The sequence below is a fragment of the Nissabacter archeti genome (genome assembly GCF_018257325.1).
In the GTDB taxonomy this organism is placed as follows: Bacteria; Pseudomonadota; Gammaproteobacteria; order Enterobacterales; family Enterobacteriaceae; genus Chimaeribacter; species Chimaeribacter arupi.
In genome coordinates, this window is sequence record NZ_JAERKB010000016.1 from 57,672 (window position 1) to 115,033 (window position 57,362).

Below are 57,362 nucleotides of genomic sequence, written 5' to 3' on the forward strand. Positions count from 1 at the left end.
GGCGAGGAAGTGAGCCGCATTATCCGGCAGGCGGTGGCGAATGTGCCTTACGCCGTCGGCATGAATAACCATATGGGCAGCGCCATGACCTCCAGCCTGCCGGCCATGCAGCATGTGATGCAGGCGTTGAGCAGCTATCACCTGTTCTTTCTCGACAGCATGACCATCGGCAGCAGCCAGGCAACCCGTGCGGCCGCCGGTACGCCGGTAAAAGTGATTAAGCGCCGGGTGTTTCTGGATGATGTGCAGAACGAGGCGGAGATCCGCCGCCAGTTTGAACGCGCGGTGCAACTGGCGCGCCGCAACGGCTCGGCCATCGCCATCGGCCACCCGCATCCGGCGACGATCCGGGTGCTCCAGCAGATGCTGCCTGCCCTGCCGGGTGACATTGTGCTGGTGCGGCCCAGTGATTTGCTGAATGAACCGGCGTCTGCCGGCCATACCCCTGCCGCGCCGCCGCCGAAAGCGCCGAAACCAAAACCGGCCCCTGCGCCGCGTAACCCGTTCCAGGGTGTGAAAGAGTGCAAGGCGAAACAGCCACCGCAACCGGTTTATGCCGATGCGATGCTGAACGCGATTGGCGAAAGCCTGATTACCTCGCCGGGCGTACAGTTTATCCAGCGCGAGTGGCAGCAGTGGCAGGCGCTGAAACTGGTGCCGGATTCCGCGGCGAGTCCGGCGAGTCCGGCGAGTCCGGCGAGTCCGGCGAGTCCGGCGAGTCCGGCGAGTCCGGCGAGTCCGGCGAGTCCGGCAGGGCAGCCTGCCCCGGCGGCACAGCCGTAGGCAAGCGTTCCGGTGGCCGCATTTCCTGGGTCGCCGCTTACTGTTTTTGTTGCCTCCCGGTTACCTGATCCCCGGCCCGGTTCCCCTGGCCGGGGAACCGGCTATGCCGGTGCGACGCCGCTGGTTGGTGCGCATACCACGCCTTCAGGTATTTCAGGAAAGAGTAAATCACCGCATAACTGCCGGTCACCACCCCGATTTTCCCCTCCCGCCACGCCCCGCTGAACAGATACCACTTAAAAAAAGCCCCGATGGCGCTGGCGATACCACGCCACAGCGAAGGCCGGAGGGTTTTGTATTTCACCAGCCGTGTGGTGTAGCCATTCGCTTTATGAAAGACTTCATGCAGGGAATAAAAGGTGTCGTGCCGCACCGCGCCGGGGATGATTTTGCTGCGGGCAAAGCCTGTGGCCTCATCGTCTACCGGGCGATCATTGAAATGCACCACCTCGCGGTGGAACAGGCGCACCGGAAAGTCAGGTGACGACACCGGGTAAAGGGTTCTGACCGGTTTTCCCATCACAAACCAATATCGTGACAGGCGGAAGGCGGTGTGCGGGTCAGGTGGCGGGGCGGCCTTAAAGTGGGTAAGCCAGGTCAGGGTCATCGGGTCGAGGATTTCATCGCTGTCCACACACAGCACCCAGGGGTGGCGGGTGTGCCGGAGGGCGGTATTCATCTGTCTGCCGTGGGTTTCATACTCAGCGTAACGCGGCGTGATGCCCAGCTCCCGGCAGACAGCCAGGGTGTCATCCGTGCTGCCGGAATCCACCACCACCAGATCATCCGTAATGGTTAACAATGGGGTTAAGACAGACTTAATTAATCGACCGGAATTATAGGTGAGGACACAAACACTCAGCTCCGTCATGCTCAGAACTCCCTGTAAAATAAAAGCAAAACGCCTTTATATAAGGAGCAACGGAGCGGAGATCAAACGCCCCAGGCCGGTTTATTGACCCAGGGCAGAAGAGGGTGAATTAGTCCCAATTCAGGATGACTTTCCCGGATTGCCCGGAACGCATAATGTCAAAACCCTGCTGGAATTCATCAATCGGGAAGTGGTGGGTGATGATCGGCGTCAGGTCGAGGCCGGACTGGATCAGCGCTGCCATTTTGTACCAGGTCTCGAACATCTCACGGCCGTAGATCCCTTTGATAAACAGCCCTTTGAAGATCACCTGGTTCCAGTCGATCGACATCTCAGACGGCGGGATACCCAGCAACGCGATGCGTCCGCCGTGGTTCATCGCCTGCAACAGCGAACGGAATGCCGGCGGCGCGCCGGACATCTCCAGCCCGACATCAAAGCCTTCGGTCATGCCCAGCTCCGCCATCACGTCGGTGAGGTTTCCGCGGCTGACGTTCACCGCGCGCGTGACGCCCATGTTGCGCGCCAGATCGAGCCGGTACTCATTCACATCGGTGATCACCACATGGCGCGCGCCGACGTGCTTACAGACCGCCGCCGCCATGATGCCGATCGGCCCGGCACCGGCCACCAGCACATCTTCACCCACCAGATCAAACGAGAGCGCCGTGTGCACCGCATTGCCGAACGGGTCGAAAATCGCGGCCAGCTCATCCGGGATGTTGTCCGGGATTTTGAAGGCGTTGAACGCCGGGATCACCAGATACTCGGCAAAACAGCCGGGGCGGTTGACGCCCACGCCTACCGCGTTGCGACAGAGATGGGTGCGCCCGCCGCGGCAGTTACGGCAGTGACCGCAGGTGATATGCCCTTCCCCGGAGACGCGATCCCCGAGGCTGAACCCGCGCACTTCCTGCCCGATCCCCACCACTTCACCCACATACTCATGGCCGACCACCATCGGCACCGGGATGGTTTTCTGCGACCATTCATCCCAGTTATAGATGTGCACATCCGTACCGCAGATGGCAGTTTTACGGATTTTGATCAGCAGATCGTTATGGCCCATTTCGGGCTGCGGCGCATCGGTCATCCAGATGCCGGATTCTGCTTTCAGCTTGGCTAATGCTTTCATGGCCCTTCCTTATGCGATAACGCCCAATTGCCGGCCGATGCGGGTAAACGCCGCCACGGCATGTTCAATCTGTTCCGGGGTATGCGCCGCGGACATCTGGGTACGGATGCGCGCCTGCCCTTTCGGTACCACCGGGTAGAAGAAGCCGGTGACGTAAATGCCTTCCTGTTGCAGCGCCTGGGCGAATTCCTGCGCCAGCCGCGCCTCGCCTAGCATCACCGGGATAATGGCGTGGTCGGCCCCGGCCAGGGTAAACCCGGCGGCGGTCATTTTTTCGCGGAACAGCGCTGCGTTGGCCCAGAGTTTTTCACGCAGGGCACCGCCCTGCTCCAGCATCTCCAGTACCTTGATCGACGCTGCCGCAATCGACGGCGCCAGGGAGTTGGAGAAAAGATAGGGGCGCGAGCGCTGGCGCAGCCACTCCACCACCTCTTTGCGCGCCGCGGTATAGCCGCCGGATGCCCCGCCCAGCGCCTTGCCCAGCGTGCCGGTGATGATGTCCACGCGATCCATCACCCCGCAGTACTCCGGCGTGCCGCGCCCGTGTTCACCGACAAACCCGACCGCGTGCGAGTCATCCACCATCACCAGCGCGTTGAACTCCTCCGCCAGATCGCACACGCCGTTCAGGTTGGCGATCACGCCGTCCATCGAGAACACGCCGTCGGTGGCGATCAGGATGTGGCGCGCGCCTTCCGCCGTGGCCTGCGTCAGCCGTTCGCGCAGTTCTGCCATGTCATTGTTGGCGTAGCGGTAACGCTTCGCCTTGCACAGCCGCACGCCGTCGATGATGGAGGCATGGTTCAGCGCGTCGGAAATCACTGCATCTTCCGGCCCCAGCAGGGTTTCAAACAGCCCGCCGTTGGCATCGAAACAGGAGGAGTAGAGAATGGCATCTTCCATGCCGAGGAACGCCGCCAGCCGCTGCTCCAGCGCCTTGTGCAGATCCTGTGTGCCGCAGATAAAACGTACCGAGGCCATGCCGAAACCGTGTTTCTCCATGCCGGCCGTGGCCGCCGCAATCAGGTCCGGGTGGTTCGCCAGCCCCAGATAGTTATTGGCACAGAAGTTAATCACCTGCTTGCCGTCCGCCAGGGCAATTTCAGCCTGCTGGGCGGAGGTAATAATCCGTTCGGTCTTATACAGCCCCTCGGCGCGCGCGGCCTCAAGCTGGTCTTCCAACTGCTGGTAGAAGGACATCGACATGCTGTTATCTCCGGGATAGGTCATTTCGCGAAAGATATTACTGGCAGCCAGGCGGGTTGACGATGCAGAGCGGGGATGAAATGTCACTTTTGCAGCATATATCACGCCACTCAATGATCTTCACGTGGGCAATCAGGGATATTCAGCCGCTTCCCGCTGCCAGCCAGGAAGTGAAGTGCTATGATATTGCCCATTATAGCGTGGGGCATGGTGCTCCACCGGCAAGTTGAATAAAGGTAAACCCCATGATTATTGTCACTGGCGGCGCTGGTTTTATCGGCAGCAACATCGTTAAATCCCTGAATGATATGGGGTACCGGGACATTCTGGTGGTGGACAACCTGAAAGACGGCACCAAGTTCGCGAACCTGGTGGATCTGGACATCGCCGACTATGCGGATAAAGAAGATTTTATCGCCAGCATCGTCGCCGGGGATGATCTGGGTGACATCGAAGCGGTGTTCCACGAAGGTGCCTGCTCCTCCACCACCGAGTGGGACGGCAAGTACATGATGGACAATAACTATCAGTATTCAAAAGACCTCCTGCACTTCTGCCTTGACCGCGAAATCCCGTTCCTTTACGCCTCGTCTGCCGCAACCTACGGCGGCCGTGACGGCAACTTTATTGAAGAGCGCCAGTACGAGCAGCCGCTGAACGTTTACGGCTACTCCAAGTTCCTGTTTGACCAGTATGTGCGTGAAATCCTGCCGCACGCGGAGTCGCAGATCTGTGGTTTCCGTTACTTCAACGTCTACGGCCCGCGTGAAGGCCATAAAGGCAGCATGGCGAGCGTGGCGTTCCACCTGAATAACCAGATCAACGCCGGTGAAGCGCCGAAGCTGTTCGAAGGCAGCGAAGGCTTCCAGCGTGACTTCATCTACGTCGGCGACGTGGCCGCAGTGAACCTGTGGTTCTGGCAGAACGGCGTGTCCGGCATCTTCAACTGCGGCACCGGCCGTGCCGAATCCTTCCAGGCGGTGGCTGACGCGGTGGTGAAACACCACAACAGCGCGGGCGTTGAGTACATCCCGTTCCCGGAAAAACTGAAAGGCCGCTACCAGGCATTCACCCAGGCTGACCTGACCAACCTGCGCGCCGCCGGGTATGACAAACCGTTCAAAACCGTGGCAGAAGGTGTGGCTGAATACATGGCCTGGCTGAACCGCGCGGTCTGAGCCCCCGCCATAAGGAACTGAAGCGGTATGAAAATCCTGGTTATCGGCCCCTCCTGGGTAGGCGACATGATGATGTCGCAAAGCCTTTACCGTACCCTGAAGGCCGTGACGCCCTCTGCCGAGATTGATGTGATGGCACCCGCATGGTGCCGTCCGCTGCTCGACCGGATGCCGGAAGTGAATGAGGCGCTGGCGATGCCGCTGGGGCATGGCGCACTGGCACTGGGCGAGCGCCGCCGCCTGGGCGTGGCGCTGCGTGAAAAGCGCTATGACCGCGCCTATGTGCTGCCGAACTCGTTCAAATCCGCCCTGGTGCCGTTTTTTGCCAACATTCCGCAACGTACCGGCTGGCGCGGTGAGATGCGCTACGGCCTGCTGAATGACATCCGCACGCTGGATAAAGCCGCCTTCCCGCTGATGGTGCAGCGTTATGTGGCGCTGGCCTATGAGCGCAAGCACGTCCATAGCTGGAAAGATCTGGCGCAGCCGCTGCTCTGGCCGCAACTGGCGGTAGCCGATCGGGAGATTGCCGACACCACCGCGGCGTTTGGCATCCAGGCTGACCGCCCGGTAATTGGCTTCTGCCCCGGCGCTGAATTCGGCCCGGCCAAACGCTGGCCGCACTACCATTACGCCGCGCTGGCAGAGATTCTGGTGGCGCAGGGGTATCAGGTGGTGTTGTTCGGTTCCGCCAAAGATCACGCCGCCGGGGAGGAGATCCGCGCTGCGCTGACGGAGCAGGGCCGCGCGCACTGCCTGAACCTGGCGGGCAAAACCCAGCTGGATCAGGCCGTGGTACTGATCGCCGCCTGCCGCGCGGTAGTGAGCAATGACTCCGGCCTGATGCATGTGGCCGCGGCCCTCAACCGCCCGCTGGTGGCGCTTTACGGCCCCAGCAGCCCGGATTTCACCCCGCCGCTCTCCCATCAGGCCAGGGTTATCCGCCTGATCACCGGCTACCACAAGGTACGCAAAGGGGATGCCGATCAGGGCTATCACCAGAGTTTGATCGATATTACGCCTGAACAGGTCTTTACTGAGTTAAACACCCTGCTCGCTTCGGGCAAGGAGAGTTAATGCACGTTTTGATTGTGAAAACCTCATCCATGGGGGACGTGCTGCATACGCTTCCGGCCCTGACTGATGCCATGCAGGCCCTTCCCGGCATTCAGTTTGACTGGGTGGTTGAAGAGTCCTTCAGCCAGATCCCTGCCTGGCACCCGGCGGTTGACCGGGTGATCCCGGTGGCTATCCGCCGCTGGCGCAAAAACTGGTTTGGCGCGGAGACGCGCCAGCAACGTTGTGATTTCAAGCGTGAACTTCAGAGCCGCCGGTATGATGTGGTGATTGATGCCCAGGGGCTGATGAAAAGCGCGGCGCTGATTACCCGGCTCGCCAGGGGCGAGAAACACGGGCAGGATGTGGCCAGCGCCCGCGAGCCGTTTGCCAGCTGGTTCTTCAACCATCGCCATGACATCGACAAGCGCCAGCACGCCGTGGAGCGGACGCGTGAGCTGTTTGCCAAAAGCCTGGGCTACCCGAAACCGGACACCCAGGGCGACTACGCGATTGCCGCCCGCTTCCTGCGTGACCAGCCGGCCGATGCCGGGCGCTATCTGGTGTTTCTGCACGCCACCACCCGTGATGACAAACACTGGCCGGAAGAAAACTGGCGCGCACTGATTGCGCAGGTGGCACCGACCGGGCTGCGCATCAAATTGCCGTGGGGCGCGGAGCATGAGCATCAGCGCGCGCAGCGGCTGGCCGCCGGGTTTGGGCATGTGGAAGTGCTGCCGAAGCTGACGCTGGAAAACGTGGCGAAAGTGCTGGCCGGGGCGAAAGCCGTGGTATCGGTGGATACCGGCCTCAGCCACCTGACCGCCGCGCTGGACAGGCCCAACATCACGCTTTACGGCCCGACCGACCCAGGGCTGATTGGCGGCTATGGGCAGAACCAGATCGCCTGCCGCCCCGCGAGCGGCAACAGCATGGCGGACATCAGCGCCGCGCAGGTGTATCAATGTCTTGAAACGGAGCAGTTGATCAGTGGGCAGCCTCTTTAAACAGATCTACCGTTACACGCATACCCGCCCCTTCCGCCACAATGAAAATCTCTGGCCCTATATGAAGATTGGCCGGGCGCCCACCGGGGAGATCGCGTCACTGCGTTATAAAGGCCAACGGATCCCGCTGGCCGACCTGTCGGCATTGCGCGGCAGTTGCCACGGCCCGCTGCTGCTGACGGCCACCGGCCCCTCGGTGAAAACCATCCGCTTTAAAACCCCCTCCCCACTGCCGGCGATGGGGGTGAACGGCGCCTGGTTCCTGCAACAGCAGGTCGGGTTCCGGTTCTATGTGGTGGTGGACATGGGCTTTTATGACCAGAAACGTGAGGTGATTGCGGAGATTATCCGTGATCCGTCACTGACGCTGTTTACCACCGCCCACGGTATTGCGCGCATCCTCGACCGGCACGGGCTGGCGGCGGTGAGGTGCAAACTGGCGCTGATTGAAGACGCCGCCTTTAAAATCTACCAGCCCAAAATTGAGGCACCGGCGTTGCAATCCGCCTATGCGGGGTACCCCTGCGCCCATTTCGCGCCGGACCGGCCGGACATCGGTTTCACCACCGACATCCGCCACGGCATTTTTGATGCCGGTACGGTGGTGTACTGGGCGTTGCAGATTGCCGCGTATTTGGGATTCGATGAGATATTCATTCTTGGCCTGGATATGAATAATTTCCACCAGCCGCGCTTTTATGAAACGGAAGAGAATAAACAGCCTTCCTACCTGGCTGACAGCCTGACGGGGCTGGTGATGCCGTCCCTGCGCCATGCCGGTGACATCCTGCGCAGGCAGCCGGTGCGGGTGGTCAACCTTTCCCCACACAGCGCGATTGATGAGTCTATTTTTGAAAAGGCCGATTACCATGCCATTTTTAACTGAGCGCCTCTCCCTTGAGCGGCTCTGGTTTACGTTTTTCTCCCTGTTTTTATTTTTCAGCGCCATTTTTTGTGGCTACACCCGCGTCACCAACCTGTTCCATCTGTCGGCCGTCTGCTTCTTAGTGTTGCTGTGGCGCCGCCCGCTGTTCCGCCGGCATCTCCTGGCCAACAGCCACCTGATGACCGGGCTGAAGCTGGCCGCGCTCTATCTGGTTTATTACGCGCTCAGCAACCTCTGGACAGCACACCCGCTGAACATTGAATCGACCCTGACGCACAGCATTTACCTGCTGACGTTTCTGGCGATGCTGGTCACGGTGCTGAACAGCCGTTACCGCCCGGCGATTTACCTGGCGATCTGCTGCGGCTTCGCCGTACTGGCGCTGTTTTTGATGGGGGTCGATCACCAGAATATCCTGACCAACCGGTTGATGACGCTGAAAAGCCCAGGGCCGGACAATGTGATTGATGTCGGCGGGTATTTCGCCATCGGCATTATCCTCTCGCTGATGGTCTTCCGCGACACCCAGCGCCGCATCGTGCTGCTGTTGCCGCTGCTGCTGTTTATCGCCCTGTTGCTGACCCAGAGCCGCGGCCCGGCCATTGCGCTGATGCTGGCCCTGGTGATGACCTCACACCTCGGCCTGTTTACCCGCCGTAACCTGCTGTGGTGCGGTGCCGCGCTGCTGGTGCTGGGGGCATTTTTTGCGTACAGCGGGCTGGGCGAGGTGATGATTGCGCGCTTTGAGGCGCTGGCAGTGCAGGTCTACCTGCGGCTGAGCATCTGGCACCATTCACTTGAGCTGATTGGCGCGGCGCCGTTCTTTGGTTATGGCTTTGACCACCAACTGAGCTTTACCAACTACAGCGGCGAGTACATCACGACGACCCACAGCCTTTACCTCGGCGCCTTGCTGAAGGGTGGGCTGGTTGGGTTTATCACGATGCTGCTGCTGATAGGGTATGGGGCGAAGCAGGCGTTACGGTGCGTGCGTGAAGGGCGGCGGCTGGAGGCATCGCTGTTTATCTTTATGCTGATTTTCTATGTCTCACAAGGGATGTTTAACATCGGCAACCCGGCGGAGTTCTGGTACCTGTTCTGGTTCCCGTTTGCGGTGGTGATGACGCAAAACTGGCCGGTACGCGCGCTTTTCCCTAAAAGCTGATCCCTCTGCCCGGCGTCACCGGGGCGCGCCAGCGCCCCGGTAATCCTTATCTCTTCGGCAACAACTCAACGACCCGTTCAAACACCTCGTCCGCGCTGATGATGCAGAGCGGCTGGCGTAACTGTTCCGGCGTCAGGTTTTTGGTGGTCAGCGGCACCTGGATCACCCGGTGCAGCGCCGGGTCCTGGTAGGGGCCGGTGTGGGCCGGGTTTGCGGTGACAAACAGGCTGACCGTCGGCGTTTTCAGCGCAATCGCCAGATGCAGCGGCCCGGTGTCGCCGGTCACCATCACATCCATATTATTCATGATGCCGAGCAGCGCCTTCAGCCCGGTTTTGTCGATGTGGCTGACCACCTGCTGCAACTCCTGCGCCGTCATGCCCGCCAGAAACTCACGCTCCAGCGCCGCCTCTTTGCGGGTCCCGATCAACACAATCTGATACGCCGGCCCCAGCGCCAGCAGCCGTTTTGCCAGGGCGATAAAGTGCGGCACCGGCCAGCAACGCAACTGCCCGGATGCGCCCATCTGGAAACCGATCTGGATTTTGCCCGGCGCTTTCTCCAGCAGCGGGAACGGCACCGGGATCGCCATGTCAGTATTACCGGCATCGCACCCCAGCCGCGCCACCAGGTCAAGCTTACGCTGGATCAGGTGGCCGTTGTAGCGCACAAATGGGTTCGCCAGCCACCGCTCCAGCCCGCACGGCTTGCCGCCGTAAATATCCTTCAGGATATAACGGCACCCGGCCAGCACCGCGCTCAGCACATCGTAGGGGGGTTTGGCGTGCAGGATAATCGCCAGTTCCGGCTGGCGGCGGCGCAACTGCCCCACCACACTGAACAGATCCCTGACTTTTTCATCCCAGTAGACCACGTCGTCGAAATAGTCGCTCTCCGCCACCAGCCCGCGGTTTTTCTCACTGGAAACCAGCGTAATAAACGCCTTCGGGTAGCGCTGCTTCACCGCCCGGATCGCGGGGGTGTTGAACATCAGATCGCCCAGCGCTGTGGTGGAATAGATGACAATGCTGCGGAACTCCTGCTGTGCATCCAGCGTGCGCGGGTCCTGCAACCGGCGCGTCAGCGCCACATAACCGCGTAAGAACGCGTTAGTCAGCGCGGTTTTCCATTTCTTGGCCATGATCAGTTCGCCGCCGCCTTGCTGCCGGACGCCCGTTTCGCCAGGGTCACGTCGTAATACTCGGCCAGCGTCATGCCGCGCGTGCGCTCACTCAGCCAGCTGAACAGCGCGTCCAGATCGCGGTACAACCCTTCAATCTCTTCCTGGTTTTTGAAGGTCGGGCTGCCGCCCGGCATGAATTCGGAGGAGTGCAGCATAAATTCCACGTAGTCACTGCCCGCCGCCAGCGTGCGCTCCACCACCGATTTCATGGTGGCCAGATTGCCGCCGGAAGGGCGCAACCAATGCACGGACGGCGAACGCTGTTTGCCGCGCAGGACGTCATAGCCCTGCTTGATGCTGTTCATCAGGCCGGAGTGTTTGTACTGGATGCTCATCGGCACTTCCAGCAGCGTCGAATTACCGGCGCGGGCGATATTGTGCGGATCGATAAAATAGGCAGCGTCCGGGAAATGGCGGTAATCGCTGCCGCCCTGCCCGGCCGGGTCACCGGGGGAGAAGCGCCAGTTCACACGCGGCGTGACCGAACAGTCCACCTGGTAGCCATACTCCAGCAGCAGCGAGGCATAATACTCATTGAACGCCCAGCGCCCGGCGCGGTGGCTGCGCATTTTGGTCTGGAAGGCGTCTTCCAGCAGTTTGGTCATGTGGTCGACTTTGGCGCGGATCTGGTCAGCCGGGTACTCAATCAGGTAGGGCTTATGGCGCCAGTCATCGTCTGTCAGGGCGATCACCGGCGGGCTGTTCCAGGCGTGGAGGTGCATCCCCACTTCACCCTGGCCGCGGGCAATCACGTCACGCGCAAAGGCCACATACTCTGCATCCATCGCCATCTCATAGTTGGTGAGGTAGACCGGCTTGAAGCCGTACTTCTCACACAGGGCCTGAAAACGCGGCAAATAGTGGGTGTTCTCGGTGGTGATCCGATCGTGGTTCTGCCACAGATTATCGCCTTCGGTATCGATGGTGATGAGGAATGCAGGTGTTGACATAAAAGTTAAGCCCGGTTAATGCGGAGTGAAACATGTTACGCAGGCGGGCGGCGCAGAGCAAATGGCATTATGTGCCGTCACGGCCGCCGAAAAGGTGACCGCGCCCGTTTTGTGACGCGGCATAACGCCTTGAAGTGTAGCCACATGGCGGGGGGTCATTTAGAATCACCCGTTGGCCCCCTGAATAGCGATCACTATGAACAACGCGGCAGTCCACTTCTCCAACGCCCCCGCCCGGCGCATTCTGATCATCAAACTGCGCCACCACGGCGATATGTTACTGACCACACCGGTCATCAATACGCTGCATCAGCATTACCCGGCGGCAGAGATTGATGTGCTGCTGTATCAGGAGACGCGCGACATGCTGGCCGCGCACCCGGCGGTGACCACGATTTTCGCCATCGACCGGCAATGGAAGAAGCTGGGCACCCGCAAGCATCTGCAAAAAGAGGCGGGGCTTATCCGCGCGATCCGCGCCCGCCGGTATGATCTGGTGGTCAACCTGGCGGATCAGTGGCGCAGCGCCGTGATCACCCGCCTGAGCGGCGCACCGGTCCGCATCGGCTTTGATTTCCCGAAACGCCGCCACCCGCTGTGGCGCGCCTGCCATACGCAGCTTGCGCCGACCGACGGCCATAACCGCATGCACACGGTGGAGCAGAATCTCTCGATCCTCGCGCCGCTGGGGCTGACGCCTTTGGATCAGCACGTCACCATGAGTTACACCGCGGATGACCGGGCAGCCGTGACAACGCTGCTGGCCGCGCAACAGGTTGCCGTCCCCTATATTGTGGTGCAGCCGACGTCGCGCTGGTTCTTCAAATGCTGGAGCGAAGAGAAAATGGCTGAGACGCTGCGCGCCCTGCTGGCTGACGGCCACCGCATTGTGCTCACCTCGGGGCCGGATGCCAAAGAACTGAAGATGGTTGCGCAGATCCAGGCGCTCTGCCCGCAGCCTGGGCTGGTGTCGCTGGCCGGGCAATTGACGCTGCGCCAGCTGGCGGCGCTGATTGATGGGGCGCAGCTGTTTATCGGCGTGGACTCGGTGCCGATGCATATGGCTGCCGCGCTCGGGACACCGTGCCTGGCGCTGTTCGGCCCCTCAAAACTGACCTTCTGGCGGCCCTGGCAGGTTAACGGCCGGGTTATCTGGGCCGGGGATTACGGCACCCTGCCGGACCCGGATGCGATCGATACCCGCACTGACCAGCGCTACCTGAACCTTATTCCGACAGACGCGGTGATTAATGCCGCGCGGGAACTCCTGTTATGACACCTTTCCGTTTGGCGATTGTGCGCCAGAAATACCGCCCGGATGGCGGTGCAGAACGTTTTGTCGCCCGCGCACTGGATGCGCTGGATAACCAGAACCTGGATTTGAACGTGATCACCCGTGAATGGCAGGGCGAAACCCGGCCCAACTGGCACCTTCACCTGTGCAACCCGGTGAAATGGGGCCGCATCAGCCGTGAGCGCGGCTTTGCGGAAGCGGCCCGCGCCCTGTGGCAGCGGGAGAAATTTGATCTGGTGCAGAGCCATGAACGCATTGCCGGCTGTGATATCTACCGCGCCGGGGACGGCGTGCACCGCCGCTGGCTGTTGCAGCGTGCACGGCTGCTGCCGGTGTGGCGGCGTAAGCTGCTGTTTTCTGACCGCTACCACCGCTATGTGATGTGCGCCGAGCGGGCGATGTATGCCGCGCCGGAACTCAAAGCCGTTATCTGTAATGCCGAGATGATCAAGCGCGAGATTGTGGCGGATTTCGGCGTGGCACCGGAGAAAATTTCGGTGATTTACAACGCCATCGACAGCGAGAAATTTGTCCCGGCGGAGGAGGCGGCGCGCCAGGCGTTGCGTCAGCAACTCTCCCTGCCGCCCACTGCACATTGTTTGATCTTTGTCGGCTCCGGTTTTGAGCGCAAAGGGCTGGCCGCCGCCATTCAGGCGCTGGCCGCCACCGACAGCTACCTGATTGTGGTCGGTAAAGACAAAGACGAAAAACGCTACCGCGCGCTGGCGCAGTCGCTGGGGTGCCTGAACCGCCTGCGCTTTATGGGCGTACAGAAACAGACGTTGCCGTTCTATCAGGCGGCGGACGCCCTGCTGCTGCCAACGCTTTATGACCCGTTCCCCAACGTCATCCTTGAGGCGATGGCCTGCGGCCTGCCGGTGATCACCAGCAACACCTGCGGCGGCGCGGAGTTTATCCGCCAGGGTGAAAATGGGTTTGTCTGTGATGCGCTGGATGTGGCAGCGCTGGTGGAGGCGATCCGCGCCCTGCCGGCCTGTGCGCCCGGCTCGGCGATGGGCGACGCTGCCCGGCAACGCATTCTGCCTGCCACGCCTGCAGCCCTGTCGGCGCAGCTGATTTCACTCTATTCGAGGCTTCTGGACTGATATGCGCATAGTAATGATGATCGATGGCCTGGGCGGCGGCGGTGCCGAAAAAGTAGTGCTGACGCTGTGCGAAGGGATGCAGAAGATGGGCCACCAGATAACGCTGCTCTCCTTGCAGGATGTCTGCGCATACCCGATCCCGGCCGGGATTCACTATCAGGTGATTGCGGACACCAGCCGCGCACCGTGGCGCAAAATGACCGAATTGCCGCGCCGCGCCGCCGCGCTGGACAAGGTTCTCCGCCAGCTGGAAAACGCGCACGGCCGCTTTGACCTGGCGATCTCCAACCTGCACAAAACCGACCGCATTGTGCGCCGCAGCCGGGTGCTGGGCAGCGACCGCCTCTGGTTCTGCGTGCATGGCGTGCTCTCCCGCACCTATCTCGGCCACCGTACCGGGCTGGATCGCTGGCTGAAAAAACGGAAAATGGCGCAGGTCTATCAGCATCAAAACATGATTTCGGTGTCGCAGGCGGTAGCCGAGGATTTGGTTACCGGGCTGGGCGTGAAACCGAACGCCAGCGAAGTGATCAACAACCCATTTGATATTGACGCTATCCGGCAGCTCGCTGCACAACCCTGTGAATGGGCCGGTAAGCCGTACCTGATTCATGTCGGGCGTTTCCATGAGCAGAAGCGCCATGACCGGTTGCTGAACGCTTATGCCCTTTCCGGCATCACCGCCCCGCTGTTGCTGGCAGGCACCGGCAGCGACGCCCGCACGGCCGCCATCAAAAACCTGGCGAACCAGCTCGGCATCGCTGACCGGGTGATTTTTATGGGCTTCCAGGCGAACCCGTTCCCGCTGATTAAACACGCCTCGCTGCTGGTGCTCAGCTCGGACAATGAAGGATTCGGTAACGTCCTGGTAGAAGCGCTGATCTGCGGCACGCCGGTCGTGAGCACCGATTGCCCCGGCGGCCCGCATGAGATTCTGGAAAGTACCGGCATGGGCCGCGGCCTGTCAGCGCTGACCGCGGAATCGCTGGCGGAAAAAATCCGTGAAGGGTTTACGCAGCCCCTGCCGATTCGGGAAGCGGCGCTGCAAAAATACAGCATCCAGGCGATTTGCCGCCGTTATCTGGCGCTTTACCGCAACTGACGCGCCAGCCCTGCGCCATCATCACCGGCAGGCCGCCCCTGCCGGTGTGTTTACCGGGCGCTGTTTTCCAGCGCCTGCCATGCTTCATCCACGCTGACATCCTGACATTCACCGGACGCCGTCTGGAGAATATGGTACTCCCCTGACCACGGGTGCCACGCGGCTTTATCCGTGTCCCCGAAAAACACCACGGTGTTTTTCCCGAGTGCGGAGGCCAGATGCATCTGCCCGCCGTCACTGCACAGAATCGGGTTACACAGGCTGAAACCGGCAATCACTTCCCGCACTGAGGCGGTCGGGTAGAGCGCGACCCGGTCGGAGCCGCATTGCGCCATCAGCGCCTCTGCGCGCGCCTGATCGCCGATGTCATCGGGCGACAGCGTGCCCTGGGGCGACCAGAAGATCAGCACACCGGCATCAGGCTGCTGCACGATGCGCGCAATCACCTCCGCATAACGCTCAACCGGCCAGCGGCGTTTCGGGCTGCGGCTGCTGATGTGCACCCCATAAATTTTCTGCACCGGCGGCAACAGCGCAGCGCGGCGGCGGGCCGCCTCAGTGAGCTCCTCCGCCGTGGGGTAGACGCGCACCGGCGGCACCGGCAGCGGGGTATCGGTGATCGCCTTTAAATAACTGAAGGTACGCTCAACCTGGTGATGGCCGGAAAAGTCTGATTTGCCGAAAGGCCGCGCTATTTCTTTACGCCCCAGATCGGCCCCGATAATATTTTTCGCCCCCACCATGCGCGCCAGTTGCAGGCTATATTTGCAGGGTGAAGGGTTGGCCAGAATTACCGCGTCAAACTTCACCCGGCGTAATTTCAGGATAATCGCGGCGCGTTCCAGATATACGCTCAGCGCAGACTGGTTTTTATCGCGGTGCTTGGCTTTTTTATAGATAAAAAGATGATCAACATGGGGATTGTTCTTTACGACATCTTTGCTGACGGAATTAATCAGCAAATAGATATTGGCGTGCGGATGGGCGGTTTTTACCCCTTCGATTAACGGTGTAGTACAAACCAGATCACCAATATTATCCCGGCGGATAATCAGTATATTTTTCATTTTATCCTTTACGGCAAAAAGTGTCGCCTGCCCCGGACAGCCGCCCGGGCTGCGCAAGATAGCGCCTTTCGGCGGCAGGTATGATACTATTCACGCTACCCCATATAAATGAATTTGATAGAATGTTGCTGCGTTTATATCAGGTATTACTCTACCTCATCCAACCTCTGATCTGGATTCGCTTACTGGTCCGTAGTCGCAAATCCCCGGCTTACCGCAAACGCTGGGCAGAGCGCTATGGCTTCTGCGAAGGAAAAGTAATACCCGGCGGCATCATGCTGCATTCGGTGTCCGTCGGTGAAACGCTGGCGGCGATCCCGTTGGTTCGCGCCCTGCGCCACCGTTACCCCTCGTTGCCGATTACTGTGACCACAATGACCCCGACAGGTTCCGAGCGGGTGCAGTCCGCGTTCGGCAAGGATGTGCACCATGTTTACCTGCCCTATGATCTGCCGGGATCGGTAAACCGCTTCTTAAACAGCGTCAGCCCCAAGCTGGTGATTGTGATGGAAACCGAGCTGTGGCCTAACCTGATCAGCGCGCTGCATCAGCGGGAGATCCCGCTGGTGATTGCCAACGCCCGCCTTTCCGCCCGTTCCGCCGCCGGCTACCACAAAATCGGCGGGTTTATGAAAACCCTGCTGCGCCGCATTACGCTGATTGCCGCGCAGAATCAGGAAGATGGCGAGCGCTTCATCGAGCTGGGGCTGAAACGCAGCCAGCTGGCGGTGACCGGCAGCCTGAAGTTTGATATTTCCGTCACGCCGGAGCTGGCGGTACGCGCGGTATCCCTGCGCCGCCAGTGGGCGCCGCACCGCCCGGTATGGATTGCCACCAGCACCCATGACGGCGAAGAGAGCGTGCTGTTGCAGGCACATCGCCAGTTGCTCGCTCAATTCCCCACGCTGTTGCTGATCCTGGTGCCGCGCCACCCTGAACGCTTCTCCACGGCCAAAGATCTCACCGCCAAAGCCGGGATGAGCTATACCCTGCGCAGCAGCGGTGAATTGCCGAACAGCGGCACCCAGGTGGTGATCGGCGATACCATGGGCGAACTGATGTTGCTGTACGGCATTGCCGATCTGGCATTTGTCGGCGGCAGCCTCGTCCCGCGCGGCGGCCATAACCCGCTGGAAGCGGCAGCCCATGCCATTCCGGTGCTGATGGGGCCGCACACCTTCAATTTCAAAGACATCTGCACCAAGCTGAGCGAGGCCGATGGCCTGATCACGGTTAACGATGCCGGAACGCTGGTGAAAGAGATTACCACCCTGCTGACCGATGAAGATTACCGCCTCTATTATGGCCGCCATGCCGTTGAGGTGCTCCACCAGAACCAGGGGGCGCTTCAGCGTCTGCTGCATCTGCTGGAGCCTTACCTGCCGCCCCGGAGCCATTGATGAGCGCCCGTAAACGCCTTTCCGTGGTACTGATTGCCAAAAACGAAGCGGACTTGCTGCCGGACTGCCTGCGCTCTGTGGCGTGGGCGGATGAAATCATCCTGCTTGACTCTGGCAGCCGGGACGCCACCGCAGAGGTCGCCCGGCAGGCCGGTGCCGCCGTTTACCAGAGCCAGGCCTGGCCCGGCTTCGGCAAGCAGCGCCAGCAGGCGCAGCAGTATGCCACCGGCGACTATATTCTGATGATCGATGCGGATGAGCGGGTCAGCGCCCCCCTGCGCCAGGCGATTGAACAGGTGTTGCAGGCACCGGACGAGGGTGCCGTCTATAGCCTTGGGCGGCGCAACCTGTTCCTCGGGCGCTTTATGCGCCACAGCGGCTGGTACCCGGATCGCGTTGTGCGTTTATATGATGCGCGGAAATACCGCTATAACGACAATCTGGTGCATGAGTCGCTGGAGACACAGGGCGCGCGCGTCATCGCTTTGCCGGGGGATCTGCTGCACCTGACCTGCCGCGACCTGCCGGCATTCCAGCAAAAACAGCTGGGTTATGCGCGGGACTGGGCGCAACAGCGCCATCAGCAAGGGAAAGGGTGCAGTTTCTTCTCCATCCTCAGCCATACCGCCGGGGCCTTCTGCAAAACCTGGCTGCTGCGCGCCGGTTTTCTGGATGGAAAACAGGGTTTCCTGCTGGCGGTGGTCAATGCACAATACACGTTCAATAAATACGCAACCCTGTGGGCGCTGCGCCATACCCAGCCAACAAGCGAGCCATCATGAGCAATAAAGCCATCTACCCCGGTACGTTTGATCCGTTGACCAATGGGCACCTTGAGCTGATGACCCGCGCGTCAGTGATGTTTGATCGGGTGGTGCTGGCCGTTGCCGCCAATCCGGCCAAAAAACCGCTGTTCTCCCTGGAGGAGCGGGTCGCGCTGGCCCGGCAGGCGCTGGCACACCTGCCGAATGTCGAGGTCATCGGGTTCAGCAGCCTGATGGCGCACTTTGCCGAACAGCAGCAAGCCAACATCCTGATCCGCGGTTTGCGGGCGGTGACTGACTTCGAATATGAGAAGCAGCTCGCCGCCATGAACCGCCACCTGTTGCCGACGCTGGAAACCGTGTTCCTGATGCCGTCTGAGCAGTGGGGCTTCCTCTCCTCCACACTGGTGAAAGAAGTGGCGCGCCACGGCGGCGAAATCGACCCGTTTTTACCGGCCCCTGTCGCGCAGGCGCTGAAACAAAAACTGGCCTGATTACTGCTGGCAGCGCGGGCAGAAGAAGGTACTGCGCTGCCCATGCCGTGCGGATTCAATCAGTGAACCGCACACCCGGCAAGGCTCACCCGCCCGGCCATAGACCTGCAACTCCTGGGCGAAATAGCCCGGTTTGCCGTCTGATTGCAGAAAATCACGCAGCGTCGTCCCGCCCTGCTCAATCGAGCGTTGCAGCACTGCTTTGATGGTGGTCACCAGTAACGCCGCTTCACTCTGCGACAGGGAGCCGGCCGCCCGGTCCGGCGCAATTCCGGCCATAAACAACGATTCGCTGGCATAGATATTCCCGACACCCACCACCAGTTTGTTGTCCATCAGCCAGGGTTTGACCAGCGTGCGCTTATTGCGTGCCTTTTCAAGCAGGTACTCAGCCGAGAACTCATCATCCAGCGGCTCCGGCCCCAGGTGGGCCAGCACATTGCTGGTGGTCAGGTCTTCACACCACAGCCAGGCACCGAAACGGCGTGGGTCGGTGTAACGCAGCACGTAGCCGTTGTCCATCACCAGATCGACATGGTCATGTTTGCCCGCATCATGCTCCTCACGCAGTATCCGCAGGCTGCCGGACATCCCCAGGTGCACGATAATCCAGCCACGCGGCAGCTCAATCAGCAGGTATTTGGCCCGGCGCTGTACACTGAGCACCGGCTGGTCGCTTAACGCCATAATCTCGGTTGAGACCGGCCAGCGCAGGCGGCTGTTACGGACAATGGCGTGTTGGATGGTATGGCCGACCATAAAAGGCTCGATGCCGCGGCGGCTGGTTTCAACTTCAGGTAATTCAGGCATGGAGGCTCCCGTTTACTGAACTGGTAAACACACCGCCCGGCCAGGCAGGGTGCCTGTGGCGGCTTCATAAAAACAAAAAACCCGGCCGAAGCCGGGTTTTTCATTAATCCACTAAAATTATTTAATTTTAGCTTCTTTGTAGATCACGTGTTGACGGACAACTGGATCGAATTTCTTCAGTTCCAGTTTTTCCGGCTTAGTACGCTTGTTCTTCGTGGTGGTATAGAAGTGACCAGTACCAGCAGAAGAAACCAGCTTGATCTTCTCGCGAACACCTTTAGCCATGATTCAGTTCCTTAATACTTCTCACCGCGGGTACGGAGATCGGCCAAGACCGCTTCAATACCCTTCTTATCAATAACACGCATACCTTTAGCAGATACACGCAGAGTTACAAAGCGCTTCTCGCCCTCAACCCAAAAACGGTGAGAGTGCAGGTTCGGCAGAAAACGGCGTTTGGTCGCGTTCATTGCGTGGGAACGGTTGTTACCGCTCACCGGGCGCTTGCCAGTAACTTGGCAGACTCGGGACATGTCTATTCTCCAAAAATCAAATCAGCTCGAGCTTCGTATAGGATTTGGCCGCCTCGTCAGGCTTTAGAGCCCATCTCAGCAAATTTCACTGAGAAGACTCGTCATCATCAGGTGTAAAAACCGTCATCAGGTCAGAAACCTGCTGAGATAGGCTCTTAACGCCAAACCCAAGATTCTCAAAGGTGGCGTAGTATACGCTCTGAAGCGTATGTGCTCAAGTCCCGAACAGCTAAAGATCCCGAAGGATCGCGAAAAAAGGGCTCAAATCCAGCCGCGCGCGGCGAAAGAGACCGATTCACCATTACCAATCACCAGGTGGTCCAGCACGCGGATATCCAGTAACTGGCAGGCTTTTATCACCTGTTCGGTTATTATTCTGTCGGCCTGGCTGGGTTCAGCCTTACCCGACGGGTGATTATGCGCGAGAATTAATGCGGCTGCATTAGCCTTCATTGCTTCCCGGACAATTTCCCGCGGATGGATCTCGACGCAATCAATAGTACCAGCAAACATCTCTTCATGGCGAATCAGCCGGTGTTGATTGTCCAGAAACAGCACAAGGAAAATCTCCCTCTCCCGCCGCGCTAATATCCCCTGAATATAACGTGTCACCACTTCCGGCGAACGCAGGGCATCGCCGCAGGCCAGATGGCGGATAACGCTGCGCCGTGCCAGTTCAGAGACGGCGCTTATCTGTGCATATTTCGCCTCACCGATGCCGTCGCACGCGGCCAGCGTCGCGTAATCGGCCGTCATCAACGCATGGAGGGAACCGAATTCCGCCATTAACTGCCGGGCCAGTTGTGTAACGTGCATACCGGGGTAACCGGTGCGTAAAAAAATCACCAGCAACTCCTCATCCGTTAAATGGCCCGCGCCGAACTTCATCAGCTTTTCCCGTGGTGCCATGCCCTCATTCCAGGCCATCGCCTTTTCCTCACCCCTGCTCAAGGCCTTATATCATAACGATTGCCCACCGGGACGCGACACCCGGCGGCTGACGTTGCGAGACGCTTTCCAGTCTTGATCTTTCCCGCCCACAAGCCGGACGCAGTAGCGGTTCTGCCGGAGGGTTATGCTAAAATGCGCGCATTAATGGCTGAAAAGTGGACAACCATAATGGCGGGACTTACCGGTAAACATATTGTGCTTGGCGTCAGCGGCGGTATCGCGGCCTATAAATCCCCGGAGCTGGTGCGCCGGTTGCGGGATCGCGGCGCAGAAGTGCGCGTGGTGCTGACCAGCGCCGCCAAGGCCTTTATTACCCCGTTAAGCCTGCAGGCCGTCTCCGGCTACCCGGTGTCAGATGACCTGCTGGACCCGGCCGCTGAGGCCGCGATGGGGCACATTGAGCTGGGGAAATGGGCTGATCTGGTGATCATGGCCCCGGCGACCGCCGATCTGCTGGCGCGTGTTACCGCCGGTATGGCGAACGATCTGCTGACCACCGTCTGCCTGGCGACCGCTGCCCCGGTTGCCGCCGTGCCGGCCATGAACCAGCAGATGTACCGGGCACCCGCGACTCAGGCCAACCTGGCGACACTGGCCCAGCGCGGCGTCCTGCTGTGGGGGCCGGACAGCGGCAGCCAGGCCTGTGGGGATGTCGGCCCCGGCCGGATGCTGGATCCCCTGGAGATCGTCGAGCGTGCAGTACAACACTTTTCGCTCGTAAAGGATCTGCAACACCTGAAGATTATGCTCACCGCCGGCCCGACGCGCGAAGCGCTGGACCCGGTGCGCTTCATCAGCAACCACAGCTCCGGCAAGATGGGGTTCGCCATTGCCCAGGCGGCGGCCGCACGTGGCGCACAGGTCACGCTGGTCGCCGGGCCGGTGTCGCTGCCGACGCCCGCCGGTGTGACGCGTATTGACGTCACCAGCGCGCTGGAGATGGAACACGAAGTGATGAAGCGGGCCGCCGGGCAGCAGATCTTTATCGGCTGTGCCGCCGTGGCGGACTACCGCGCCGCCCAGATCGCCCCGGAGAAAATCAAAAAGCAAGGCGATGAAATCACGTTGAAAATGGTCAAAAATCCGGACATTGTGGCCGGTGTCGCGGCGATGGCGACCCATCGCCCGTTTGTCGTGGGATTTGCCGCCGAAACCCAGAATGTGGAAGAATACGCGCGACAAAAATTGATACGCAAACATCTCGACCTGATTTGCGCTAACGATATTTCACTGGCCGGGCATGGTTTCAACAGCGATACCAATGCTTTGCACCTTTTTTGGCAGCAAGGGGATGTGCGTTTGCCGCACGCTGATAAAACCCTCCTTGGCCAACAGTTACTAGACGAGATTGTCAGCCGTTATGATGAAAAAAATCGACGTAAAGATTCTTGATCCGCGCATTGGTCAGGATTTCCCCTTACCGACTTACGCTACCCCCGGCTCTGCCGGCCTTGACCTGCGCGCCTGCCTGGATGCCGCCGTTGAACTGGCCCCAGGCCAGACAGCCCTGCTGCCGACCGGCCTGGCGATTCATATCGCCGATGCATCGCTGGCAGCGGTGATCCTGCCGCGTTCCGGGCTGGGCCATAAACATGGCGTGGTGCTGGGCAACCTGGTGGGGCTGATTGATTCTGACTATCAGGGGCAACTGATGGTGTCGGTGTGGAACCGCAGCCAGACCGCGTTCACCGTCGAGCCGGGCGAACGTATCGCACAGATGGTGTTCGTGCCGGTGGTTCAGGCAGAATTTAACCTTGTTGACGCGTTTGACAGCAGCGAACGGGGCGAAGGTGGTTTCGGCCACTCCGGCCGTCAATAAACCCTGTCCCGCGTCGCGCCCGACCGCGATCGTGAACAGCGCTTTACCTGAACATACCTGCCACTAATTACATCTCTTTTTATAAGCCGCAGAGTTTTCTGAACTCATGCGGCATGGGTTGTGGGTTTTCGTTGATTAACGCCGTTATTAGCAAGGATCTTCTGGATATGGCAGAAAAAGAAAATAAAAGGAACCGGCGCGAGGAGATTTTACAGGCCCTGGCACAGATGCTGGAATCCAGCGACGGCAGCCAGCGCATCACCACCGCCAAGCTGGCCGCTACGGTGGGCGTGTCCGAAGCGGCGCTGTACCGGCATTTTCCCAGCAAAACCAAGATGTTTGACAGCCTGATTGAGTTTATTGAAGACAGCCTGATCAGCCGCATCAACCTGATTTTGCAGGATGAAAAAGAGACGTTGGCCCGGCTGCGCCTGATCCTGTTATTAATTCTTGGTTTTGCAGAGCGCAATCCAGGGCTGACCCGAATTATGACCGGCCATGCATTGATGTTTGAACAAGACCGGTTGCAGGCCCGCATCAATCAATTGTTTGAACGGATTGAAGCGCAATTGCGACAGGTATTACGCGAACGTAAATTGCGTGAGGGAACGGCGTTCAATAATGACGAGGCGCTGCTGGTCAGCCAGATGCTGGCGCTCTGTGAAGGAATGCTTTCCCGCTATGTCCGTTCCGATTTCCGCTACCGGCCCACGCAGGACTTCGATCACCGCTGGCCGCTGATTGCCGGCCAGTTGCAGTAATCCGCTTACTGCCATAAACAACAAAAGGGCCATGCGGCCCTTTTCTTTTATGGCAACCGGCTGCCGGGTTTACGGGTTATACACCGTATTGCTGGCGATAAGCGCGCACTGCCGCCAGGTGGTCAGCCATTTCCGGTTTTTCTTCGAGGTAAGCGATCAAATCGTTCAGCGTCACGATGGAAATCACTTTGCAGTGATAGTCGCGTTCCACTTCCTGAATCGCGGAGATCTCGCCACGGCCGCGCTCCTGACGATCCAGTGAGATCAATACCCCGGCCAGCGTTGCGCCCTGCGCGTTGATGATTTCCATCGACTCACGGATGGCTGTCCCGGCGGTAATCACATCGTCCACCAGCATGACGCGCCCCTGAAGCGGGCTGCCTACCAGTGTGCCGCCTTCGCCATGATCTTTGGCTTCTTTGCGGTTGAAACAATAAGGCACGTCGCGCTCATGATGTTCAGCCAACGCCACCGCCGTGGTGGTCGCAATCGGAATGCCTTTGTAGGCCGGCCCGAACACCAGGTCAAAATCAATTCCGGAGTCCATCAGCGCTTCTGCATAGAAGCGCCCCAGCAGCGCCAAATCACGCCCGGTATTAAACAGGCCGGCATTAAAGAAGTAGGGGCTGGTACGGCCCGATTTCAACGTAAATTCGCCGAACTTCAATACCTGTTTATTAAGCGCGAACTCAATAAATGTACGCTGATAGGCTTTCATGGTTTCTCTCCTCGTTTATGACTGATCGCACATATCCCGCAAACGGGACATAAAAAAGGCGACTTAGCGTCGCCTTAAAAAATCTTATTGCTCAAGCGCCGCTTTCTGCGCCGCGAAAATGGTGTCGATTCCCTCGCGCGCCAGCGCCAACAGGGAGAGCAGCTCCTCGTGGCTGAACGGCTCGCCTTCAGCGGTGCCCTGCACTTCAATCATGCGGCCATCTTCGGTCATCACCACGTTCATGTCAGTTTCTGCGGCTGAGTCTTCCACATACTCCAGATCGCACAGCGCTTCACCGTTGACGATCCCTACAGACACCGCTGCCACCAGCCCTTTCATCGGGTTGGCTTTCAGCTTGCGGGCTGCCACCAGCGCATTCAGCGCATCGGCCAGCGCCACACAGGCACCGCTGATGGACGCCGTACGCGTGCCGCCGTCCGCCTGCAACACATCACAGTCGAGGGTGATGGTGAATTCGCCCAGTTTTTTCAGGTCAACCGCTGCACGCAATGAACGCGCAATCAGGCGCTGGATCTCCAGGGTACGGCCGCCCTGCTTGCCTTTGGCCGCTTCACGCGGGTTACGGGTATGGGTGGAACGGGGCAGCATGCCATATTCCGCGGTGATCCATCCCTGGCCTTGCCCTTTCAGGAAGCGCGGTACGCCCTCTTCTACCGTGGCAGTGCACAGGACTTTGGTCTCACCAAATTCCACCAGCACTGAACCTTCAGCATGTTTGGTGTAGTTGCGGGTGAACGTGAGGGGGCGCATCTGGTGTGCATTACGGCCTGCTGGACGCATGGATTGATCTCCGGCTTGCAAATCTTAGTTGGCTGCGCATTATACGGGCTTCGTGAGGTAATGCCTATCATGACTGGTAGGCCGCGGCTATAATCCCCCCATCTTTACATTATGGGGACGCATCTATGATCCGCAGCATGACCGCCTACGCCCGGCGTGAAATCAAGGGCAACTGGGGCAGCGCAGCCTGGGAACTCCGTTCCGTTAACCAGCGTTATCTGGAAACCTACATCCGCCTGCCGGAACAGTTCCGCGGCCTGGAGCCGGTTGTCCGTGAGCGCATCCGCGCGCGCCTGACCCGCGGCAAGATCGAATGTAACCTGCGTTTCGAGCTGGACCCAGGTGCTCAGAGCAGCCTGGTCCTGAATGAAAAACTGGCCAAACAGCTGGTGGAAGCCGCCAACTGGGTCAAAATGCAGAGCGACGAGGGGGAAATTAACCCGGTCGATATCCTGCGCTGGTCGGGGGTGATGTCGGCAGAGGAACAGGATCTGGACGCCATCAGCGCAGAACTGCTCAGCGCCCTTGACGGTGCGCTGGATGATTTCATCGCCGCCCGTGAAAGCGAAGGCGCTGCCCTGAAAAGCCTGATTGAACAGCGGCTTGCAGGGGTGAGTGCTGAGGTGACAAAAGTGCGCGCCCAGATGCCGAACATCCTGCAATGGCAGCGTGAACGGCTGGTCAGCAAACTGGAAGAAGCCGAAGTGCAGCTGGAGAATAACCGGCTGGAACAGGAGCTGGTGCTGATGGCCCAACGTGTGGATGTGGCGGAAGAGCTGGACCGCCTCGATGCACATGTGAAAGAGACGCACAAAATCCTGAAGAAAGAAGAGGCCGTGGGCCGCCGCCTGGACTTCATGATGCAGGAGTTCAACCGCGAGTCGAACACCCTGGCGTCAAAATCGATCAATGCCGATGTCACTACCTCCGCCATCGAGCTGAAAGTGCTGATCGAACAGATGCGCGAACAGATTCAGAATATCGAGTAACTGCCGCGCATGCGCCGGCCCTGAACCGGCCTGTCTGAAAGCCCGCCCTGTGCGGGCTTTTTGCTGCCGGGTGGATCAGCGGTGGCGTTTGCGGCCCCGCGTCAGTGCGGCAATGCCCAGCCCGGCCAGCGCCAGAACGGTGACGCCGACCATATGGGAATCCACAGAGATCGCTTTGTTTTTGGCGTTCTCACTGAACCGGCCGTGGGTGCGGTGCAGATTTTCCACCGGTTCATACAGGTAATCCGGGCGCGACGGCGATTCCGGCTCGTCAGTCATCTGCCCGCTGTAAGCTTGTTTTGCCAGCAATTTATCCAGCATACCGGGGAATAACATGTTGCCGAGAATCGATTGCAGCGTTGCTTTGCCCAGCCAGATTTCACGCGGGGCGCGTCTGGCGGCATCAAAAATGGCCCTGGCGGCCACCTCCGGCTGGTAAATCGGCGCGACCGGCTGCACGCGGTGGCTGAGTTTATTGCGCGCCCATTCAAATTGCGGCGTATTGATGCCCGGCAGATGCACCATCGTCAGGCGTACCCGGCTTTTATCATGGATAAGCTCACTGCGCAGCGAGTCCGTAAACCCTCGCAGGGCGGCTTTGGCGGCACAATACGCTGATTGCAGCGGAATCGAGCGGTAGGCCAGCGCGGAACCGGTCTGCACAATGGTGCCGCGATTGCGTGGCTGCATACGTTTCAGGGCAGCGAGCGTGCCGTTTACCGCCCCAAGGTAGGTGACATCGGTGACGCGCTTATATTCGTCAGCCGTCATTTCACTGACCGGGGCAATGACGGTATTCATCGCCACATTGACCCAGACATCAACAGGGCCAAGTCTGTTTTCCACCTGATCCGCCGCCCGCTCAACCTGCGCTGCATCAGAGACATCCACTGCCAGCCCCAGTACCCGGCCGCCACAAGCTTCCAGTTCCTCAACCGTACTGCTTAATCCCTCTTCTCCTCTGGCAAGTATGGCAACATCAAACCCTTCCTGAGCGAAATGGAGAGCGGTAGCCCGGCCAACCCCTGCGGTTCCGCCTGTAATTACTGCCACACGTGCGTGGTTACCCATTGATTACCCTCCGTTGAAATAGTCCTCTGTGGAAAAAAGCATAGCAGCCATGCGCCTGCCCGCCGCCTTCCCAAGAGGAATAGGCAAGACACAAAGAGGTCTGGGTATTTTTCAACCAGGCCGCCAGGCCTATTATTCCCCCTGTGTTGACGCACATCCCGTACCTGTTTTTTCATTCTGAAAGGGGAAACCTATGACCGGTATCAAGAACAAAGTGATTGCCATCACCGGCGCAAGCAGCGGCATTGGCGAAGCCACAGCACGTTTACTGGCGGAAAAAGGCGCACGGGTCATCGTCGGTGCACGCCGGGTGGACAGGCTGGCTACGCTAGTAGACGAGATTCGTTCCGCAGGCGGTGAAGCCTGGAGCCAGGCACTGGACGTGACCCGCCTCGAAGACATGGAAGCGTTTGTTGAGCTGGCGATGCGCAAATTTGGCCGCCTGGATGTCATCATCAATAATGCCGGTGTCATGCCGCTTTCGCCTTTATCGTCCCGTAAGGTAGAAGAGTGGAACCAGATGATCGACGTTAATATCCGTGGCGTGCTGCATGGTATTGCCGCAGCACAACCGGTGATGGAGGCCCAGCAATGTGGCCACGTCATTAATATTTCCTCAATTGGCGGGCTGAGCGTCTCCCCCACCGCGGCCGTGTACTGCGCCACGAAATATGCCGTGCGCGCGATTTCAGACGGGCTGCGTCAGGAGTCAGATACGCTGCGCGTCACCGTGATCTACCCCGGTGTGGTGGAGTCCGAGCTGGCAAACACCATCACGGATGAGACTGCCCGCCAGGCAATGGACACGTTCCGGCGCATTGCCATCAAACCAGATGCCATTGCCCGCGCCGTGGCTTACGCCATCGAGCAGCCGGATGAGGTAGACGTGAGTGAATTGGTGGTTCGCCCGGTCGCCAGCCCTTACTGATGTTATCCCGCATTAGCCGGCGGGGTGTCCGGCAGAAACGCGGCGATGCCCTGCTGTTGCAATGCGGAAATCATGGCCGTGAACGCCGGGTGGTGCAGGAATGCCCACAGGTGCGCGGCCCGCTTTTTGCCGATGCCGGCATGGGCGCGCCAGTCATGTTCTGTGCGACGGCTGATCGCCTGCCAGCCGCTGCCGGACAGAGTGCCCAGGGCATACGGCGGCAGGCCCAGTGCGCTCAGCCACTGCCTGAGTTTTTTTTGCCGCGCCAGCTGGAGGCTGGCATAGAGTTTTTCGGCCTGCTTCAGGCTCAGCCCGGTATCTGCGGCCAGATCGGCACTGTTCAGCCGCAGCCAGCCCACCAGCGAGTCCAGCTTTCCGCTGTCGATCAGTGTGCCCCAGCTCTCCGGCCCCAGCCCGGCCAGCTCCAGCCCATGCGGGCCACTGAGCCAGACAAGCCGCGCCAGAAATTGCTCCCGGCATACCGGCGTCAGGGTAAAACAGGTGAAAGGGGTAAACTGCTGTACATCCGGATACACCACCGGCTGACGCGTTTTCACCCGCCAGGCGACGCCTTCCAGCCGGGGAATACCTTGCCCTGCCAGCCCGATAATGACGTGATCCCCTACCGTCAGATCCCAGCGTTTCAGGCGGGCCGGAGAGCCGATATTGACGCGCTGCACCTGTTTGTCATCCAGCTGAACCGGGTGAAGGTGAAGGATAGCAGCGACTTTTCCGGTTCTGCCGACGGTGAATTCAATGGCGCGTACCTCCGCCGTCTGGCGCGCGGGCGGGTATTTCCAGGCGATGGCCCAGGCCGCAGGCTGGTTATGCCAGTAGCGCCCGGCCGGGCTTTTCCCCTCACGGATCACTACGCCATCCGTCACGAAAGGCAATGGCGCATGGAACCATTGTGTCCGTTGCGCGGCCACTTGTGCGAAGGTAGACAACGGCAGGGTATAGTGCGCAGTCAGGGGAAAGCCCAGCCCGGTTAAGGCCTGCAGGCGGGCGGGCATCTCTTCCGGGCCATCCGGCCACTCCCACACAAAGAAACCGAGTTGCTGCAGTTCAGGTGTGGCCTGGCGGCGCATCAGCAGCCCGGCCGCTTTATTGCGCGCATTGAGGCCGCCCTGTACCGCCTGTTGATGACCGGTCATCCGCAGAAAAATTTCCCCCTGGAGGGTAATATCCTGCCAGCGGCTGCCGGGCGGCAAGGTCAGCGGCACGCTGCCCATCCGGCGGACATGCGCCGTCCATGACTGCCCGCGAAGGCCATCACCGCGGCTGACGGCAGACACCAGCTTGCCGTGGCGGTAAGTCAGGGTTACCGCCACACCATCCACTTTGGGCTGTATCCAGATGTCCGGCTTCCCTGCCAACCAGTTTTTCACGGCGCGGTCATCCACTGCTTTTTTCAGGCCGGTATGGGCCACCGGATGCGGCACTTTTCCCGCCGCCAGTACCGGGGCCTCTGCCTGATGCCCTGCACAGTGTTGCCATTCGCCCAGCGTCAGGCGCAGCTGATCGTAAAGCGTATCCTCGATCAGGCTGACGCCCTGTTGGTAGTACGCGGTGTCACACGCTTCCAGCCGGTGGCTCAACGCGGCAATTTCCTGGGTCAGCCGCGCGGCATCCCAGGCCGGGCAATGGATGGAAGCTTTCGCCGGGGCCGTGCTATATAACAGCACCATTCCTGCCAGCATGAATAATAAACGCATAGCGCCCTCCTTTTGCCGCCGAGTTAACCGCATTGGCAAGTCAGATTCGAGCAGCAAAATACCGGTCTGGAAGCGGTGCCGAAACAATAAATACCGGAATGCAACAGGGAGATTTTGTTTGCGGGGCGTCTCGACTCTCCGGCAGAAGGGATGGCGCAGGCCGGGAGTTTCGGGTGAAATAAACGTGAACGCTGCATCCGGACGGGTAGCCGTGTATACTGTGCGGAGACATTCTCTTCCGCATCAACATATCAACCGTTACAGCTGAAACATCACCTATGGCTCAAGGCACGTTATATATTGTCTCTGCCCCCAGCGGCGCAGGGAAATCCAGCCTGATTCAGGCTTTGCTGAAAACACAACCGCTCTACGACACTCAGGTTTCCATCTCCCATACCACCCGCGCGATGCGTCCGGGCGAACAGCATGGTGAGCACTACTTTTTTGTGTCTGAGGCGGAATTTTGCGACATGATTGAGAAAGATGACTTTCTTGAACATGCACAGGTATTCGGCAACTATTACGGCACGTCACGCGCCGCTATTGAGCAAGTCCTGAAAACGGGTGTTGATGTGTTTCTGGATATCGACTGGCAGGGCGCTAAGCAAATCCGGGAAAAAATGCCGGACGCGCGCAGCATCTTTATTTTGCCGCCGTCGAAAGAGGAACTGGGGCGTCGCCTGCGCGGCCGCAACCAGGACAGCGAAGAGGTTATCGCCAAACGTATGGCGCAAGCCGTCGCGGAGATGACTCACTTTGCCGAGTATGATTACCTGATCGTCAATGATGATTTTGATCTGGCCCTGCTGGATTTAAAAACCATTATTCGCGCTGAACGTCTGCGTCTGGGCCGCCAAAAGCTCAAGTATGACGGTTTAATCACCAAATTATTGGCAGACTGAAGTCACTTTCAGTATTATGCCCAGTCATTTCGTCACCTGTGGAGTAGCACTTATATGGCACGCGTAACTGTTCAAGACGCTGTAGAGAAAATTGGTAACCGTTTTGACCTGGTGTTGGTCGCTGCTCGTCGGGCGCGCCAGATTCAGGTAGGCGGTAAAGATCCGCTGGTTCCGGAAGAGAACGACAAATATACCGTTATCGCCCTGCGTGAAATCGAAGAAGGCCTGATCAACAGCCAGATTCTTGATGTCCGCGATCGTCAGGAACAGCAAGAGCAGGAAGCCGCTGAAATTCAGGCTGTAACCGCGATCGCTGAAGGCCGTCGTTAATCGGAGTTGTGAAAATACCTTGTACCTGTTTGAAAGCCTGAATCTGCTGATTCAAAAATACCTGCCCGAGGAGCAGATCAAGCGCCTCAAACAGGCATACCTCGTTGCGCGTGACGCGCACGAAGGTCAGACCCGCTCCAGCGGTGAGCCGTATATTACTCACCCTGTGGCGGTTGCCTGCATTCTGGCGGAAATGCGCCTTGACCACGAAACGCTGATGGCGGCCCTGCTGCATGACGTCATCGAAGATACCCCTGCGACATATCAGGATATGGAGCAGTTGTTCGGCAAAAGCGTGGCTGAACTGGTTGAGGGCGTCTCTAAGCTGGATAAGCTTAAATTCCGCGACAAGAAAGAAGCGCAGGCGGAAAACTTCCGCAAGATGATCATGGCGATGGTGCAGGATATCCGCGTCGTCCTGATTAAGCTGGCCGACCGGACGCACAACATGCGTACCCTCGGTTCGCTGCGGCCGGACAAGCGCCGCCGTATTGCGCGCGAAACCTTAGAGATTTACAGCCCGCTGGCCCACCGGCTGGGTATTCACCATTTAAAAACCGAGCTGGAAGAGCTGGGTTTTGAAGCCCTGTATCCGAACCGTTACCGTGTGATTAAAGAAGTCGTGAAAGCGGCGCGCGGCAACCGTAAGGAAATGATTCAGAAGATTTTATCTGAAATCGAAGGGCGGCTGACGGAAGCCGGCATTGAATGCCGCGTGAGTGGGCGTGAAAAGCACCTGTACTCGATCTACTGCAAAATGCACCTGAAAGAGCAGCGTTTTCACTCCATCATGGACATCTACGCATTCCGCGTCATCGTGAAAGAAGTCGATACCTGCTACCGCGTTCTTGGCCAGGCCCACAGCCTGTATAAGCCGCGCCCCGGCAGAGTCAAAGATTATATCGCCATTCCCAAAGCCAACGGCTACCAATCCCTGCATACCTCCTTGATCGGCCCGCACGGCGTGCCGGTTGAAGTGCAGATCCGCACCGAGGATATGGACCAGATGGCAGAAATGGGGGTGGCCGCGCACTGGGCCTATAAGGAGCAGGGCGAATCCGGCACCACGGCGCAAATCCGTGCGCAGCGCTGGATGCAAAGCCTGCTGGAACTGCAACAGAGTGCCGGCAGCTCGTTTGAATTTATTGAAAGCGTGAAATCTGATCTGTTCCCGGATGAGATTTACGTGTTCACGCCGGAAGGCCGCATTGTGGAATTGCCGGCCGGAGCGACGCCGGTGGACTTCGCCTATGCGGTGCATACCGACATCGGCCACGCCTGTGTGGGCGCGCGCGTTGACCGCCAGCCTTACCCGTTGTCGCAGTCACTGAGCAGCGGCCAGACGGTCGAGATCATCACCGCGCCGGGCGCCCGCCCGAATGCCGCGTGGCTGAACTTTGTCGTGAGCTCTAAAGCACGCGCCAAAATCCGCCAGATGCTGAAAAACCTCAAGCGTGATGATTCCGTCTCGCTGGGCCGCCGCCTGCTGAACCACGCCCTGGGCAATGGCCGCAAGCTGTCAGATATTCCGGAAGAGCATATCCAGCGTGAACTGGAGCGTATGCGGCTCGCCTCTATGGATGACCTGCTGGCGGAAATTGGCCTGGGTAACGCCATGAGTGTGGTGGTTGCCACCAATCTGCTGGGTGACCACACCACTATCGGCCCAAGCGGGATGCGTAACCTGCCGATCAAGGGCGCGGATGGGGTGCTGATTACCTTTGCAAAATGCTGCCGTCCGATCCCAGGTGACCCGATTATCGCCCACGTCAGCCCCGGCAAAGGGCTGGTTATCCACCATGAATCTTGCCGGAATATCCGCGGCTACCAGAAAGAGCCAGAGAAATTCATGGCGGTGGAGTGGGACGACCAGGAGCTGGATCAGGAATTTATCACTGAAATCAAAGTGGATATGTTCAACCATCAGGGTGCGCTGGCGAACCTCACAGCCGCGATTAATGCGGCGGAGTCCAACATCCAGAGCCTGAGCACCGAAGAGCGTGATGGCCGGGTTTACAGCGCCTTTATCCGCCTGACAGTGCGTGATCGTATTCATCTGGCGAACGTGATGCGTAAGATTCGTATTATGCCGGATGTGATCAGAGTAAACCGAAACAGAAACTAAGGCTGATGACTCCACAACGATACGCGCGAATCCGCGAAATGCTGACTGCCAGACAACCGGATCTCACGGTCTGTATGGAGCAGGTTCATAAGCCCCACAACGTCTCGGCCGTGATCCGCACGGCCGATGCGGTGGGTGTTCACGAGATCCACGCGGTCTGGCCCACCAACCGTATGCGCACGCTGGTCTCTTCCGCCGCCGGCAGCAATAGCTGGGTCCAGGTTCAAACCCATAAAACCATCACCGACGCCGTCGCCAGCATGAAAAGCCAGGGGATGCAGGTGCTGGCGACCCACCTTTCCGACCACGCCGTGGATTTCCGCGAGATTGATTACACCCGCCCGACCTGCATCCTGCTCGGGCAGGAGAAAACCGGCATCACGCCTGAAGCGCTGGCGCTGGCCGATCGCGACATCATCATTCCGATGGTGGGCATGGTGCAGTCGCTGAATGTGTCGGTGGCCTCTGCCCTGATCCTGTATGAAGCGCAGCGCCAGCGGCAGAACGCCGGGATGTATCATCGCGATACCTGCATGCTGGATGAAGAGGAACAGCAGCGGTTGCTGTTTGAAGGCGGCTACCCGGTGCTGGCCAATGTGGCAAAACGCAAAGGGTTGCCGCGCCCAACGCTGGATGAAACCGGCCAGATTGTGGCTGACCCGGCCTGGTGGGCCGCTATGCAGTCTACGGAGCGCTGAATGGAAGGCCGCCTGCTGGATGCCGTGCCGTTAACCTCCCTGACCGGGGTTGGTGCCAGTCAGGCGGGCAAACTGGCAAAGCTCGGCCTGGAAACGATTCAGGATTTACTGCTGCATCTGCCGATGCGCTACGAAGACCGCACCCACCTTTACCCTATCAATGACCTGCTGCCGGGCATTTTCGCCACGGTGGAAGGGGAAGTCCTGCGCACCGATATCAGCTTCGGCCGTCGCCGGATGATGACCTGCCAAATCAGCGACGGCACCGGCGTCGTGACCCTGCGTTTCTTCAATTTCACTGCCGCCATGAAAAACAGCCTGGCCACCGGGCGCCGGGTCACGGCATATGGTGAAATTAAACGCGGCAACCACGGCGCGGAAATTATCCACCCGGAATACCGTATCCAGGGTGAGAACAGCGAAGTGATGCTTCAGGAGTCACTGACGCCGGTCTACCCGGCGACAGAGGGTATCCGGCAGGCGACGCTGCGCAAGCTGACCGATCAGGCGCTTGAGTTGCTGGACACGGTGCCGATTGCCGAGTTGTTGCCGGAGGAGCTACGCCGCTCGATGATTTCACTGCCGCAGGCACTGCATACGCTGCACCGCCCGCCGCCGGACATCCGGCTCGATGATCTGGAAAAGGGGCGGCATCCGGCCCAGCGCCGTCTGATCATGGAAGAGTTGCTGGCGCATAACCTCAGTATGCTGGATGTGCGCGCCGGCACGCAGAGCTATCAGGCGCTGCCCATCCCACACGATACCCAATTGACCCAGCGCTTCCTTGCATCCCTGCCGTTCAGCCCGACCGGCGCACAACAACGCGTGGTCGCGGAGATTGAACAGGATCTGGCGCGCGGTTTCCCAATGATGCGCCTGGTGCAGGGCGACGTAGGCTCAGGGAAAACGCTGGTGGCCGCCTTGGCCGCATTGCAGGTGATCGCCCAGGGCAAACAGGTCGGCATGATGGCACCGACCGAGTTACTGGCGGAGCAACATGCCAATAACTTCCGGGCATGGTTTGAACCGTTGGGCATTCAGGTTGGCTGGCTGGCGGGCAAACAGAAAGGCAAAGCGCGGCTGGCCCAGCAGGAGGCGATCGCGTCCGGCCAGGTGTCGATGGTGGTGGGCACCCACGCCATTTTCCAGGAGCAGGTGCAGTTCAACGGCCTGGCGCTGGTGATCATCGATGAGCAGCACCGTTTTGGGGTGCATCAGCGGCTGGCACTGTGGGAGAAAGGGCTGGAGCAGGGTTTCCATCCGCACCAGCTGATCATGACCGCCACGCCTATCCCGCGCACGCTGGCGATGACGGCCTATGCCGATCTTGATACCTCCGTGATTGATGAACTGCCGCCGGGCAGGACACCGGTGACGACGGTGGCGATCCCCGATACCCGCCGTGAAGACATCATTCAACGGGTGAAGAACGCCTGTCAGCAGGAGGGGCGGCAGGCGTACTGGGTCTGCACCCTGATTGAAGAGTCTGAGATGCTGGAGGCGCAGGCCGCCGAAGTCACCTGGGAAGGGCTGAAAGAGTCCCTGCCCGGCCTGAATATCGGGCTGGTGCATGGCCGGATGAAGCCGCAGGAGAAACAGGCGGTGATGCAGGCGTTCAAACAGGGTGACATTCAGTTGCTGGTAGCGACTACGGTGATTGAGGTGGGCGTTGATGTGCCGAACGCCAGCCTGATGATTATCGAAAACCCGGAGCGGCTGGGGCTGGCCCAGTTGCACCAGTTGCGCGGCCGCGTTGGCCGTGGCGCAGTGGCCTCCCACTGTGTGCTGCTTTATAAAACGCCGCTGAGCAAAACCGCCCAGCGTCGCCTTCAGGTATTACGTGACAGCAATGATGGTTTCGTGATTGCCCAGCAGGATCTGGAGATCCGCGGGCCGGGTGAGCTGCTCGGCACCCGCCAGACCGGCAGCGCCGAATTTAAAGTTGCCGATCTGCTGCGCGATCAGGCGATGATTCCGGAAGTGCAACGCGTGGCGCGCCATATCCACCAGCGCTACCCAGACCACGCCAAAGCGCTGATCGAGCGCTGGCTGCCGGCGCGCGCCCGCTATACCAATGCCTGACTCAACGGCCATTTCCATGCCTGAACCGGGAACTCAATGCCCGGCAGCATCAGAAACAGTTTAATCACCAGCGCATTCGCGATATCAATAAAGAACGCCCCGACCATCGGCACAATCAAGAAGGCCAGGTGGGAAGGGCCAAAGCGCCCGGTGATCGCCTGCATATTGGCAATCGCCGTGGGCGTCGCGCCCAGTCCAAACCCGCAATGCCCGGCCGCCAGCACGGCCGCATCATAATTCCTGCCCATGACCCGGTACGTCACAAACACGGCATAAAGCGCCATCGCCAGCGTCTGCACCGTCAGGATCACCAGCATCGGCACCGCCAGCGCCGACAGCTCCCAGAGTTTCAGGCTCATCAGCGCCATCGCCAGAAACAGTGACAGACTGACATTCCCCACCACCGAAACCGCGCGATCAAACACCCGGTACATCCCGGTCACCGACAACATATTGCTGAGCACCACACCGATAAACAGCACGCAGACAAATGTAGGCAACTCGCAGGGCGTGCCGTGCAGCAGGCGGGCAAGATAGCTGCCGGCCGACAGGCAGATGGCGATCATCGCGATAGTTTCGATCAATACCAGCGGGGTAATCAGGCGGCCGGTCAGGGGTTTTTCAAAGGCGCTGGGGGTGGCTAAATCTTCCGGGCAGCCCTCCGGCGTGGCGGAGTGCTTCACCAGATAACGCGCCACCGGGCCGCCAATCAGCCCGCCTAACACCAGCCCAAACGTGGCGCACGCCATCGCCAATTCAGTGGCACTGCTGAACCCGTAACGCTCAGTGAATACTTTGCCCCAGGCCGCGCCGGTACCGTGGCCGCCGGAGAGGGTAATGGAGCCGGAGAGCAGCCCGGTCAGCGGGTTCAGCCCCATTAACGTCGCCAGCCCGATGCCAAGGATATTTTGTACCAGCAACAGCCCCACGACCACGCCCACAAAAGAGCACAGTGCTTTGCCGCCGGTGCGCAGGCTGCTGATGTCCGCATTCAGCCCGATGGTGGCAAAAAAGGCCAGCATCAGCGGCTCTTTCATTGCATTGTCGAACATCAGCTCCCAGCCAAAAAAGTGTTTGGCGGCCAGTAATCCCAGCGCCACCAGCAGCCCACCCGCCACCGGTTCCGGAATGGTATAGCGGTTAAGCAGCGGTACGGTCTGGACGCATTTTCGCCCCAGCAACAATACCAGCGTGGCCGCGACCAGCGTGCCGAAGGTATCCAGTTCAATCATAAAAGTGCTCCCAGGAAATGATAAATATTCGCTATATCAATCTATTATTGTTATACCCATACAAAATGTAGGATAAGTCGGAGGGATTAAAAACCGAAAGACCCGGCAAAATCAAGGGTCATACCCGTTTAATGGGGAAAAGAGGCACGCTAAGATTTCGCTGCCGTCCATTAGCAAACGTTTGCTTTTTGCGGTGCGGGATCATTAAAATGCCCCCTTTGCCGCCCTGGAAACCATCATGAGCCTGCAAACCGCGGAGCGGGATAACGCCGCTGCCGCTACGCCCCGTAATAGTGAACTGATTTACCGGCTTGAAGACCGCCCACCGTTGCCGCAAACCCTGTTCGCCGCGTGTCAGCACCTGCTGGCGATGTTTGTCGCGGTGATCACCCCGGCGTTGCTGATTTGCCAGGCACTCGGCCTGCCGGCACAGGACACGCAACACATCATCAGCATGTCGCTGTTCGCCTCCGGCCTTGCCTCTATCCTGCAAATTAAGACCTGGGGCCCGGTGGGCTCGGGGTTACTGTCGATTCAGGGCACCAGTTTTAACTTCGTCAGCCCGCTGATTATGGGCGGCATGGCACTGAAAAACGGCGGCGCAGATGTGCCCACCATGATGGCGGCGCTGTTCGGCACGCTGATGGTCGCCTCCTGCACGGAGATTGTACTGTCCCGCTTCCTGCATCTGGCGCGCCGCATCATCACGCCGCTGGTGTCCGGCATTGTGGTGATGATTATCGGCCTGTCGCTGATCCAGGTCGGGTTGACCTCCATCGGCGGTGGGTATGGCGCAATGAACGACCACACCTTTGGCGCGCCGAAAAACCTGCTGCTGGCCGCGGCGGTGCTGGGGGTGATTATCCTGCTGAACCGCCAGCGTAACCCTTACCTTCGCGTGGCGTCCCTGGTGATCGCCATGCTGGTGGGTTACCTGCTGGCCTGGGCGATGGATATGCTGCCCGCCACAACGGCCGGAAGCGCCCCGCAATCCTGGATCATGCTGCCGATGCCGCTCTACTACGGGCTGGGCTTTGACTGGAACCTGCTGTTGCCGCTGATGCTGATTTTCATGGTCACCTCGCTGGAAACCATTGGCGATATCACCGCGACCTCTGATGTCTCTGAACAGCCGGTATCCGGCCCGCTTTATATGAAGCGCATCAAAGGCGGCGTGCTGGCGAATGGCCTGAACTCCCTGCTGTCGGCGGTGTTTAACACCTTCCCGAACTCCTGTTTCGGCCAGAATAACGGCGTTATCCAGCTGACCGGCGTAGCCAGCCGCTATGTGGGCTTTGTGGTGGCGCTGATGCTGGTGGTGCTCGGCCTGTTCCCCGGCGTAAGTGCGCTGGTGCAGCACATTCCTGAGCCGGTGCTGGGTGGCGCGACCATCGTGATGTTCGGCACCATCGCGGCCTCCGGCGTGCGTATTGTCTCCCGCGAGCCGCTGAACCGCCGGGCGATCATGATTATCGCGCTCTCCCTCGCGGTCGGGCTGGGCGTCTCCCAACAACCGCTGATTTTGCAGTTCGCACCGGACTGGGTGAAAAACCTGTTCTCCTCCGGTATCGCGGCCGGCGGCATCACTGCCATTGTGCTGAACCTGATCTTCCCGCAGGAAAAGTAACGCCCTCCTGCTGCGCGTCTGACCATGGCCGGTGTGTTCACACATCGGCCGTTTTTTATGAATTGTGTTTGGTTGCGCTCTTGTGATAACCCGCTGATTGCGGCATAAACAGGGTTAACTTTTTTGGGCGAACTGGATTGGGCGATGAAATTTCTCGGAAAGCTGGTGCTGACCGTACTGTTAGTGTGCGTTTTGGTGATCGTACTGGGATATGTGCTGTTGCAGACTCAGTGGGCGGCGGGCTGGCTCAGCCGCTGGGTCAGCGCCAACAGTGATTACCGGCTCACCGTGGGGAAAATCAACCATGACTGGTCTGCCCCTGCCTCCCTGACGCTGCAACATGTCCGGCTGACGCGGGCCAACCAACCGGAGATGCTGAATGCCGAGGAGGTGACGCTGGGCCTCGACTGGGAGCAGCTCAATCAGCCGGGCCATCTTGACCGCCTGACGCTGCGCAACGGCAGCCTGAACCTCAGTAACCCCAATGCCGCGTTACCGGTGCAGGCCAACCTGCTGCAACTCAGCAATATGCGGCTGGTGGCGGGCATTGACCGCCTCTCGGTGACGGCCCAGCAGGTGGATGCCGGGATCGCCCCGTGGCACCCCGCGCCCGGCCGCGTACTGGGTAATGACGCCGAGTTCCAGCTGAGCGCCGGTGAGATGACCATCAATGACATGCCTGCCACCCAGGTGCTGGTGCAGGGGCGTATCCAGCAGAACCGGCTGCTGCTGAATAATGTCGGTGCGGATTTCGCCCGCGGCCAGTTAACCGCCAATGCCAGCCGCGACGCAGACGGCAGCTGGAACATCAATAACCTGCGGCTAAGCAATCTCCGCCTGCAATCCCCGCATCCACTGTCGACTTTCCAACAGGATTTCAACGCCCTGCCGAAAATCACCCTGCAACGGCTGGACGTGATCGACGCCCGTCTTCAGGGGCCGGACTGGGCGTTTAACGATCTCGACGTCACGTTGCAGAACATGACCTTTGAACAGGGTGACTGGCAGAGTGAGGACGGCTCGATCGCCTTTAATGCCAGTGATCTGATCAACGGCAGCCTGCACGTCACTGACCCGATTGTCGATCTGGCCTTTGACCAACAGGGCATGACCATTAAGCAGCTGAGCACCCGCTGGCAAAACGGGCTGCTGCGTACCACCGGCCACTGGTCGCGCACCGACCGGCAATTACAGCTGGATGAGCTGGTGGTGGCCGCGCTGGAATATACCCTGCCGGCCAACTGGCGGACGCTGTGGATGCAGCCGCTGCCCGCGTGGCTGAGCGGCGTCTCCGTCAGCAAGCTGACCGCCAACCGTAACCTGATTATTGATGTGTCGCCGGATTTCCCCTTCCAGCTCACCGCCCTGGACGGCACCGGCAATGATCTGGTGCTGGCCCGCGATCATCAGTGGGGCATATGGAACGGTAAGCTGACACTGAACGCCAGTGATGCCACCTTTAATAAAATTGATGTGCGCCGCCCTTCCCTGAGCCTGGCGGCGGATGCTGACCAGATCGCCGTTACTGAGCTGAGCGCCTTTACCCAGGCAGGGTTGCTGGAGTCCACCGCCACACTGAGCCAGCAGCCGCAACGCACGTTCAGCGTCACGCTGAATGGCCGCGCGGTGCCGCTGGCGCTGGTGCAGAACTGGGGCTGGCCGACCGTACCGGCAAGCGGTGACGGTACGCTTCAGGTGCAGTTGCAGGGGCAACTGGCGGCCGGTACGCCGCTGAAAACCGGGCTGAACGGCCAGTTGACCGCAACCGATGCACAGGGCCAGCAGATCACACAGCAGATGGTTAACGGCACGGTGACCGGTGCCGCCCCGGCCGCACCGGCTGCCGCGCCGCTGCCGCAGAATCCGGCACCGCCGGCACCCTGAGTGCCCGGCAGCACGACATCACTGCAATGCAAAACGGGTGGCCTGAGCCACCCGTTTTTTGTTTCTGTCTGCGCCTTACGCGACGCCCAGTTCAGAACCGCCTTTTTCCAGCGGGTCATACGGGTTTGCCGGCAGCACAATATAAGTCCCTTCAAACACGGCACCTTTCTCCTCGTCACCATACAGCGCCACATCCAGCTGCACCCGCGCTTTGCGGCCACGCGCCAGGCGGTCGAGATCACCGCTGATGGAGCCGAGATCAGCCACTGCCCGCGGCCGCCCGCTGACCGGGTTGCTGTAGCGGATATGGGCATCGGCCAGGATAATGGTGCCGCCCAGATGGCGCTCCCGCAGCAGTAGCCAGATCAGCCCCCAGCCGGTGAGTGTCGCCAGCGAAAAGAGGCTGCCGGCAAACAGCGTATGGTGCGGGTTCTGGTTGCCCGTCTCCGGCATGGTGGTGACAAAGCGCTGGCCGGTATACTGGCTGATGCGCACGCCCATTTTTTCGCTGAGCGGGATATGTTCATACCACGCCTGCTGAAGCTGCCCACACCAGTCCGGCCGGTGGAGGATGTCATCCAGCGTCGCCACCGGTTTGATCATCAGGAAGTGGCGCACCGGCGTGGTTTGCGGCGCCACGATTTCCCCCTGGTTCTCAAACCCCAGCGAGGCGAAGAACTCGACCGCATCCTCACGCGCGCTGCACACCACCCGCTTGACGCCCTCCTGGCGCGCCACCGATTCCAGCGTCATCGCCACCAGCGTCCCTAAGCCTTTGCTCTGGACACTGGGGTCGACCGCCAGGAAACGGATGGATGCCTCATTGTCCGCGTTGATGTAGAGCCGCCCGGCAGCAACGATTTTTCCGTGCTCATCCACCACCATCTGGTGATGGGCCATCGCGTCATAGGCATCTTTTTCCGAGCCGATCGGCTGATGCAGCGGCTTGCGTAACATCTCCCAGCGGAACTGGTAATACTCTTTCAATTCCTGTTCAGTCACAGGTACACGCAGGTGATACATAGACACAGTCTCTCATTGAAGTCGTCAGTCAGAACCGCCGGGCTGCCCGGTCGCTTTTTAGTTATTTATCATCACTTTTATCCGGTTACACCTGTAACCAGAAGGTGACCGGCCCGTCATTCACCAGGGAGACTTTCATGTCTGCGGCGAAGCGGCCGGTTTCGGTCGGGATGCCCTGCTCCCGGCACAGGCCGGTAAAGTGCTGGTAGAGGCGCTCAGCCTCGGCCGGGGCCGCACCGCGCGAGAAGCTCGGGCGCATCCCTTTCTGGGTGTCGGCCACCAGGGTAAATTGTGAAACCACCAGCAGGCTGCCGCCACTCTGCCGGATATTCAGGTTCATCTTGTCGTTCTCGTCGCCAAAGATGCGGTAGCCAATCACACGCTCGCACAGGCGCGCGGCTTTCTGCTCATCATCGCCCTGCTCCACGCCCAGCAGCACCAGCAGGCCCGGCCCGATTTCACCACACACCTCGCCGTCCACGGTGACACCGGCCTGCAATACCCGTTGAATCAATGCAATCATAACGTCCTATTTCTCCTCTCCAGGAACGCTGCTCTGCGCCCGCTTTTTGCGGCGCAGGCTGCGGTATTCGCCCAGCGATACCGTGATCTCCGCGCCGAGCAACACGATACACCAGCTGACATAAATCCAGAGGAACAATATCGGTATTACCGCCAGGACGCCATAGATCAGCTGATAGGAGGGGAACAGGGTGATATAAAGCGAAAACAGTTTCTTACCCATCTCAAACAGGATGCCGGCCACCAGCGCGCCGATCAGCGCATCTTTGCCCGCGACGCGCACGGTCGGTACCAGGCTGTAGAGCAGCCAGAAGGAGCCCCAGGAGAGCAGCAACGGCAATACCCGCAGAAGCTGGTCAATCACGCTGTGCATCCCTTCTACGTTTAGCCAGTTCAACGACAAGAGATAGGAGCTGATGGCGACACTCGCCCCCACCAGCAGCGGCCCCAGCGTCAGCACCATCCAGTAAACGGCAAAGGAGTAGACAATCGGCCGCTTGTTTTCGCTGCGCCAGATTTTGTTCAGCACACTGTCTACCGCCGCAATCAGCAGCAGCGCGGTGACAATCAGCCCGCAGGTGCCGATAGCGGTCATCTGGCTGGTGTTCGACATAAACTGCTCCAGATAGCGCTGGAGGTTATTGCCGGCGGCGGGCATGAAATTGGAAAAAATGAAATTTCTGACCTGTGCGCTGATTTGCGAGAACACCGGGAAAACCGAGAGCAACGAGAAAGCCACGGTAATCAACGGCACCAGTGACAGCAGCGAGACATAGGCCAGATGGCCCGACAGCAGCAGCAGGTCATCATGGTTGATGCGTGTTATCAGCATCCTGAGATAGCGCACGCTGAAGCGGAATGCCGCCACCGTGCGCTCGGGTTTAAATCTTAACTTCACCATAGGCCTGAAGGCTCCGGGAAATGGGCCGGCACGCCTTAAGAAAAGTACGCCGGCACTGTGGCGGCATCCGTGACCAGCACACCTTCAATCCCCAGCGCGCGGGCGGCTTCAACATTCTCCAAAGAGTCATCAAAGAAGACGGTCTGATCGGGCGTGACGGCCTCGCGGCGCAAGACATACTGATAGATACCCGGCTCCGGCTTGCGCATCCCAATCTCCTGCGACAGGTAAATGGCATCAGCCGCAGCCCGGACTTCCGGGTACTGCTCCGGCCAATAGGTGCTGTGCAGCCGGTTGGTGTTGGAGAGCACTACCACCCGGTGCCCGGCGTTGCGCAGCCGCTCCATGATGGCGAGCGTGTCTTTGCGCAGCCCGACAAATACTGCCTGCCAGCCCGCCGAGAACTGCTCGAAACTCAGGGCGATCCCCATTTCATTACACAGCTGTACGGCAAACTCTTCATCACTGATCTCGCCGCGTTCGTGGCGGTGGAACGCCTCGCCCATGGAGAAGCTGGCACTCAACGACGCCAGCGGCACCCCACTCAGGTTACTCCACACCCCCAGTACACGCCTGAAGTCGATATCAACAATCACATTCCCTAAATCAAAGATATACAACATGGCACACTCCTGATGTTGCGATGCGGTTTCTCACTGTAGCGGGAAAGTGTAGACCTGAACAGGCACCGGTGTGGCAGAAGCCGGGAAAGTTTGGCCCGGCGGGGCAGCAGGCAAAAAAAACAGGGCACCCAAAGGTGCCCTGCTCTTAGTGTAACGGCTGCTGTGGCGAACGCTTACGCGTCTTTCGGGCCACGGCTGGCGCGTTTACGATCGTTTTCAGTCAGGTGACGTTTACGGATACGAATTGACTGAGGCGTCACTTCGACCAGTTCGTCGTCATCGATGAACTCGATAGCCTGTTCCAGCGTCATTTTCTGCGGTGGAACCAGGGTGGTGGCTTCGTCAGTACCAGACGCACGCATGTTGGTCAGTTTCTTACCGGTCAGGCAGTTCACGGTCAGGTCGTTGGAGCGTGAGTGAATACCGATGATCTGGCCTTCATACACTTCCGCACCGTGGCCGAGGAACAGCTTACCGCGATCCTGCAGGCCGAACAGGGCGAAGGCCACTGCTTTACCCTGGCCGTTGGAGATCAGCACGCCGTTCTGGCGCTGGCCCACTTCGCCCGGACGCACATCGTCGTAGTGGCTGAAGGTGGAGTACAGCAGGCCGGTACCGGAAGTCATGGTCATGAATTCGTTACGGAAGCCGATCAGGCCACGGCTTGGGATCACGTAGTCGAGACGTACGCGGCCTTTGCCATCCGGATCCATGTTTTTCAGGTCGCCTTTACGCTCACCCATCGCCTGCATTACAGAACCCTGGTGGGTTTCTTCGATGTCCAGCGTTACGTTTTCGAATGGCTCCTGCTTACGGCCTTCGAATTCGCGGAAGATAACTTTCGGACGGGATACCGCCAGCTCGTAACCTTCACGACGCATGTTTTCGATCAGAACCGACAGGTGAAGCTCACCACGGCCGGACACGCGGAAGGCGTCAGCGTCTTCGGTTTCTTCAACACGCAGGGCCACGTTGTGCACCAGCTCTTTGTTCAGGCGCTCCAGGATCTGGCGCGACGTCACGAACTTACCTTCTTTACCGCAGAACGGCGAGGTGTTGACGTTGAAGAACATGGTCACGGTCGGCTCATCTACGCTCAGTGCCGGCAGCGCTTCCACATTCTGCGTGTCACAGATGGTGTCAGAGATGTTCAGCTCGCCCAGGCCGGTAATCGCGATGATGTCGCCGGCTTCAGCCACGTCAGTCTCGATACGCTCCAGGCCGAGGTGGCCCAGCACTTTACCGACTTTCGCGTTGCGGGTTTTACCTTCGCTGTCCACGATGGTGACCTGCTGGTTCGGCTTCACTTTACCGCGCTTGATGCGGCCGATGCCGATAACACCCAGATAGTTGTTGTAGTCCAGCTGCGAGATCTGCATCTGCAGCGGCGCGTCAACTTCCACCTGCGGCGGGGAAACGCGGTCAACAATCGCCTGGTACAGCGGGGTCATGTCGTCGGCCATGTCAGTGTGATCCAGGCCGGCGATACCATTCAGCGCAGACGCATAAATGACCGGGAAGTCCAGCTGCTCGTCGGTGGCGTCGAGGTTAACGAACAGGTCGAAGACCTGATCAACAACCCAGTCAGGACGCGCGCCCGGACGGTCAACTTTGTTGATAACTACAATCGGCTTCAAACCGTGGGCAAAGGCTTTCTTGGTTACGAAGCGGGTTTGCGGCATAGGGCCATCCATCGCGTCTACAACCAGCAGCACCGAATCCACCATGGACATGACGCGCTCTACTTCACCACCGAAGTCGGCGTGCCCTGGGGTATCAACGATGTTGATACGGTAGTCATTCCATTTGATGGCGGTGTTTTTCGCGAGGATGGTAATCCCACGCTCTTTCTCCAAATCGTTGGAGTCCATCACGCGCTCAGTCGCTTCGGTACGGGCATCAAAAGTACCGGACTGTTGCAGGAGTTTATCAACCAGGGTGGTCTTTCCATGGTCAACGTGCGCGATGATGGCGATGTTACGCAAATTTTCGATCACAGCTTTGCCTCAGGCATTTAGAAATAACGCGCTATTGTACACGTATTAAGCGAGGTACTAAACAAGATCACAGCACTCTGTGTAAAACAACCTGAGTCCGGTTAGTTTGTGATCCCTTTCACGGTGCAATGATCGCAAAATGAGCCGATTGCGCACCAAAACAGCGCACACTTTTTGCCCATATGCACTATTTTAGTGCAAAAAACCCGTTATGGTGCATACTTGAACCAGCAGAAAGGCACGAAAAGAGGGATAATTCACCGATCATAAAAGTTGGCACACTTCTCGCTTAACTACAGCAAGAGCGAAAAAAGTCTGATCAGGGTGAAAACGCCTTACAAAAGGTGAGCCGCCAGTCTGTTACGGTACTTCGTTCCACGACGACAAAAAAATCCGGGAGAAACTAGTATGTCCGCTGAACACGTTTTGACGATGCTGAATGAGCATGAAGTGAAATTCGTTGACTTGCGTTTCACTGATACCAAGGGTAAAGAACAGCACGTCACGATTCCAGCCCACCAGGTCAATGCCGACTTCTTCGAAGAAGGCAAAATGTTTGATGGTTCCTCCATCGGTGGCTGGAAAGGCATCAATGAGTCCGACATGGTTCTGATGCCGGATGCCAGCACCGCGGTGCTTGATCCGTTCTACGAAGAATCTACCCTGATTATTCGCTGCGACATCCTGGAGCCGGGCACCATGCAGGGCTATGACCGCGACCCGCGTTCTATCGCCAAACGTGCTGAAGAGTTCCTGCGCTCATCCGGTATTGCCGACACCGTGCTGTTCGGGCCGGAGCCGGAATTCTTCCTGTTCGACGACGTGCGTTTCGGCAGCAGCATCGCCGGCTCTCATGTCGCCATCGATGACATCGAAGGCGCGTGGAACTCCTCAACCAAATACGAAGGCGGCAACAAAGGCCACCGTCCGGCTGTGAAAGGGGGTTACTTCCCGGTTCCGCCGGTCGACTCCTCCCAGGATCTGCGCTCTACCATGTGCCTGACCATGGAAGAGATGGGCCTGGTGGTTGAAGCTCACCACCACGAAGTGGCGACCGCCGGTCAGAACGAAGTGGCAACCCGCTTCAACACCATGACCAAGAAAGCGGACGAAATCCAGATTTACAAATACGTGGTACACAACGTGGCCCACGCATTCGGCAAAACCGCGACCTTCATGCCGAAACCGATGTTTGGTGATAACGGCTCCGGTATGCACTGCCACATGTCACTGTCCAAAAACGGCAACAACCTGTTTGCCGGTGACAAATACGGCGGCCTGTCTGAAATGGCGCTGTTCTACATCGGCGGCATCATCAAACATGCGAAAGCGATCAACGCCTACGCCAACCCGACCACCAACTCTTACAAGCGTCTGGTCCCAGGTTATGAAGCCCCGGTGATGCTGGCCTACTCTGCCCGTAACCGTTCTGCGTCCATCCGTATCCCGGTGGTGGCCAGCCCGAAAGCACGCCGCATTGAAGCCCGCTTCCCGGACCCGGCTGCCAACCCGTACCTGGCGTTCGCTGCCCTGCTGATGGCCGGCCTTGACGGCATCATCAACAAGATCCACCCGGGCGATGCGATGGACAAAAACCTGTATGACCTGCCGCCGGAAGAAGAAGCAGAAATTCCAAAAGTGGCCGGTTCACTGGAAGAAGCGCTGGCTTGCCTGAGCGAAGACCGCGAATTCCTGACCCGTGGCGGCGTATTCACCGATGACTCCATCGATGCCTACATCGACCTGCGCAAAGAAGAGATGGACCGCGTACGCATGACGCCGCACCCGGTTGAGTTCGAACTCTACTACAGCGTTTAAAACAACAGCGTTTAAAACGACAGCGTTTAAAACGACCGCCTTTAAAAGGGCGGCGTTTTAAACAACAGAGTAAAACCACGGCGTGTCATCCATCACGCCGGGTCAGACGATTTTTTGTTGCCGTGGAAACTTTCAGCCCATCTCCGGATGGGCTTTTTTCTCCACGCGCTTCCCCGCCCAACGCCGCCATCCGGTAAATGTTACCCCGTGGTCAGGCGACGTGCACCATACAGGTGCAGGAGACTGCTTTTATGGCAACTGGCAAGCTGCCCGATGCTGGGCAGATCCTGAATTCTCTTATCAACAGCATTCTGCTGCTGGATGAAGAGTTAGCCGTTCATTACGCCAACCCGGCCGCACAACAACTGCTGGCGCAGAGTTCGCGCAAACTTTTTGGTACCCCCCTGCCGGAACTACTGGGCTACTTTTCGCTTAACATCGAGTTAATGCGTGAAAGCCTGAATGCCGGGCAAGGGTTCACCGATAATGAAGTGACGCTGGTAGTGGATGGCCGAGCGCATATCTTCTCACTGACCGCACAGGCGTTACCGGAAGGCTTTATCCTGCTGGAACTGGCCCCGATGGATAACCTGCGCCGCCTGAGCCAGGAACAATTGCAGCACGCCCAGCAGGTCGCCGCGCGTGATCTGGTCCGCGGGCTGGCACATGAGATTAAAAACCCCCTCGGCGGTTTACGCGGCGCAGCACAGCTGTTGTCAAAAGCGCTGCCCGACCCCTCTCTCAACGAGTACACCAGGGTGATTATCGAACAGGCCGACCGCCTGCGGAACCTGGTGGACAGATTGCTGGGGCCACAACGGCCGGGGCAACACATTACCCAAAGTATTCATCAGGTTGCAGAGCGCGTTTGCCAGCTGGTGTCGCTGGAGAAGCCGGATAACGTCGCCCTGATCAAGGATTACGACCCCAGCCTGCCGGAGCTGGCGCACGATCCCGACCAGATTGAACAGGTGCTGTTGAATATTACCCGCAATGCCCTGCAGGCATTGGGGGAACAGGGCGGCACCATCACGATCCGTACCCGCACGGCTTTCCAGATTACCTTGCATGGCGTGCGTTACCGTCTGGCCGCCCGTATTGATATTGAGGATGACGGCCCCGGCGTGCCCTCGCTGTTGCAGGACACGCTGTTCTACCCAATGGTGAGCGGCCGCGAAGGCGGCACCGGCCTTGGCCTCTCCATTGCACGGAATCTGATTGACCAGAATTCAGGGAAAATTGAATTTAACAGTTGGCCGGGTCATACCGAATTTTCGGTTTACCTGCCTATTCGCCAGTGAGGTTTGTTATGCAACGAGGGATAGTCTGGATCGTCGATGACGATAGCTCCATCCGTTGGGTGCTTGAACGTGCGCTCACCGGCGCGGGTTTAAGCTGTGCGACGTTTGACAGCGGCAATGCGGTGCTGGATGCCATCGCCACCCAAACCCCTGACGTTTTGCTGTCTGATATCCGGATGCCCGGCATGGATGGACTGGCATTACTGAAGCAGATTAAACAGCGCCACCCGATGCTGCCGGTGATCATTATGACGGCGCATTCAGACCTGGACGCTGCCGTCAGCGCCTACCAGCAGGGCGCGTTTGACTACCTGCCCAAACCGTTTGATATCGATGAGGCGGTGGCGCTGGTGGAACGCGCCATCAGCCATTATCAGGAGCAGCAACAGCCGGCCCGCAGCCAGCCGGTGAGCGGGCCGACGGCAGACATCATCGGTGAAGCGCCGGCGATGCAGGATGTGTTCCGCATCATCGGCCGTCTGTCGCGATCGTCAATCAGCGTGCTGATTAACGGCGAATCCGGCACCGGTAAAGAGCTGGTGGCCCATGCACTGCACCGCCACAGCCCGCGCGCCAAGTTGCCGTTTATCGCGCTGAATATGGCGGCGATCCCGAAAGACCTGATTGAGTCTGAGCTGTTCGGCCATGAGAAAGGGGCATTTACCGGTGCCAACCAGATTCGGCAGGGACGGTTTGAGCAGGCTGACGGCGGCACGCTGTTCCTGGATGAAATCGGGGATATGCCGCTGGATGTGCAGACCCGCCTGCTGCGCGTACTGGCGGATGGCCAGTTCTACCGTGTGGGCGGCTATGCGCCGGTCAAAGTCGATGTGCGCATCATCGCCGCAACGCACCAGAACCTTGAAATGCGGGTGCAGGAAGGGAAATTCCGTGAAGACCTTTTCCACCGCCTGAATGTTATCCGGGTGCATCTGCCGCCGCTGCGCGACCGCCGGGAGGATATCCCACGGCTGGCACGTTATTTCCTGCAGGATGCCGCCAAAGAGCTGGGCGTAGAGGCCAAAAACCTGCACCCGGAAACCGAGGCCGCCCTGACGCGGTTACCGTGGCCGGGCAACGTGCGCCAGCTGGAAAACACCTGCCGCTGGCTGACGGTGATGGCCGCCGGGCAAGAAGTGCTGATCCAGGACCTGCCGGGTGAGCTGTTTGAAACCAGCGCCCCGGAGAGCGGCGGCCAGAGCCTGCCGGACAGCTGGGCCACGCTGCTGGCGCAGTGGGCCGATCGCGCCCTGCGTTCCGGTCATCAGAATTTGCTGTCTGAAGCGCAACCAGAGATGGAGCGTACCTTGCTGACCACCGCCCTGCGCCATACCCAGGGGCATAAGCAGGAAGCGGCGCGCCTGCTGGGCTGGGGCCGTAACACGCTGACGCGTAAGCTGAAAGAGCTGGGCATGGAGTAAGCCGGGCCGGAGTAAAAAAGAGGGGGCACTGACGCGCATTTTTCCGTGTGCCCGCGCTTTACAACCCGATGCGCCGGATTATGATAAGGGCGCTAAATCGGGAGATAGTCGATGCTGAATTCACTTTTTGCATGGGTATCGCAAGGCGCGGACGTCACATCAGCCGCTGTCAGCCACTCTCCACAGACGGTCGCGGCGGCGGTGTTATGTTACGCGTTGATGAACCTTGTTAATTGAAAAATACATTGAGAAAACAGCCGCGGATGCGGCTGTTTTTTTATGGCATGTGATGGCGCGTCAGATCACCCGCGAGAATTGCTGCTGCCGCGCCTGGCGGCGCAGATAGCGGTCAAAGCACATACAGATATTACGGATCAGCAGCCGCCCACGCGGCGTGACCTGCAGGCCATGCGCAGAGTGCACCACCAGCCCATCCTCTGCCAGCGGCGCAAGCAGCGCCAAATCCTCTGCAAAGTAATCCTGGAAATGAATACCGTACTGCTGTTCAAGCGGTGCCACATCAAGGCTGAAGTTGCAGATCAGTGAGCGGATCACGTCCCGCCGCAGGCAGTCATCCTGCGTCAGCGTCAGCCCGCGCCATAAGGCATCGCCCCCGGCTTCCACCCGCGCATAATAGGTTTTGAGGTCTTTTTCATTCTGCGCGTAGCTGTCCCCCAGCATACTGATGGCCGAAACGCCCAGCCCCAGCAAATCCGTATCGCCCTGCGTGGTGTAACCCTGGAAATTACGGTGCAGCGTGCCTTCACGCTGGGCGATCGCCAGTTCATCATCCGGGCGGGCGAAATGATCCATGCCGATAAACTGATAACCGGCCTGCGTCAGGAAAGCGATGCTCTGTTGCAGGATCGCCAGCCGCTGCTCCGCGCCCGGCAGATCCGCCTCTTTGATTTTACGCTGGGCGGCGAACAGGGAAGGCAGGTGAGCATAATTGAATACGCTCAAACGATCCGGGCTGAGTTCCGCCACCCGTTGCAGGGTGTAGGCGAAACTCTCCGGCGTCTGTTTCGGCAGGCCGTAGATCAGGTCAATATTGGTTGAGCGGAATCCCAGTGCGCGCGCCCGTGCCACCAGCGCAAAAATGAAGTCTTCATCCTGCTCACGGTTAACCAGCCGCTGCACCTGTTTGTCAAAATCCTGCACGCCCATGCTGAGGCGGTTAAAACCTTCGGCCCGCAGATGGTCCAGCACATCCAGCTCGATTTCACGCGGGTCCAGTTCCAGCGACTGCTCGACCTCCGGCAGAAACTCAAAATGGCTGCGCAGCAGGCCCATCAGGCGGCTGATTTGCGCATTGTCGAGGTAGGTCGGTGTACCGCCGCCCCAGTGCAACTGGCTGACCTGACGGCCCTTAAACAGCGGTGCCCGCTGCCGGATCTCCTGCGCCAGGCGGTCCAGGTACAATTCCGCCTTGTGCCGCTGGCGCGTGACCACTTTATTGCAGCCGCAGAAATAGCAGAGCTTATGGCAAAACGGGATATGGACGTAAAGGGAGAGCGGGCGGTCAGGATAGCGCGCCACCGCCTGCTGAAACGCATCGGCGCCGAAATCCTGATGGAATTCCAGCGCCGTAGGGTAAGAGGTATAACGCGGCCCTGACTGGTTATACTTTTGAATCAGGGCCTGATCCCAGATAACGGCCTGCTCAGACATCTCATTTACTCCTTCCGGTATCGTTGCCTACCGGGTCGGAGAAACGGTGAGCGACTCACCTGCCTGGCCACGGTGGCACTGCGCAAAAGGGCTTTACGTTGCGACAGCCGCCACAGTTTACCTAATAACCCGGCCAGATAACACATAAGCAGCAGGGTTATTACCGGGATAATCCATTTCATGGATTAATGGTTATCTTTCGGGTTTCCGCGTTTGAGCAGCTGGTACATATCTTCTTTCGGCTCGTCTTCATCGATGATGTCATCTTCATCGTCGCCCAGCTCAATGCCCAGCAGCTCCATCAGCACATCAATGCGATCCAGCGTTTGATCAACAAATGCCTGATCTTCTGCGCTCAGTGTTTCGCCGTCGTCCAGTTTATCCAGCAGGGCATCCAGACGCGGATCGTTTTCCAGCAACGTGAGCTCTTCTTCCGGCGACAGGCGCGGTTTCGCCTCTTTCTGCGGCTTGGCCGCTTTTTTCGGCGTATTGCCGTATACCGTTTCAACCACCAGCGGAACCGCTTTTTTACTGCCTAAGCGCGGGTCACGTTTTTCCTGGGTTGCGGTTTTTTTCTGATCGGTCTCCCCGGTAGCGCGAGAACCGGGTGCATGGCCACGGCGTTTTTTCTGGCGCTTACGCTCGCGGGCCTCTAAATCCAGCTCGACACGACTTTTTTTCTTATTTTTGGTGTGGGATGCCGCGGCTTTTGCACGTGGCGTTTTGGATGGCTGGTTCATGGCATCTGCTCTCAGGGGGAAATCATTTCAGTATAGAATTGCGGCGGAATCTAGCAGAAAGCGGACAAAGAAAAAAGGCGGCAGGAGGCCCCGGCGCCTTTTTATCTGCTTCCTTATCAGGGAAGCGCTGTTTTTGCCCTGCCGCCCGGCAATATTCCCTTATTCCGGGCAGTAGGCACCTCCTTGTCCTGCCTCATCCTTGTGTGCTCCTGAACCGGCGTTATCCATTACCGGCCGTTTCCTTTGCATCCTGCTTACGCGCTCCCGGCGTACTTTTCCTGAGGGCTGCCTTCCCGGCAACCCGGCAGCTTCCTTTGCCGGCTCTCCTTACCTGCCACCCATCCCTGCATGGCGAATGTCGCGTGCCTGCGCCTCCTGAAGCATCCTGCTGGAGAACACTTTACGCCGATGGCGCGGCGGCTCAACCCAGCCGGAGAGGCCACCCATTGGTGTTGCACAACTAATTCATTGAACTGATTGGTTTTATCATTAAATAAACCCAAATTATCAGTGAAAGCCGCCGCCACGCCGGGCTGATCGCTTACACACGTGCAGTAAAATGCCTGCATTTACGCCGCCGACAGGGATTAAAACCCACAAACATGCCGCTTTTGGTAACGATGCAGTTATAATCGCCAGCCAGAGATATTTAGCCTTACGGAGACAACATTTTGACCAGCCGAACTTATAACTATCAGGTGACCCATTTTGTCACCAGTGCTCCGGACATCCGGCACCTGCCTGCGGATGAAGGCATTGAAGTCGCATTTGCCGGGCGTTCGAATGCGGGTAAATCCAGCGCGCTGAACACCCTGACCAACCAGAAGAGCCTGGCGCGTACCAGTAAAACACCGGGCCGTACCCAGCTGATTAACCTGTTTGAATTGCAGCCGGGCCTGCGCCTGGTGGACTTGCCGGGCTACGGCTATGCCGAAGTGCCTGAAGAGATGAAACGCAAATGGCAGAAGGCGCTGGGTGAATACCTGCAAAAGCGTAACTGCCTGAAAGGGCTGGTGGTGCTGATGGACATCCGCCATCCGCTTAAAGATCTGGATCAGCAGATGATTCAGTGGGCCGTGGCAGTGGATCTGCCGGTGCTGGTATTGCTGACCAAAGCCGACAAGCTGGCTTCCGGCGCGCGTAAAGCGCAATTGAACATGGTGCGTGAAGCCGTGCTGGCCTTTATGGGCGATGTGCAGGTAGAAGCCTTCTCTTCACTGAAGAAAATTGGCGTCGACAAACTGAGCCAAAAGCTGGATACCTGGTTTAACGAGCTGCCGCCGGCGGTGGCGGATGACGTGAGTGACGAAGAAGAGTAACCGCCGGCGTGTGATAACACGCGATGGCAGTGAAGCAAAAGAGACAGCCGATGCGCTGTCTTTTTTATGCCTGTCGATCCCCTACGGAAAGAGGCAGAAGGCAGCGAATTTCCCAATAAAAAACGCCCCAGTCAATACTGACTGGGGCGGCTAAATATTCAGCCAAATCCGATTACGTGAAGTAAAAGGTCTGAAAGATAGAACATCTTACCTCTGTACCCTACGCCGTTAACTCTACAACATTTTTTCAAAGGGCAAAAGAAATTTTTGTAGTTTACTTACACAAGATCCGGCGTTTTTGCGGCATATATCGTCATATCTTCCGCTTATGATGTAGCTTAATTACAAAAAGTGCTTAGGTTATCGCCGTTTAGTGCGCCTGATCCCAGTTTTCGCCGACACCGACTTCAACCTGCAACGGCACATCCAGCTGCATACTCTGTTCCATCAGGGAACGGATCTTCTCTGATGCGTCCTCCAGTACGGATTCATGCACTTCGAACACCAGTTCATCGTGTACCTGCATGATCATACGCACGTGCGGGTCCTGCTGCTGTTGCAGCCAGGCATCCACGTCGATCATCGCACGTTTGATGATATCCGCTGCGGTACCCTGCATCGGGGCGTTGATCGCCGCCCGCTCTGCCGCTTTACGGCGCATCGCATTTTTCGAATTGATGTCCGGCAGGTAGAGACGGCGGCCGTCCAGCGTGGTCACATACCCTTTTTCGGCCGCCAGTTTGCGCGTACGGTCCATGTAATCCAGCACGCCGGGGTAGCGCTCAAAGTACTTGTCCATATAGCGTTGGGCTTCATTACGCGGGATGTTCAGCTGACGCGACAGGCCAAAAGCGCTCATGCCGTAAATCAGGCCAAAGTTAATCGCCTTGGCGCTGCGGCGCTGGTCACCGGTGACGCTCTCCAGCGACATACCAAATACTTCTGCCGCCGTCGCACGGTGGATGTCCTCGCCACCGGCAAACGCTGCCAGCAAGCCTTTATCCTGCGAGAGGTGCGCCATGATGCGCAGCTCAATCTGTGAGTAGTCCGCCGCCACAATCTTGTACCCTTCCGGCGCAATAAAGGCCTGGCGGATACGCCGCCCTTCCTCGTTACGCACCGGGATGTTTTGCAGGTTTGGATCGCTGGATGACAACCGCCCGGTGGCCGTGACCGCCTGATGATAGGAGGTGTGCACCCGGCCGCTGGCCGGATTGATCATCTGCGGCAATTTGTCGGTATAGGTGGACTTGAGCTTCGCCAGGCTGCGGTACTCAAGAATGACTTTCGGCAGCGGGTAATCCAGTGCCAGTTCAGCCAGCACTTCTTCATTGGTGGACGGCGCGCCGCCCGGCGTCTTTTTCAGGATCGGCAGTTTCTGTTTATCGTACAGAATCGCCTGCAACTGTTTGGTGGAGGAGAGGTTAAACGGCTCCTCCGCCAGTTCGTGTGCTTTGCTTTCCAGCTCGCCCAGACGTTCAGTCAGCTCTACCGAATGCGCCGCCAGAATGGACTTGTCGATCAGCACCCCGGTACGTTCCATGCGTGATAACACCGGCACCAGCGGCATCTCAATTTCACGGAAGACATTCGGCAGGCCGTCACTGGCCTCGATTTTTGGCCACATCGCCTGGTGGAGTTGCAGGGTGACATCGGCATCTTCCGCCGCGTAATGGCTGGCCTCTTCCAGGGCAATCTGGTTGAAGGTCAGCTGGTTTTTCCCTTTCCCGGCAATCTCAACAAAGCTGACGGTGGTATGGCCCAGATGGCGATCGGCCAGGGTATCCATGTCATGGCGGCTGGAGACGCTGTCCAGTACATAGGATTCCAGCATGGTATCGAAAGCGATGCCGCGCAGCTCAATGCCATAGCGCTTCAGCACGCCCTGATCAAATTTCAGGTTCTGGCCGATTTTCAGCGCTTTTTCGCTTTCCAGCAGCGGTTTCAGCTTTTCCAGTACCAGATCGAGATTCAGCTGATCGGGCGCATCAATATAATCATGCCCGACCGGCAGATAGGCCGCTTTGCCCGGCTCAATGGCAAAAGAGAGCCCCACCAGGTTGGCCGTCAGGGTATCGAGGGAGTCGGTTTCTGTATCAAAGGCGAACTGTTCTGCTGCGGAGAGTTTCTCCAGCCACTCATCCAGCTCCGCCTCAGTCAGCAGCGTGACATACTCATCCTGCGCCAGCTGCGCGCGTTCTACCTCCGGCACCGGCACATTGATGTCGATTTCTTCTGCGCCGCGGCTGCCTGACGCCGGGGCTTTTTTGTTGATCAGCCACTTACCGGCTTCCAGATCGCTGGTCCAGCGCTTGAATTCATAATGCTGGAACAGGGCGCGCAGCTCATCTGTCGCCGGTGCCATCACATTCAGCTCATCACAGCGGACGTCCAGCTCTACATCGGTTTTGATGGTGGCTAACTGGTAAGAGAGATACGCCACCTCTTTGTTCTGCTCCAGCTTCGTTGCCATGGTTTTTGCCCCACGGAAACTCAGGCCGGCAATGGCGCCCAGGTTACTGTAGAGCGCATCCAACCCGCCTATCCCTTGTAACAGCGCCTGGGCGGTTTTTTCGCCCACACCAGGGACGCCGGGAATGTTATCGGAGGAGTCACCCATCAATGCCAGAAAATCGATGATCAATTCCGGAGGAACACCATATTTGGTGATCACTTCTTCAGGGCCAAGGATCGCATTATTCATGGTGTTAATCAGCGTAATGTTCGGCGTAACCAGCTGGGCCATGTCTTTGTCGCCGGTGCTGATCAGCACTGCATGACCCGCTTTTTCCGCCTGAAGGGCCAGGGTGCCGATCACATCGTCTGCTTCAACACCGGAGACCGCCAGTAACGGCAGCCCCATCGCTTTCACCATAGTATGCAGCGGTTCAATCTGCGCACGCAGATCGTCCGGCATTGGCGGGCGGTGCGATTTATACTCAGCAAATAACTCATCGCGGAATGTCTTGCCCTTGGCATCAAACACCACGGCAACATGGCTGGGCTGATACTGCTGCAACAGGCTTTTCAGCATGTTGATTACGCCGTACATGGCGCCGGTCGGCTCACCGGCAGAGTTGGTCAGCGGTGGGAAAGCATGATAGGCGCGGTAGAGGTAAGAAGACCCATCAACCAGGATCAGGGGATTTTCTGCAATATGTGCCATAGCGACTCTTTTTCGTCATCGGTCAATGTACTAAGGATGCCATAGCTGGCGCGAAAGGCGAACCTTCGGCGGCTCATCACCGCGATCAATCCGATCATTTGCGGGATGATCCGCAGGATCTATATTGTGGATAACTTTGTGCATAAAAGATCGTGCAATTGCAACACCTGTGTTTTTCTCTGACAGATCTTGTATTTTTTATAGTTAAATCAAACTATTAATTGAGATCAAAACGGT

53 protein-coding genes (1 of these 53 only partly in view) are annotated in these 57,362 nt (G+C 58.7%); 29 read left to right on the forward strand and 24 right to left on the reverse strand.

The window, feature by feature from the left end:
- Positions 1-783: the 3' portion of a divergent polysaccharide deacetylase family protein gene (locus JK232_RS19900; protein WP_079205290.1), read on the forward strand. Its footprint begins 309 nt before the window's first position; 783 of the gene's 1,092 nt are visible here — the last part of the coding sequence; the start codon falls outside the window, past its left edge; it ends in the stop codon at positions 781-783.
- 37 nt (positions 784-820) lie between these two features.
- Here the strand turns inward: JK232_RS19900 and JK232_RS19905 are convergent, their stop codons facing one another.
- The 3 genes from JK232_RS19905 to JK232_RS19915 all read right to left on the reverse strand — a co-directional run bounded on the left by JK232_RS19905 (position 821) and on the right by JK232_RS19915 (position 3,995).
- Entirely contained in the window at positions 821-1,654 is an 834-nt protein-coding gene (locus JK232_RS19905) for a glycosyltransferase family 2 protein (RefSeq protein WP_072931551.1), read from the reverse strand.
- Positions 1,655-1,763: 109 nt separating this feature from the next.
- Positions 1,764-2,789 (reverse strand): L-threonine 3-dehydrogenase, encoded by a 1,026-nt coding sequence (gene tdh, locus JK232_RS19910; RefSeq protein ID WP_212589616.1) that lies wholly within the window; start codon positions 2,787-2,789, stop codon positions 1,764-1,766.
- A 9-nt stretch (positions 2,790-2,798) separates the two neighbouring features.
- Positions 2,799-3,995 (reverse strand): glycine C-acetyltransferase, encoded by a 1,197-nt coding sequence (locus JK232_RS19915; protein ID WP_072931547.1) that lies wholly within the window; start codon positions 3,993-3,995, stop codon positions 2,799-2,801.
- Positions 3,996-4,240: 245 nt separating this feature from the next.
- Here JK232_RS19915 and rfaD point away from each other — a divergent pair, with 245 nt between their 5' ends.
- Genes rfaD through JK232_RS19940 form a run of 5 tightly spaced genes read left to right on the forward strand, consistent with a single transcriptional unit; the run spans position 4,241 to position 9,287 of the window.
- The gene (gene rfaD, locus JK232_RS19920; protein WP_072931545.1) at positions 4,241-5,173 is read left to right on the forward strand and encodes an ADP-glyceromanno-heptose 6-epimerase; all 933 of its coding nucleotides are present in this window, start codon (positions 4,241-4,243) and stop codon (positions 5,171-5,173) included.
- A 27-nt stretch (positions 5,174-5,200) separates the two neighbouring features.
- Positions 5,201-6,250, forward strand: coding sequence for an ADP-heptose--LPS heptosyltransferase RfaF (gene rfaF, locus JK232_RS19925; RefSeq protein ID WP_101835284.1), 1,050 nt, complete (start codon positions 5,201-5,203; stop codon positions 6,248-6,250).
- Positions 6,250-7,236: a lipopolysaccharide heptosyltransferase RfaC gene (gene rfaC / locus JK232_RS19930; protein WP_072931542.1), complete on the forward strand. Its 987-nt coding sequence runs from the start codon at positions 6,250-6,252 to the stop codon at positions 7,234-7,236. Before rfaF ends, rfaC begins: the two co-directional genes overlap by 1 nt.
- Positions 7,220-8,122, forward strand: a complete 903-nt coding sequence (locus JK232_RS19935) for a sugar glycosyltransferase (RefSeq protein WP_101835288.1) — start codon at positions 7,220-7,222, stop codon at positions 8,120-8,122. Before rfaC ends, JK232_RS19935 begins: the two co-directional genes overlap by 17 nt.
- Entirely contained in the window at positions 8,106-9,287 is a 1,182-nt protein-coding gene (locus JK232_RS19940) for an O-antigen ligase family protein (protein ID WP_101835290.1), read from the forward strand. The genes JK232_RS19935 and JK232_RS19940 overlap by 17 nt, the downstream gene beginning before the upstream one ends.
- Positions 9,288-9,333: 46 nt before the next feature.
- Here JK232_RS19940 and JK232_RS19945 read toward each other — a convergent pair whose 3' ends face one another.
- A complete protein-coding gene (locus JK232_RS19945) occupies positions 9,334-10,428 on the reverse strand; it encodes a glycosyltransferase family 9 protein (RefSeq protein WP_101829042.1) in 1,095 nt (364 codons plus the stop codon).
- A gap of 2 nt (positions 10,429-10,430) precedes the next feature.
- Positions 10,431-11,420 (reverse strand): polysaccharide deacetylase family protein, encoded by a 990-nt coding sequence (locus JK232_RS19950; RefSeq protein ID WP_212589617.1) that lies wholly within the window; start codon positions 11,418-11,420, stop codon positions 10,431-10,433.
- A 196-nt stretch (positions 11,421-11,616) separates the two neighbouring features.
- On the opposite strand from JK232_RS19950, the gene rfaQ reads away from it, so the two are divergent.
- The 3 genes from rfaQ to JK232_RS19965 are packed head-to-tail and all read left to right on the forward strand — an operon-like array spanning position 11,617 to position 14,922.
- Complete coding sequence (gene rfaQ, locus JK232_RS19955) at positions 11,617-12,696, forward strand: putative lipopolysaccharide heptosyltransferase III (protein WP_212589618.1); 1,080 nt, start codon at positions 11,617-11,619, stop codon at positions 12,694-12,696.
- Positions 12,693-13,820, forward strand: coding sequence for a glycosyltransferase family 4 protein (locus tag JK232_RS19960; RefSeq protein ID WP_101855114.1), 1,128 nt, complete (start codon positions 12,693-12,695; stop codon positions 13,818-13,820). Before rfaQ ends, JK232_RS19960 begins: the two co-directional genes overlap by 4 nt.
- 1 nt (position 13,821) lies before the next feature.
- A complete protein-coding gene (locus tag JK232_RS19965) occupies positions 13,822-14,922 on the forward strand; it encodes a glycosyltransferase (RefSeq protein ID WP_101829157.1) in 1,101 nt (366 codons plus the stop codon).
- Between the two features lie 50 nt (positions 14,923-14,972).
- Here JK232_RS19965 and JK232_RS19970 read toward each other — a convergent pair whose 3' ends face one another.
- Positions 14,973-15,989: a glycosyltransferase family 9 protein gene (locus JK232_RS19970; RefSeq protein ID WP_072931646.1), complete on the reverse strand. Its 1,017-nt coding sequence runs from the start codon at positions 15,987-15,989 to the stop codon at positions 14,973-14,975.
- A gap of 122 nt (positions 15,990-16,111) precedes the next feature.
- Here JK232_RS19970 and waaA point away from each other — a divergent pair, with 122 nt between their 5' ends.
- From waaA to coaD, 3 genes are read left to right on the forward strand one after another with little or no spacing between them, the layout of a single operon-like run.
- Complete coding sequence (gene waaA, locus JK232_RS19975; RefSeq protein WP_072931523.1) at positions 16,112-17,389, forward strand: lipid IV(A) 3-deoxy-D-manno-octulosonic acid transferase; 1,278 nt, start codon at positions 16,112-16,114, stop codon at positions 17,387-17,389.
- The gene (locus JK232_RS19980; RefSeq protein WP_072931521.1) at positions 17,389-18,171 is read left to right on the forward strand and encodes a glycosyltransferase family 2 protein; all 783 of its coding nucleotides are present in this window, start codon (positions 17,389-17,391) and stop codon (positions 18,169-18,171) included. The genes waaA and JK232_RS19980 overlap by 1 nt, the downstream gene beginning before the upstream one ends.
- Positions 18,168-18,647, forward strand: a complete 480-nt coding sequence (gene coaD / locus JK232_RS19985; protein ID WP_101858271.1) for a pantetheine-phosphate adenylyltransferase — start codon at positions 18,168-18,170, stop codon at positions 18,645-18,647. Before JK232_RS19980 ends, coaD begins: the two co-directional genes overlap by 4 nt.
- Here the strand turns inward: coaD and mutM are convergent, their stop codons facing one another.
- From mutM to radC, 4 genes are all read right to left on the reverse strand, one after another.
- Positions 18,648-19,457, reverse strand: coding sequence for a bifunctional DNA-formamidopyrimidine glycosylase/DNA-(apurinic or apyrimidinic site) lyase (gene mutM, locus JK232_RS19990; protein WP_212589619.1), 810 nt, complete (start codon positions 19,455-19,457; stop codon positions 18,648-18,650).
- A gap of 117 nt (positions 19,458-19,574) precedes the next feature.
- Positions 19,575-19,742: a 50S ribosomal protein L33 gene (gene rpmG, locus JK232_RS19995; RefSeq protein WP_004392084.1), complete on the reverse strand. Its 168-nt coding sequence runs from the start codon at positions 19,740-19,742 to the stop codon at positions 19,575-19,577.
- A gap of 11 nt (positions 19,743-19,753) precedes the next feature.
- Complete coding sequence (gene rpmB / locus JK232_RS20000; RefSeq protein WP_072931514.1) at positions 19,754-19,990, reverse strand: 50S ribosomal protein L28; 237 nt, start codon at positions 19,988-19,990, stop codon at positions 19,754-19,756.
- A 261-nt stretch (positions 19,991-20,251) separates the two neighbouring features.
- On the reverse strand, positions 20,252-20,917 hold the full coding sequence (radC, locus tag JK232_RS20005; protein WP_072931512.1) for a RadC family protein: 666 nt from the start codon (positions 20,915-20,917) through the stop codon (positions 20,252-20,254).
- 192 nt (positions 20,918-21,109) lie between these two features.
- On the opposite strand from radC, the gene coaBC reads away from it, so the two are divergent.
- The 3 genes from coaBC (at position 21,110) to slmA (ending at position 23,521) form a co-directional block, all read left to right on the forward strand.
- Positions 21,110-22,333, forward strand: coding sequence for a bifunctional phosphopantothenoylcysteine decarboxylase/phosphopantothenate--cysteine ligase CoaBC (gene coaBC / locus JK232_RS20010; protein WP_072931510.1), 1,224 nt, complete (start codon positions 21,110-21,112; stop codon positions 22,331-22,333).
- Positions 22,302-22,760 carry a dUTP diphosphatase gene (dut, locus tag JK232_RS20015; protein WP_072931508.1) on the forward strand — a complete coding sequence of 153 codons (459 nt, stop codon included), beginning with the start codon at positions 22,302-22,304 and terminating at the stop codon, positions 22,758-22,760. Before coaBC ends, dut begins: the two co-directional genes overlap by 32 nt.
- Positions 22,761-22,927: 167 nt before the next feature.
- Entirely contained in the window at positions 22,928-23,521 is a 594-nt protein-coding gene (slmA, locus tag JK232_RS20020; RefSeq protein WP_072931506.1) for a nucleoid occlusion factor SlmA, read from the forward strand.
- A 76-nt stretch (positions 23,522-23,597) separates the two neighbouring features.
- On the opposite strand, the gene pyrE is transcribed toward slmA, so the two are convergent.
- Complete coding sequence (gene pyrE, locus JK232_RS20025) at positions 23,598-24,239, reverse strand: orotate phosphoribosyltransferase (RefSeq protein ID WP_072931504.1); 642 nt, start codon at positions 24,237-24,239, stop codon at positions 23,598-23,600.
- 84 nt (positions 24,240-24,323) lie between these two features.
- A complete protein-coding gene (rph, locus tag JK232_RS20030) occupies positions 24,324-25,040 on the reverse strand; it encodes a ribonuclease PH (protein ID WP_072931502.1) in 717 nt (238 codons plus the stop codon).
- Positions 25,041-25,165: 125 nt separating this feature from the next.
- Between rph and JK232_RS20035 the strand changes: the two genes are divergently transcribed.
- Positions 25,166-26,029 (forward strand): YicC/YloC family endoribonuclease, encoded by an 864-nt coding sequence (locus JK232_RS20035; protein ID WP_212589620.1) that lies wholly within the window; start codon positions 25,166-25,168, stop codon positions 26,027-26,029.
- Positions 26,030-26,104: 75 nt separating this feature from the next.
- On the opposite strand, the gene JK232_RS20040 is transcribed toward JK232_RS20035, so the two are convergent.
- Complete coding sequence (locus JK232_RS20040; protein ID WP_101829151.1) at positions 26,105-27,100, reverse strand: SDR family oxidoreductase; 996 nt, start codon at positions 27,098-27,100, stop codon at positions 26,105-26,107.
- A gap of 193 nt (positions 27,101-27,293) precedes the next feature.
- On the opposite strand from JK232_RS20040, the gene JK232_RS20045 reads away from it, so the two are divergent.
- A complete protein-coding gene (locus JK232_RS20045) occupies positions 27,294-28,028 on the forward strand; it encodes an SDR family oxidoreductase (RefSeq protein WP_072931498.1) in 735 nt (244 codons plus the stop codon).
- A 2-nt stretch (positions 28,029-28,030) separates the two neighbouring features.
- On the opposite strand, the gene ligB is transcribed toward JK232_RS20045, so the two are convergent.
- Complete coding sequence (gene ligB, locus JK232_RS20050; RefSeq protein ID WP_212589621.1) at positions 28,031-29,743, reverse strand: NAD-dependent DNA ligase LigB; 1,713 nt, start codon at positions 29,741-29,743, stop codon at positions 28,031-28,033.
- Positions 29,744-30,021: 278 nt separating this feature from the next.
- Between ligB and gmk the strand changes: the two genes are divergently transcribed.
- From gmk to recG, 5 genes are read left to right on the forward strand one after another with little or no spacing between them, the layout of a single operon-like run.
- Positions 30,022-30,645, forward strand: coding sequence for a guanylate kinase (gmk, locus tag JK232_RS20055; RefSeq protein ID WP_072931496.1), 624 nt, complete (start codon positions 30,022-30,024; stop codon positions 30,643-30,645).
- A gap of 54 nt (positions 30,646-30,699) precedes the next feature.
- Positions 30,700-30,975, forward strand: coding sequence for a DNA-directed RNA polymerase subunit omega (rpoZ, locus tag JK232_RS20060; RefSeq protein WP_072931494.1), 276 nt, complete (start codon positions 30,700-30,702; stop codon positions 30,973-30,975).
- Between the two features lie 19 nt (positions 30,976-30,994).
- A complete protein-coding gene (gene spoT, locus JK232_RS20065; RefSeq protein ID WP_072931493.1) occupies positions 30,995-33,100 on the forward strand; it encodes a bifunctional GTP diphosphokinase/guanosine-3',5'-bis pyrophosphate 3'-pyrophosphohydrolase in 2,106 nt (701 codons plus the stop codon).
- A 5-nt stretch (positions 33,101-33,105) separates the two neighbouring features.
- Positions 33,106-33,798 carry a tRNA (guanosine(18)-2'-O)-methyltransferase TrmH gene (gene trmH / locus JK232_RS20070; RefSeq protein ID WP_101829149.1) on the forward strand — a complete coding sequence of 231 codons (693 nt, stop codon included), beginning with the start codon at positions 33,106-33,108 and terminating at the stop codon, positions 33,796-33,798.
- Positions 33,799-35,880, forward strand: a complete 2,082-nt coding sequence (gene recG, locus JK232_RS20075) for an ATP-dependent DNA helicase RecG (RefSeq protein ID WP_072931489.1) — start codon at positions 33,799-33,801, stop codon at positions 35,878-35,880.
- Here the strand turns inward: recG and gltS are convergent.
- On the reverse strand, positions 35,865-37,112 hold the full coding sequence (gene gltS, locus JK232_RS20080) for a sodium/glutamate symporter (RefSeq protein ID WP_212589622.1): 1,248 nt from the start codon (positions 37,110-37,112) through the stop codon (positions 35,865-35,867). The two genes, recG and gltS, sit on opposite strands and share 16 nt — an antisense overlap.
- A gap of 238 nt (positions 37,113-37,350) precedes the next feature.
- Here gltS and JK232_RS20085 point away from each other — a divergent pair, with 238 nt between their 5' ends.
- Both JK232_RS20085 and JK232_RS20090 read left to right on the forward strand, forming a co-directional pair.
- Complete coding sequence (locus JK232_RS20085; protein ID WP_072931486.1) at positions 37,351-38,739, forward strand: nucleobase:cation symporter-2 family protein; 1,389 nt, start codon at positions 37,351-37,353, stop codon at positions 38,737-38,739.
- A 144-nt stretch (positions 38,740-38,883) separates the two neighbouring features.
- A complete protein-coding gene (locus tag JK232_RS20090; protein WP_101835308.1) occupies positions 38,884-40,623 on the forward strand; it encodes an AsmA family protein in 1,740 nt (579 codons plus the stop codon).
- A 75-nt stretch (positions 40,624-40,698) separates the two neighbouring features.
- Here the strand turns inward: JK232_RS20090 and fabY are convergent, their stop codons facing one another.
- From fabY to typA, 5 genes are all read right to left on the reverse strand, one after another.
- The gene (fabY, locus tag JK232_RS20095) at positions 40,699-41,646 is read right to left on the reverse strand and encodes a fatty acid biosynthesis protein FabY (protein ID WP_072931483.1); all 948 of its coding nucleotides are present in this window, start codon (positions 41,644-41,646) and stop codon (positions 40,699-40,701) included.
- Positions 41,647-41,731: 85 nt separating this feature from the next.
- Complete coding sequence (gene dtd / locus JK232_RS20100; protein WP_072931481.1) at positions 41,732-42,169, reverse strand: D-aminoacyl-tRNA deacylase; 438 nt, start codon at positions 42,167-42,169, stop codon at positions 41,732-41,734.
- A 6-nt stretch (positions 42,170-42,175) separates the two neighbouring features.
- Positions 42,176-43,069: a virulence factor BrkB family protein gene (locus JK232_RS20105; RefSeq protein ID WP_072931479.1), complete on the reverse strand. Its 894-nt coding sequence runs from the start codon at positions 43,067-43,069 to the stop codon at positions 42,176-42,178.
- Between the two features lie 35 nt (positions 43,070-43,104).
- A complete protein-coding gene (gene yihX / locus JK232_RS20110; protein ID WP_101829146.1) occupies positions 43,105-43,692 on the reverse strand; it encodes a glucose-1-phosphatase in 588 nt (195 codons plus the stop codon).
- A 173-nt stretch (positions 43,693-43,865) separates the two neighbouring features.
- The gene (typA, locus tag JK232_RS20115) at positions 43,866-45,689 is read right to left on the reverse strand and encodes a ribosome-dependent GTPase TypA (RefSeq protein WP_072931475.1); all 1,824 of its coding nucleotides are present in this window, start codon (positions 45,687-45,689) and stop codon (positions 43,866-43,868) included.
- Between the two features lie 408 nt (positions 45,690-46,097).
- Here typA and glnA point away from each other — a divergent pair, with 408 nt between their 5' ends.
- From glnA to JK232_RS20135, 4 genes are all read left to right on the forward strand, one after another.
- Positions 46,098-47,507: a glutamate--ammonia ligase gene (gene glnA / locus JK232_RS20120; RefSeq protein WP_072931473.1), complete on the forward strand. Its 1,410-nt coding sequence runs from the start codon at positions 46,098-46,100 to the stop codon at positions 47,505-47,507.
- 251 nt (positions 47,508-47,758) lie between these two features.
- Positions 47,759-48,808 (forward strand): nitrogen regulation protein NR(II), encoded by a 1,050-nt coding sequence (gene glnL, locus JK232_RS20125; protein ID WP_072931472.1) that lies wholly within the window; start codon positions 47,759-47,761, stop codon positions 48,806-48,808.
- Between the two features lie 8 nt (positions 48,809-48,816).
- Positions 48,817-50,229, forward strand: coding sequence for a nitrogen regulation protein NR(I) (glnG, locus tag JK232_RS20130; RefSeq protein WP_212589623.1), 1,413 nt, complete (start codon positions 48,817-48,819; stop codon positions 50,227-50,229).
- 111 nt (positions 50,230-50,340) lie between these two features.
- Positions 50,341-50,466 (forward strand): YshB family small membrane protein, encoded by a 126-nt coding sequence (locus JK232_RS20135; RefSeq protein WP_139300336.1) that lies wholly within the window; start codon positions 50,341-50,343, stop codon positions 50,464-50,466.
- Between the two features lie 60 nt (positions 50,467-50,526).
- Here the strand turns inward: JK232_RS20135 and hemN are convergent, their stop codons facing one another.
- On the reverse strand, positions 50,527-51,900 hold the full coding sequence (hemN, locus tag JK232_RS20140; protein ID WP_101855109.1) for an oxygen-independent coproporphyrinogen III oxidase: 1,374 nt from the start codon (positions 51,898-51,900) through the stop codon (positions 50,527-50,529).
- A 185-nt stretch (positions 51,901-52,085) separates the two neighbouring features.
- Complete coding sequence (gene yihI / locus JK232_RS20145; RefSeq protein WP_072931466.1) at positions 52,086-52,640, reverse strand: Der GTPase-activating protein YihI; 555 nt, start codon at positions 52,638-52,640, stop codon at positions 52,086-52,088.
- A gap of 671 nt (positions 52,641-53,311) precedes the next feature.
- Here yihI and yihA point away from each other — a divergent pair.
- Complete coding sequence (yihA, locus tag JK232_RS20150; RefSeq protein WP_072931464.1) at positions 53,312-53,959, forward strand: ribosome biogenesis GTP-binding protein YihA/YsxC; 648 nt, start codon at positions 53,312-53,314, stop codon at positions 53,957-53,959.
- A gap of 158 nt (positions 53,960-54,117) precedes the next feature.
- On the opposite strand, the gene spfP is transcribed toward yihA, so the two are convergent.
- Both spfP and polA read right to left on the reverse strand, forming a co-directional pair.
- Positions 54,118-54,165: a small protein SpfP gene (spfP, locus tag JK232_RS23135; RefSeq protein ID WP_071892919.1), complete on the reverse strand. Its 48-nt coding sequence runs from the start codon at positions 54,163-54,165 to the stop codon at positions 54,118-54,120.
- A 164-nt stretch (positions 54,166-54,329) separates the two neighbouring features.
- Positions 54,330-57,125, reverse strand: a complete 2,796-nt coding sequence (gene polA, locus JK232_RS20155; protein ID WP_212589624.1) for a DNA polymerase I — start codon at positions 57,123-57,125, stop codon at positions 54,330-54,332.
- Between the last annotated feature and the right edge of the window lie 237 nt (positions 57,126-57,362).

Bases quoted from the DNA above. Each gene is read 5' to 3' on its own strand.
- glnG (WP_212589623.1), top strand. From the start codon at position 48,817: ATGCAACGAGGGATAGTCTGGATCGTCGATGACGATAGCTCCATCCGT.
- rfaC (WP_072931542.1), top strand. From the start codon at position 6,250: ATGCACGTTTTGATTGTGAAAACCTCATCCATGGGGGACGTGCTGCAT.
- rfaD (WP_072931545.1), top strand. From the start codon at position 4,241: ATGATTATTGTCACTGGCGGCGCTGGTTTTATCGGCAGCAACATCGTT.
- waaA (WP_072931523.1), top strand. From the start codon at position 16,112: ATGTTGCTGCGTTTATATCAGGTATTACTCTACCTCATCCAACCTCTG.
- coaD (WP_101858271.1), top strand. From the start codon at position 18,168: ATGAGCAATAAAGCCATCTACCCCGGTACGTTTGATCCGTTGACCAAT.
- JK232_RS20040 (WP_101829151.1), bottom strand. From the start codon at position 27,100: ATGGGTAACCACGCACGTGTGGCAGTAATTACAGGCGGAACCGCAGGG.
- fabY (WP_072931483.1), bottom strand. From the start codon at position 41,646: ATGTATCACCTGCGTGTACCTGTGACTGAACAGGAATTGAAAGAGTAT.
- JK232_RS20085 (WP_072931486.1), top strand. From the start codon at position 37,351: ATGAGCCTGCAAACCGCGGAGCGGGATAACGCCGCTGCCGCTACGCCC.
- slmA (WP_072931506.1), top strand. From the start codon at position 22,928: ATGGCAGAAAAAGAAAATAAAAGGAACCGGCGCGAGGAGATTTTACAG.
- JK232_RS19980 (WP_072931521.1), top strand. From the start codon at position 17,389: ATGAGCGCCCGTAAACGCCTTTCCGTGGTACTGATTGCCAAAAACGAA.
- JK232_RS20090 (WP_101835308.1), top strand. From the start codon at position 38,884: ATGAAATTTCTCGGAAAGCTGGTGCTGACCGTACTGTTAGTGTGCGTT.
- yihI (WP_072931466.1), bottom strand. From the start codon at position 52,640: ATGAACCAGCCATCCAAAACGCCACGTGCAAAAGCCGCGGCATCCCAC.
- JK232_RS19940 (WP_101835290.1), top strand. From the start codon at position 8,106: ATGCCATTTTTAACTGAGCGCCTCTCCCTTGAGCGGCTCTGGTTTACG.
- JK232_RS19965 (WP_101829157.1), top strand. From the start codon at position 13,822: ATGCGCATAGTAATGATGATCGATGGCCTGGGCGGCGGCGGTGCCGAA.
- pyrE (WP_072931504.1), bottom strand. From the start codon at position 24,239: ATGAAAGCCTATCAGCGTACATTTATTGAGTTCGCGCTTAATAAACAG.
- rfaQ (WP_212589618.1), top strand. From the start codon at position 11,617: ATGAACAACGCGGCAGTCCACTTCTCCAACGCCCCCGCCCGGCGCATT.
- rfaF (WP_101835284.1), top strand. From the start codon at position 5,201: ATGAAAATCCTGGTTATCGGCCCCTCCTGGGTAGGCGACATGATGATG.
- hemN (WP_101855109.1), bottom strand. From the start codon at position 51,900: ATGTCTGAGCAGGCCGTTATCTGGGATCAGGCCCTGATTCAAAAGTAT.
- dtd (WP_072931481.1), bottom strand. From the start codon at position 42,169: ATGATTGCATTGATTCAACGGGTATTGCAGGCCGGTGTCACCGTGGAC.
- JK232_RS20105 (WP_072931479.1), bottom strand. From the start codon at position 43,069: ATGGTGAAGTTAAGATTTAAACCCGAGCGCACGGTGGCGGCATTCCGC.
- rpoZ (WP_072931494.1), top strand. From the start codon at position 30,700: ATGGCACGCGTAACTGTTCAAGACGCTGTAGAGAAAATTGGTAACCGT.
- recG (WP_072931489.1), top strand. From the start codon at position 33,799: ATGGAAGGCCGCCTGCTGGATGCCGTGCCGTTAACCTCCCTGACCGGG.
- JK232_RS20045 (WP_072931498.1), top strand. From the start codon at position 27,294: ATGACCGGTATCAAGAACAAAGTGATTGCCATCACCGGCGCAAGCAGC.
- JK232_RS19950 (WP_212589617.1), bottom strand. From the start codon at position 11,420: ATGTCAACACCTGCATTCCTCATCACCATCGATACCGAAGGCGATAAT.
- glnA (WP_072931473.1), top strand. From the start codon at position 46,098: ATGTCCGCTGAACACGTTTTGACGATGCTGAATGAGCATGAAGTGAAA.
- gltS (WP_212589622.1), bottom strand. From the start codon at position 37,112: ATGATTGAACTGGATACCTTCGGCACGCTGGTCGCGGCCACGCTGGTA.
- trmH (WP_101829149.1), top strand. From the start codon at position 33,106: ATGACTCCACAACGATACGCGCGAATCCGCGAAATGCTGACTGCCAGA.
- coaBC (WP_072931510.1), top strand. From the start codon at position 21,110: ATGGCGGGACTTACCGGTAAACATATTGTGCTTGGCGTCAGCGGCGGT.
- rpmB (WP_072931514.1), bottom strand. From the start codon at position 19,990: ATGTCCCGAGTCTGCCAAGTTACTGGCAAGCGCCCGGTGAGCGGTAAC.
- JK232_RS20035 (WP_212589620.1), top strand. From the start codon at position 25,166: ATGATCCGCAGCATGACCGCCTACGCCCGGCGTGAAATCAAGGGCAAC.
- yihX (WP_101829146.1), bottom strand. From the start codon at position 43,692: ATGTTGTATATCTTTGATTTAGGGAATGTGATTGTTGATATCGACTTC.
- mutM (WP_212589619.1), bottom strand. From the start codon at position 19,457: ATGCCTGAATTACCTGAAGTTGAAACCAGCCGCCGCGGCATCGAGCCT.
- radC (WP_072931512.1), bottom strand. From the start codon at position 20,917: ATGGCCTGGAATGAGGGCATGGCACCACGGGAAAAGCTGATGAAGTTC.
- tdh (WP_212589616.1), bottom strand. From the start codon at position 2,789: ATGAAAGCATTAGCCAAGCTGAAAGCAGAATCCGGCATCTGGATGACC.
- JK232_RS19945 (WP_101829042.1), bottom strand. From the start codon at position 10,428: ATGGCCAAGAAATGGAAAACCGCGCTGACTAACGCGTTCTTACGCGGT.
- rpmG (WP_004392084.1), bottom strand. From the start codon at position 19,742: ATGGCTAAAGGTGTTCGCGAGAAGATCAAGCTGGTTTCTTCTGCTGGT.
- rph (WP_072931502.1), bottom strand. From the start codon at position 25,040: ATGCGTCCAGCAGGCCGTAATGCACACCAGATGCGCCCCCTCACGTTC.
- ligB (WP_212589621.1), bottom strand. From the start codon at position 29,743: ATGCGTTTATTATTCATGCTGGCAGGAATGGTGCTGTTATATAGCACG.
- dut (WP_072931508.1), top strand. From the start codon at position 22,302: ATGATGAAAAAAATCGACGTAAAGATTCTTGATCCGCGCATTGGTCAG.
- polA (WP_212589624.1), bottom strand. From the start codon at position 57,125: ATGGCACATATTGCAGAAAATCCCCTGATCCTGGTTGATGGGTCTTCT.
- gmk (WP_072931496.1), top strand. From the start codon at position 30,022: ATGGCTCAAGGCACGTTATATATTGTCTCTGCCCCCAGCGGCGCAGGG.
- JK232_RS19915 (WP_072931547.1), bottom strand. From the start codon at position 3,995: ATGTCGATGTCCTTCTACCAGCAGTTGGAAGACCAGCTTGAGGCCGCG.
- JK232_RS20135 (WP_139300336.1), top strand. From the start codon at position 50,341: ATGCTGAATTCACTTTTTGCATGGGTATCGCAAGGCGCGGACGTCACA.
- glnL (WP_072931472.1), top strand. From the start codon at position 47,759: ATGGCAACTGGCAAGCTGCCCGATGCTGGGCAGATCCTGAATTCTCTT.
- JK232_RS19970 (WP_072931646.1), bottom strand. From the start codon at position 15,989: ATGAAAAATATACTGATTATCCGCCGGGATAATATTGGTGATCTGGTT.
- JK232_RS19960 (WP_101855114.1), top strand. From the start codon at position 12,693: ATGACACCTTTCCGTTTGGCGATTGTGCGCCAGAAATACCGCCCGGAT.
- JK232_RS19905 (WP_072931551.1), bottom strand. From the start codon at position 1,654: ATGACGGAGCTGAGTGTTTGTGTCCTCACCTATAATTCCGGTCGATTA.